Here is a 54,990-nt window from a genome sequence, read left to right on the forward strand (position 1 = left end):
TGCCGCCCTGACCGTCGTGGATCTGTCCCGCGTACGGGTCGAAGCCCTGGCTGCCGAAATCGCGGATGCGCTGGCCGTTGGGGTCCTCGGGGCCGGAGGTGCCGTTGAAATCGCCTGCGATGATGGTGTTTCCGTGGGTCGGGTCGCCGGCGAGCCCGAGCAGCTTCTGGAGTTCGGCGGCTTGGGCGGCGTTCTTTCCCGGATCGCCGTTCAGGCTCAGGTGGGCGCTGAACAGATCGAATCCGTTGCGCGTGGCCTGGAGGAGTTTCTCGGCGTTGTCGTCATCCATGTTGCGGTACAACAGGATCGCGAGTTTCAGGCGTTCGGCGTCGGAGTCGACGGTGTCCGAGAACGCCCCCATCGCGGCCGTGACGCCCGAATACGCCTCGGAGTGGGCGTGTTCGCAGGACTGGCCGACCATGGTGTTGCCGAAACTCGACGACGACTCCCAGGTGAAGTGGCCCATCGACAGTTCGAGATGGCCGTGCGACGAGCTGACCGGCGTGCCGCCGAGGATCTTCGACCCGTGCGCGAGCGCCGATTGGGCGCGCCCCATTTCCGTCTGGAGGTGCTGTAGTTCGGCGAAATCGACTTTGACCTTCATGGGGCGCGATTTTACTACAGCATAATTCTGGATGCTATGGAATGTCGCTCGCGCACAACGGTTTTCGATACGCAAGCCGGTGATTACCGGGGCATCGGAACGACGAAGGCCCCCCGCGCCATGCGCGCGAGGGGCCTCGGTCGAGCGGAGATCAGGCCTGGCCGACCTCGAACCGCGCGAAGCGGGTCACGGTCACACCGGCCTCGTCCAGCAGCTGCTTGACGGTCTTCTTGTTGTCGGTGACCGACGGCTGCTCGAGCAGGACGACGTCCTTGTAGAAGCCGTTGACGCGGCCCTCGACGATCTTGGGCAGGGCGCCTTCCGGCTTGCCCTCCTCGCGGGCGGTCGCCTCGGCGATGCTGCGCTCCTTCTCCACGACGTCGGCGGGCACCTCGTCGCGGGTCACGTAGCGGGCCTTGAGCGCGGCGATCTGCATGGCGGCGGCGCGGGCGGCCTCGGCCGCCTTGTCGCCCTCGCCCTGGTACTCGACCAGCACGCCGACGGCGGGCGGCAGGTCCGAGGACCGCTTGTGCAGGTAGGTCGCGACCGGGCCGTCGAAGGAGACGACGCGGCGCAGCTCCAGCTTCTCGCCGATGCGCGCGGCCAGCTCCTGCACGGCCTGGTCGGCGGTCTTGCCGTTGACGTCGAGCGCCTTCAGCTCGTCCAGATCCTTCGGGTGCGCCTTCGCGGCGACCTCGGCGATGTCCCCGGCGAGGTTCTGGAACTCGTCGTTCTTGGCGACGAAGTCGGTCTCGGAGTTGATCTCGAACATGACCCCGCCCGACGCGGAGACCAGGCCCTCGGCGGTGGCGCGCTCGGCGCGCTTGCCGACGTCCTTGGCGCCCTTGATACGCAGCACCTCGACGGCCTTGTCGAAATCGCCGTCGGTCTCCTCGAGCGCCTTCTTGCAGTCCATCATCCCGGAGCCGGTGAGCTCGCGGAGCCGCTTCACGTCGGCGGCAGTGTAGTTCGCCATCCTGGCGAGCCTCCTCGAATATTGGTCTTCAGGTCTTTAGCACCACCATGCCGACCGCTTCCGAACAGGAAGGGCCGGCACGGTGAACAAAGAAAGAGCTGGGTGGTGGCTCAGCTCTCGGCCGCGGCCGGCGCCTCGGCGGTCTCGGGGGCCGCCTCCGCGTTGGGGGTGGCCTGGGCCAGCAGCTCCTGCTCCCACTCGGCGAGCGGCTCGCCGGCGCCCGCCTCGGGCTTGGCGTCACCGGTCGCGCGCGCGGCACGGGCCTGCACGCCCTCGGCGACCGCGGAGGCGACGACCTTGGTGAGCAGCGCGGCCGACCGGATGGCGTCGTCGTTGCCCGGGATCGGGTAGTCGACCAGGTCCGGATCGCAGTTGGTGTCGAGGATCGCGACGACCGGGATGTTCAGCTTGCGGGCCTCGCCGACGGCGATGTGCTCCTTGTTGGTGTCGACGACCCAGATGGCCGAGGGCACCTTCTGCATGTCGCGGATACCGCCGAGGGTGCGCTCCAGCTTGTTCTTCTCACGCGTGAGCATGAGGATTTCCTTCTTGGTGCGACCCTCGAAACCGCCGGTCTGCTCCATCGACTCCAGCTCCTTCAGGCGCTGCAGCCGCTTGTGGACGGTCGAGAAGTTGGTGAGCATGCCGCCCAGCCAGCGCTGGTTCACGTACGGCATGCCGACGCGGGTCGCCTCGGAGGCGATGGCCTCCTGCGCCTGCTTCTTGGTGCCGACGAACAGCACGGTGCCACCGTGGGCCACGGTCTCCTTGACGAACTCGTAGGCCTTGTCGATGTAGGTCAGCGTCTGCTGCAGATCGATGATGTAGATGCCGTTGCGGTCGGTGAAGATGAACCGCTTCATCTTCGGGTTCCACCGGCGGGTCTGGTGCCCGAAATGCGCGCCGCTGTCGAGCAGCTGCTTCATGGTTACGACAGCCATGGCTCCGTAACAACCTTTCGTTGCTGGTTGACGCAGGGATCGGCGATCTCTGCCCTGGCGCCCGCGGCCGCCGGACCCGATTCGGCACGAAGCACGAATTGGCGGGACCAGCCGACGACCCGTTGGTGCGGGCGCGCGAAGTCGATCCGGTGATGAGCGGACCGCGGAACCAGTTTACGGCGATGTGTCGTAGGAACCTAAACGGGGTGGCGGCTGGTCAGGCCGGTGCGCTCATCACGCCCACGACCAGCCGACGACCAGCGCGCACACCGCCACGGCCGCGATCGTCCAGGCGACCAGCGCGACGGCGCGACGGCCGTCGGTCCAGCGACCGCGACGGTTGTGCAGAATTCGATTGCGGCGCAAGGCGATCGCGGTGACGATGCCGAGCGCGGCGGCCCCGGCGAGGGCGAGCACGGCCGCGGGCGGGCGGTCCGCGACGAGCGCGGTGCGCACCAGCAGCAGCGCGTTGGCCATCGCGGCGACGGCGGTGCGCAGCCACGACAGCGCGGTGCGTTCGGCCTGGAGGCCGCGGTCGGCGATCACGACAGCAGCAGACCGACGCCCGCGATCAGGGCGATCGCGGCGATGCCGACGGCGAGGACGGGCGCGAGCACCGTGCGCGGGAGCGGGCCGCCGCAGCGCATGACCTGCTCGACCCGCCGCCAGCGCGCGTACGCGCCGAGCGCGACGATCGCGGCCAGCACGATGCAGGCCAGCGCCAGCGCCGTGCGCGTGTCGTGGCGGCGGAAGGGCCGGACCAGTTCGTGCACCGCGACCCCGGCGGCCAGCAGACCGAGGGCCGTGCGGATCCACGCCAGAAAGGTGCGTTCGTTGGCGAGGGTGAAGCGATAGTCGAGTTCGTCGGCCTCCGGCTCGCTCATCGGGACATCGACGTCCTTTCCGCTCACACCCCCGCAGTTGTCCACACTCGCCGAAGACGATCTTTCCACGTCGGAGTGTCGTGAGGACGCTGGCCGTATGCGATGGACCAGACTCCTCCCCCTGACCGGACCGCTCCTGGCGATCGCCCTGGTCGCTCCCCCTGCCGACGCCGCGCCCGCGGGCCGGTTCGATTGGCCGCTGCACCCGCGACCGCCGGTGCTGCGCCGGTTCGACAAACCGCCGCGGGACTGGCTGCCCGGCCATCGCGGTGTCGATCTCGGCGGCGCGGCGGGTCAATCGGTGCTCGCGGCCGGGGACGGCGTCACGATCTTCGCCGACGAGGTGGGCGGCAAACCGGTGGTGTCGATCGATCATCCGAGCGGGTTGCGCACCACGTACGAGCCGGTGCGCGCGGCCGTGCCCGAGGGCCGCCGGGTCCGGCGCGGCGAGGTCGTCGGTTCCCTCGAACCCGGCCATCCGGGGTGTCCCGGCGTCTGTCTGCACTGGGGTTTGCGCCGCGGCCACGACTATCTCGACCCACTCGGCGCGTTGCGGACCGCGCCGCTGCGTTTGAAACCCCTGACTCCCGCTCCCCCGGAGGCGAAGCAATGAGGATGCCCGATGCAATTCGCTGGTCCGCTCGATCGGCGAGCGCAGATCCTGACGAAATGACTTCTGGGAACGACCGGTTGGCGACGGACGAGATGATCCGATATCTCGCGGCGGTCGGCCGCCATCTCGCCGTGCCGACGGCGGTTCGATGTGACGGAGGAATGCGATGACTACGACCGGGCCGATGCGGACCCTTGCCGATGTATTGCCCTCCGTGGCAGCGACTTTCGGGCTCGACTACGGGAATCCGCTGGCGCTGACGCCCAATCGGGATGTCGTGCTGCTGGTGATCGACGGGCTCGGCGCCGAACCGCTCAGGCGGCACCGGGATATCGCGCCGACGCTGGCGAACCAGGTGACGACCACGCTGATGGCCGGATTCCCGGCGACCACCGCGGCCAGTCTCACCAGCCTCGCCGTGGGCGCGCCCTGCGCCGCCCACGGGATCATCGGATACAGCTTCGCGGTCCCCGATCCGGGCGGGCTCCGCGTGCTGAACGCGCTGCGCTGGCGGCTCGACGCGGCGACCGGCCCGGACGCGTCCGACAGTCATCCGCCGGAAACGATGCAGCACAGGCGAAGTCGCTTGCAGGATCTCGCGGCGCACGGCGTCGAGGTGCACTACGTGATACCCGGATATCAGGGCGATTCGGGATTGACGCGGGCGGCGTTCCGGGCGACGGGAACGATGCATCCGGCGAGCACGCTCGCGGAGGTGCGGGCCGGAATCCTGGCTGTCGCAACGCATTCGGACGCATCCTCGCGGTTCGCGTACGCCTACTTCGGCGACCTCGACGCCGCCGGGCATCTGCACGGACCGGAATCGGAGGCGTGGCGGACGGTGCTGCGCGAGGTCGACGCGTGCGTGGCCGATCTGCTGACCGATCTGCCGTCGGCGTGCACCCTGCTCGTCACGGGCGATCACGGCATGATCGAGGCGGACGCGGTGCTCGATCTCGATTCCCGCGGCGCGCTCCACCGCGGGGTCCGGCTGATCGCGGGCGAGTCCCGGGTGCGGCACATCCACCTCGAACATCCCGACGCGCTCGCCGACGTCATGGCCTGCTGGACCGGGGAATTGGGGCAGCACGCGCGAATCGTGAGCCGGGAGCAGGCGCTGGACGAGCACTGGTTCGGCCGGATGCCCCCGGACCCGGTCGTCCGCGGCCGCATCGGGGATCTCATCGCGGTCGCGGAGGGCCGCAGCGTGCTCATCCGGTCCGAGCGAGAACCGTTGGAGTCGACCATGATCGGCCATCACGGCGCCTGGACCGCGGACGAGCAGCTGGTCCCCCTCATCACCGCCGGAGGTGATCGTGGCACGCCCTGGTGACCACCTCGACCCAGATCTCCGGATCGGTCGACCAGAGGTTGTGGGCGACCCCCGGAATCTCCTCGAACCGGCCGCGCGGGAGCAGGGCCGCCAACTGCCGCAGCGGCCACGACGGCCGGATGTCGTGCTGCGCGGCGAGGAAGGTCATCGCCACCTCGCTGTCGGCCAGTTCGCGGAACAGCCGGGGTTCGTGGATCCAGGACACGAACGACGCGCTCAACGCGTCGTGAACGTCCGGCGCCCAGTCGATTTCGATGCCGTCCTCCAGGTGCCGCGCGGCCTCGTATGCCTTCGACCAGGTGCGGTCCTTGTGCAGTCCGTGCCCCGCGACCCCCACCACACCCGCGACCCGGTCGGGATGCTCGAGCGCGTACCGCACCGCCAGATCCGATCCCCAGGAATGACCGAGCACGACCCACCGCTCGATGTGGTTCGCCCGGCGCACGGCTTCGAGATCGGTTATCGCACAGGCGAGATCGTGCGGGCCGCCCTCCGAGCGCCCGACTCCCCTGGGCTCGGGAAACCAGGCCCGCGTGCCGCGCGGAGCGAGCCGGTCGTCCTCGAGGTAGTGCACACAACCCGGTCCGCCGGAGAGGACGACGACATCCGGACCCTCGCCGGAGACGCCGACGTGCAAGGAGATTCCGACTTCGGTGCGCACACGTATCGATCGCATCCCAGCATCATCGGGCCGAGACCCCAATCCGGGCTTGCCTCTAAAATAGAGGCATGGATGAGGGCATCACACTCGACGCCTGGCGTTCGGGTGACACCGCAGGCGTGGTGGCCCGGTTGGCGGAGGACGCGGTCTTCTCCAGCCCGGTCGCCGACTACCACGGGCGCGCGAATGTCGCGCACATGCTGGGGCTGATCGCCACCGTGCTCGACGAGGTCGCCGAGACGGGTCGGTGGCACGGCGCGGGCGATGAGCTGTTCGCCTTCGCGGCGCGGGCGGCGGGCGGCGAGTTGCAAGGTCTGGTCCGGGAGGAATTCACTGAGGACGGGAGGCTCGCGCATGTGACGCTGTTCCTGCGACCGTTGCGCGCCCTGCGGGCGGCGATCGCGACAATGGCCGCGCGACTGGAGGATTCGCCGCTGCCCCAGCCGGGGGCGTAGCGGTGGCCGACGCGCCGCGGCCGGGACGGCAGGTTCGGGGGTCGGCGACCGGGCGCCCGGTCATGGCCCTGCTCGATCTGGCCGGACGCCGGTGGATGCTGCGGGTGATCTGGGAGCTCGATCGGTCCGAGGAGCCGCTGACCTTCCGGGCGTTGCGCGCCGCGTGCGGCGACGTGTCCTCCAGCGTGCTGACGAGGCGGCTGCGCGAACTCGGCGAGGTCGGGCTGGTGCGGCACGACGGCGGTTACGCGCTGACGCCGATCGGGCGGCGGCTGGTGGCGGCGATGCGGCCGCTCACCGCGTGGGCGGAGGATTGGGACCGCGAACTGCGCTGAGTACGAGGCCGCGGACCGCCGCGGCGATCTGCTCGGGGCGCTCGGCGGGGATGATGTGCTCGGAATCGGCGTCCTCGAACCGGCCGCCGACCTGGTCGGCGTAGCGGCGCTGATGCTCGCGGAGGGTCGCCAGGTTGCGCGACTGGAAACGGTTGGCGCGTCGCGCGGAGATGACCACGACGCCGCAGTCGGGCACTCGCGGTGGGCGAGCGCGGAATTCGCCGAGCGCGGCCGCCACGGCCCGCACCTCCTGCCGGGTTCGGGCGATGCCCGCCGGGGTGAAGTCCTCGGCCAGCATGGTCGCGTAGGTGTCGGCCGGGAACATGCGGCCGTAGGAGCGGGTCAGCAGGCGCATGAGCGGGCGGGAGTGGGCCAGCAGTTGCTGGACGGCCAGGATGCGGTCGGTCTTGCGGGCCGTGGGTGTCCAGTCGTCGTAGCAGGGCGCGGTCTCGGGAGTCGGGTCGACCAGGACGAGTCCGGCCGTGCGGATCGAAAGTCGTTCGGCGGCACGGCGAATGATCAGTCCGCCCATGCTGTGTCCGACCAGGACGACGCGGCTCGGCGCGAGGTCGTCGATCAACGCGGTGAGGGTCGCGGCCAGGTCGTCGATGCTCTGCGGCGCGACCGGGCCGCTGCGGCCCCGACCGGCGCGGTCGTAGGCGACGGTGCGGGCGACGTCGGACAGCAGCGGCACCACGGCGTCCCAGAGGGTGCGGCCCGCGCCCGAACCGGATTCGAACACGACGAGCGTTTCCCCGGAACCGGCCTCCTCGAGGTAGATCTCGTTGCCGCCCACGGATATTCGCCGCCCCGGCACATCGCGCATGACACACCTTCTCGAATAGTCCCAACTTTGGGAACGGTACCAGAAATGGGATAGTTCGCCTATGGCTCCGACGGACCTCCTGCTCCACCCCGTGCGACTGCGCATCGTGCACGCGCTGTCCGGCGGGCGGGTGCGCAATGCGAACGATTTGAGTGACCGCCTTCCCGATGTGTCGCGCACGAGCATCTACCGCCACCTCACCCTGCTCGTCGACGGCGGGATATTGGAGGTCGCCGACGAGCGCCGGGTACGCGGGGGCGTCGAACGGTTGTATCGGCTGCGGCCCGACCGGCCCAGGATCGCTCCGGAGGCGGGCGGAACCATGAGCACCGACGAGCACCGGCGCGGATTCGCCGCGGCCATGGCCGTTCTGATCGCCGAGTTCAACGCCTATCTCGACCGGCCCGGCGCCGATCCCTACGCCGATTCGGTCAGCTATCGGCAAGCGACGCTGTGGCTGTCGGCCGACGAGCTCGCGGATATGCTCGCCCGCCTGAACGAGGTGGTCGCCCCCTTCGCGGCCAATGCGCCGGGTCCGGGTCGCAGACCGTATCTCGTCAGCCCGATCTTGTTCCCGGAGGACGAGCCGTGAATCGAATTGATCGGGTGCCCTTGGGATGTCAGCAGGATCGGGAGTCCGTCCACGGCGGGATCGGGGACGGGGTGTCGAGCAGGAAGGCGCGGATCGCGTCGAAATACATGTCGGGTCGGTCGAGGCGCACGACGTGTCCGGCGTCGGAAAGGCAGACCAGGGTCGCGTTGGGGAGGGTGGTGCGGTATTGGCGGGTGATGTCAAAGGGGACGTAGTTGCAGCCGCCGGTGATGATCAGGGCGGGCGTGGTGTTGGTCGTGAGGGCGGAACGGGTTGCGGGCGGGCGGCTTTCGACGTCGCGCACGGTGAAGACGTTGTCGTACAAGCCGAATCCGCTCACCGCCTCGCGCGGTAGGCGGGCCGGGTCGCAGACCGTTCCCGGGGCGAGGTGCTGAAAATAGGCGTCGAAGAACGCGTCGGCCTCACGATCGGGGACGAGGTGGTGGGCCGCGTCGGGGTTGACGCGACCGAGGAAGTACCACAACAGGAATCGCGGTGTCCCCGGCAGCAGCGCGTCGGCTCGTTCGCGTTGCTCGGGCGTCAGGCGCGCGGCGGGGGTGAGGTCCGCGCCGGACCATTCCGCGAAATCGAGGGGCGCGGGTGAGGTGAAGACAGCGCGGTCTACGCGATCGGGGTGGCCCGCCATATAGGTGGCGACCAGGCTGCCACCCCAAGACGCGCCGGACAAAATCATGCGCTCGGTTCCGATGCGTTCGCGGAGCGCCTCGAGATCGGCGACGTGCCGGGCGACGCGGTACTCCTCGGGCCGGTCGAGTCGTTCGGAAAGTCCGCTACCGATCTGGTCATAGAGGTAGACGTCGTAGCCGAGCGCGGTGAATCGCCGGAAGAAGTCGACCAGGGAGGGGTCGGCGACGTCCTCCTCCCCCGGTCCGCCGCCGACCACGACGATCGGCGTCGGCCGCGGCGGCCCGACGGCGGGGATGTGAAGCACCGCGAGACGCGAGCCCGTCGAAAGTGCCCAGTACGCCAGTCCTTCCGGTGGCCGCGGTCGGCTCGGCGTACCGGGTAACGGCCGGAGGACCGTCAGCGTCGCGACGAGTACCAGGCACAGGACGCCGATGGTGGCGGCGACCGTGGCGAGCAGCCGAGGCAGCCGGACGAGACGCGTCACCAAAAGCCCTGCCAGCCAGGACATTACGAACGCCACGACGACGGAGGTCGCCATCAGAATCGGCACCGTGGCGGTCACGAGCGCCGCCCCGAAGAACGCCGCCACGGCCGCGACCTCGCCGAGGACCACCGCCGCGACCATCAGCAGGGAGCCCGATACGACTCGGAACCACTGCCGACGCGGCGACGAGCGAACCGGCATCGCACCCCTTCCCACCGCTCTCATCGTGCCCGACCCACGTCTGAACGAAGGGGTTTTGCGCCCGGCGTCGGTCAGGGTCGAGCGAAGTAGTGGCCTTCGTCGAGGTCCGCGATGAGGTCGGGATGGGTCGGCCGCCACTCCAGGAGTTCGCGGGCCGCGGCGGGCGGCATGGTCATGTTCATGGTGACGAAGGCGCCGAAATAGCCGAAGTGCGCGGCGGATTCGGCGGGCTCGAGGCTGCGGGTGGGAATGTCGAGGTGGCGGGCGATGGTGTCGGCGATATCGCGGACCCGAACACCCTCCTCGGCCGCGGCCGGGAGTTGGGCGCCGGTCGGCGCGTGCTCCAACGCCAAGCGGTAGAGGTGGGCCAGATCCAGGGTGTGGACGGCGGGCCAGCGGTTGGCGCCGTCGCCGACATAGGCGGAAACGCCTGTGCGGCGGGCGGTTTCGATCAGGATGGGGATGAAGCCGTGGCGGTCGCGGTTGCTGTGGACGACCGGGGGGATGCCGATCAGCAGCGGGCGGATGCCGCGAGTGGCGAACTCGGCGATGGTCCGGGCGACCTCCGAGCGCGGGTTGGCGCGAATGGCGGCGTCGTTCTCCTCGGTGTCGCCCTGGGCGAGGCCGACGCCCATGAAGGTCTTGCCGGTTCCGGCCAGGGCGTCGCCGAAGGTTCGCACGACGGCCAGATCGGCGGCGACGGCACCGGCGAAGTCCCCGGCGCGCATGTCGTCGTGTTTGAAACCGAGGTGGACGACGGCGTCGGCAGCGGTCGCCGCGGCACGCAGGCCGTCGAGATCACTCAGGTCACCGCGTCGGACCTCCGCGCCCAGCGCGCGCACGGCCTCGGCCGAGGACTCGGATCGAGCCAGGCCGACCACCTCGTGGCCCGCCTTCACTAGTTCGGGGATGACGGCGGAGCCGATATGGCCCGACGGTCCGGTGACGAAGACTCGCATGGGAACTCCTCGGTGATGTGACTCGGTACCGTCACCGTAACACCGCGACGGTACCGAGTCACGTCACTGACGGAACTCGGTCACTTCACCTAGGCTGTGCGCATGGCGAGATGGGAACCGAACGCGCGCGAACGACTCGTCCTCGCGGCCCTGGACCTGTTCGGCGAGCAGGGCTACGAGAGCACCACCGTCATCCAGATCGCGCAACGCGCGGGCCTCACCAAAACCACCTTCTTCCGCCACTTCCCCGACAAGCGCGAGGTCCTGTTCGCCGGGCAGGAGATCCACGGCCGCCTCCTCGCGGAAGGCATTGCCGCCGTACCCGATTCGGCCACCCCCCTCGAAGCCGTCGCCGCGGGCCTCGACACCGTCACCGCCTCCTTCACCCCCACCCAACGCGAATTCGGCCCCCGACTGCGCGAAGTCATCGCCGCCAACCCCGAATTACGAGAACGCGCCGCCTTCAAACACGCGAGCCTGGCCGCCGCCATCACCAAAGCCCTCCACTCCCGCGGCGTCCCCGAACCCACGGCCAGCCTCGCGGCCGAACTCGGCGTCCGCGCGTTCGAGAATGCCTACGAACGGTGGACCGAGCCAGCCAACGACCAGCCCCTCCCCGCTCTTGCCCGCCGGGAACTCGAGGCCCTGAAAACAGCGGCTGCCGCTCTCGAGTGAATGGGCGGGGTTCGCAAGTCAGGCAGACTGATTCGCGGGCGGTGCCAGAGTGTGCAAGCTGAGACCGAGAGATTGACGGGCCGAGGGGCTGCGAGCGAGAGGCTAACTAGCTTGTGCCATCTCCCCGCGCCGTCCGGCCGCCACGCTGGGGCCTGCCAGTGAGAGGCTGACGGCCCACAGCCCGAAGACCGACGGACCATCAGGCCATGAGCCAAAGACGTTCTCCCAGCCGACCTCGTGCCGGATTTGGCGGGCCGAGGAACGGCTGAGATTCGGGCCGACGGGCCGACGGGCCATCAAACCAACAGGCCGACGGACCATCGACCAACAGACCAACGGCCAAGGGGCTAACAAGCCGAGGGGCCAACAAGCCGAGGGGCCAACAAGCCGAGGGGCCAACAAGCCGAGGGGGCAACAAGCCGAGGGGGCAACAAGCCGAGGGGGCAACGGGGGCCGACAGAGCGACACCTGACGGGCGAGGAGCCGACAACGCGGGCTTCTGCTGCGGAGGATCAGTACGTCAGGCGGGCGACCGCGCTGTAGGGCCAGTCGCCGGGGGCGCGGGGGTCGGGTTGGGGTCCGGTCAGGGCTTCTCGGGCGTTGGGGAAGGGGAGGCGGTCGAAGGTGATGGCGGCGGTGAAGATCGAATCGAGGTATTCGGTTTGCCAGCCGTGGGTTTCGAAGTAGGCGATTCCGTTGGGGGGCAGGAAGATCCAGGGGGCGCGTTGGAGTAGGTCCTCGTTTCGGTTCGTCATGAGGTTGGCCACTCCGGCGGTGCTGAAGTCCAGGCACCATTGGATGTTGGGGCGGTGCAGGGTGGTGGTCAGGGCCGCGACGGCGGGTTCGGGCAGGTACATGAGCAGGCCCTCGGTGAGTATCAATGCGCGGCGGTCGGCGATCGTGGCGAGAAGCGTTGCGACAGCGTCGATGTCGGTGACGTCGAGGGCGGTTCGGGTGAGGCGGCAGCGCGGAGTCTCGTCGGTCAGGAGGGTTTCCTTCTCGGCGATGAGGTCGGGGAGGTCGGTTTCGATCCACGTGAGGTCGGCGGGAAGGGGCAGGCGGTAGGGGCGGGTGTCGAGGCCCGCGCCCAGGTTCACGATCACCTCGCAGCCCTGCTGGATGGCGGCGGTCACCTGGTCGTCGATGAGTTTGGTTCGGGTGACGAGGAACCAGTTGTCGGACATCGAGGATTCGGCGGTGGCGGCGATGGCGCGGCCGCGCGCTCCGGCCAGGCGGTCGGCGAGCGGGTCCTCGAACAAGGCGTCCGGGCGCTCCGACTCCACCGCGCGATGCGCCGCGACCCACCGCGCGGTGTCGGAGACATGGGTTACTGCGGCGTTTGGGACATGGGTTACCGCGCTGTCGGAGACACGAGTGCCCGCTGTGTTGGACACATGGGGTGCCGCGGTGTCGGAGGCATGGGTTGCCGCCATGTCGGAGACATGGGTTATCAAGGGCTGCTGCGGCATAGCGTTCGTCTCCTTTGCACGCCCGGGGCGGTCGCCGAGGGTTCGGTACAGGTATAGGGCGTGCTGGAGACGAACGGTGGGGGTTGTGGCCGAGGCCACCGAGTGGTTCAGCGCACGGTGGCGTCGGCTTGTTCGCGGTCGGCGAGGGCGCGCTTCCAGTCGCGGAAGCCCTCCTCGGTGCGGCCGCGGCGCCAGTAGCCGGAGATGGAGGCCAGGTCGGCGGGGACGTCGCGCTCCCGGCGGATGTAGCGGCGCAGATCGTGCATGACGGCCTGGGCCTCGCCGTGGATGAAGACGTGGACGCGGCCCTCGCGCCACGGTTCGGCGCGGACCGCGGCGGCCAGGGCCTCGCCCGGATCGCGGTCGCCGCGGTGGACCCAGGTGAGTTCCACACCGGCGGGGTGTTCGACCGCGATTTCGTCTGCGGCAGAAGCGACTTCGACGAAGACACGGCCCGTCGCGTCGGCGGGCAGGGCCGCGCAGGCGGCGGCGATGGCGGGCAGTGCCGCCTCGTCACCGGCGAGCAGATGCCAGTCGGCGTCGGGGCGCGGGGCGTAGGCGCCGCCGGGGCCCATCAGCTCGATCGGGTCGCCGGGGCGGGCGGCGGCGGCCCAGGGTCCGGCCACGCCCTCGTCGCCGTGGTAGACGAAGTCGATGGCGATCTCCTCGGTCCGGGGATCGACGGAGCGGACGGTGTAGGTGCGCACGACCTCGCCGTCGGGGCGGGGAAAGACGAGCTTGACGTACGCGTCGGTGAAGTTGTTGGGCTGGAAGGTCGCGAAGCCGGGGCCGCCGAGCCGGACGCGGATCAGATGATCGGTCAGGCGTTCGGTGCCGCGGACCACGAAGTTGTGGCGGGGACGAGCCAAGGGAGACACCTCCGTATTAGGGTTACCTAAGGATGGTAGCAAGTCGTATCGCTGATAGCTCGCGATATATCTGGCAAGTTTGTCGCGGGGCCAGCAGGATGGGGGTCATGTCGGAGCAACGGCCGTTCACCTATGCAGAAGTCGGCGCCACCGCGCGCGAATTCCCACCCGGTTACGACCATTTCCGGGTGCGTCGGCGGATCGGCTCGGGTCGGGAGCGGTTCGAGGCGGCCGCGGCGCAGGTGCTGAGCTATCGAATGCAGCGGGGCACCGGCATCTTTCGCGAGGCGGATACGCCGACGGCGCGGCCGGGCACGGAGCTGACGGTCCGGCTCGGGCTGGGGCCGTTCGGGATGAACGCGCCCTGCCGGGTGATCTACGTGGTCGACGAACCGGATCGCCGCGGCTTCGCCTACGGCACCCTGCCGGGGCATCCGGCGATCGGTGAGGAGTTGTTCGAGGTCGACTACGACCCGGCCGACGATGCGGTCCACGCGACCGTCGCGGCCTTCTCGCGGCCGGGCACCTGGTATCTGCGGCTCGGGGGGCCGATCATGCGCGCGTTTCAGCGGCGGTTCGCGGGGAAGTACATCGACGCGCTCGATAGTTGAAAGCCGCAGGGCGGCAGGCGGTTTCGCGGTCTGCCATAGCGGCGGACCGGCATGGACGGCGGCCCACGGGCAGGTGCCGGGTCGGAGTCGGTGGTGATCACGTCGTTGCCGAGGGTGCTGCGAGCCGGGGGGCGGGCACCTGGTCAGGCGCGGGGGTGGGCCTGGTCGTGGGCCTGGCGGAGGCGGTCTATGGAGATGTGGGTGTAGAGCTGGGTGGTGGCCATGCTGGCGTGGCCGAGGATTTCCTGGACTACGCGGAGGTCGGCGCCGCCTTCGAGGAGGTGGGTGGCGGCGGTGTGGCGGAGGCCGTGTGGGCCGAGGTCGGGGGCGCCGGGGATGGCGGAGACCACTTCGTGGACAACGGTTCTGGCTTGGCGGGGGTCCAGGCGGCGGCCGCGTCTGCCGAGGAGGAGGGCGCGGCCGGAATCGGTGGCGGCCAGTAGGGGGCGGCCGTAGCGGAGCCAGGATTCCAGGGCCTGATCGGCGGGGACGCCGAAGGGGACCGAGCGTTCCTTGTTGCCCTTGCCGAGGACGCGGACCTGGCGGCGTTCGCGGTCCACGTCGTCGACGTCGAGGCCGCAGAGTTCGCTCACGCGGATTCCGGTGGCGTACAACAGTTCCACGATGAGCCGGTCGCGCAGTGCGATCGGATCGTGCTGGGCGGCACCGGATTCCGCCGCGGTCAGGGCCTCGCGCGCCTGGTCGCGGCCCAGGACCGCGGGAAGGACCTTGTGCGGCCGGGGTGAGGCGAGCCGAGGGCCCGGATCGACGGGCAGGCGTCCCGTACGGGTCAGCCAGGCCGTGAAGGTGCGGGCGGACGAGGCCCGCCGGGACATGGTCGTGCGCGCCGCTCCCCCGGCGCCCTGTTCGGCCAGCCAGGAGCGGAGCAAGGACAGGTCGATCTCCCCCACCCCCGAATCCGCCGCCCGCGCGCACAGATGCAACAGCAGCGAGCGCGCGTCACCGACGTAGGCGCGCACGGTGTGCGCGGATCGGTTGCGGCCCAGACGCAGATGCCGCGCGTACTCCTCCAACAGCTCGGTGAGGTCCTCGGGCAACTCGTCCACGCCTCCACGGTGGCCGACGAGCGTGCGGCAGGCAAGGTCCCGCGCCGGGACCGACCACGCTCGGAGCCGCCTTCGATCTCACTCCGGTGGCGGTCCGGCCAGGATGGCGGTGACTACCTCGACCAGTTCGGGGAGGACCTCGTCGGGGGCGAGGCGGACGCCGGAGATGGCCAGGAGGGTTTGGGTTTGGTGGACGTCGCCCAGGACCTGGAAGGTGAGGGTCATGGCTTGGGCGAGGCGGAAGCGGACGGTGGGGCGGGGGAGGTCGGGGTAGCGGGATTCGAGGAGGGCGGTGAAGCGGACGGCCTGGTCGGTGAAGCCGTCGGCGACCGTGCGGAGGGCGGGGTGGCCGCTGCCGAGGATGCCCGCGATGAATTTGACCCAGGCGCTGCCCTCGCCGACGGCCATCTCCCAGACCGGGAGCACGAAAGCCTCGGCGAGGCCGCGGGCGGTGATCTCGCCGGCGGCCTCCATTTCGTCGAGCAGGGCGGTGCGGCGGGTGGCGACGGCGTCGCTGCGCTGGCGGATGAGCGCCTCGATCAACGCGTCCTTGGAGCCGAAGTGGTAGTGCACGGACGCGACATTGGTTCCGGCGGCGGCCATGACCGCGCGCAGCGAGACCGCGTCGACGCCGCGCTCGGCGAACAGCCGTTCCGCGGCCAGCACCAGGCGCTGATCGGTGGGCATCGCCAATTCCTCCGCGCTCACCCGCAACTCGGCCTCGCCGCCCTGTCCATTGGTCACCCGCCGCATTGTAATCACCGGCGGGCCAGCGCCTTCACCGAACTCTATCAAGTGATCTAATCAACTGATAGAGTCCCTCGGCATGAGCACGCTGACCGCTCCCGTGCACGACCTCTCGGGCCTGACCGCACTCGTCACCGGCGACCCGAACGACACGATTCCGGTGGTGGAGGTCTTCACCGGGGAGACGGTGGCGCGGCTGCCGCAGTCCTCGGCGGCCGATGTGGACACCGCCTTCGCCGAAGCCCGTGCGGCACAGGCGGATTGGGCACGCTGGCCGATGCGGCGGCGCCTGGCGGTGTTCGAACGCTTCCATCGGCTCGTGCTCGAGCACCATCGCACGATCACCGACCTCATCCAGCTCGAGACGGGCAAGGCGCGGCGGATGGCCTTCGAGGAGCTGTGCGATATCCCGATGGCCACCAGCCACTATCTGAAACACGCCGAGCGGATCCTGCGGCCGGTGCGGCATCCGGGCGCGATCCCGTTCGTCAGCACCTCCACCGAGATCCGCAAGCCGCGCGGGGTGGTCGGGGTGATCGCGCCCTGGAACTTCCCGTTCGCCATCGGCTACTGCGATGCGGTGCCCGCGCTGCTGGCGGGCAACGGCGTCGTGCTCAAACCGGACAATCGCACGCCGCTGAGTCCCGCCTACGGCCTGAAGTTGTTGCGGGAGGCCGGGATTCCCGAGGGGCTCGTCCAGATCGTCTGCGGCGACGGCCCGGTGGTGGGTCCGGCGGTGGTGGATCGGGCCGATTTCGTCATGTTCACCGGTTCGGAGGCGACCGGCCGCCGGGTCGCCGCGCAGGCCGCCGGGCGACTCGTGGAGGCGTGTCTGGAACTGGGCGGCAAGAATCCGATGATCGTCCTGCCCGATGCGAACCTCGACGAGGCCGTCGCGAGTGCCGTCGCGGGCGTGTTCAATAACACCGGGCAGCTGTGCCTGCATATCGAGCGGGTCTACGCGCACGAGTCGGTGTACGCGGCGTTCCGGGAGAAGCTCGTCGCCCGGGTGGGGTCATTGCGCGTCGGCCCCGGCTACGACTTCGACATCGAGATGGGCGGGCTGATCTCCGCGGAGCATCGCGATCGGGTGGCCGCGCAGGTCGAGCAGGCGCGGGAGCGCGGCGCGCGGGTGCTCACCGGCGGACGGGCCCGGCCCGATCTGGGACCGACCTTCTACGAACCGACCGTGCTCGAAAACGTCACGGCCGGAACGGATCTGTTCGCCGAGGAGACCTTCGGCCCGGTGGTGTCGCTGTATCCGTTCGCGACCGTGGACGAGGCCGTCGCGCGGGCGAACGACACCCGGTACGGGTTGAGCGCCAGCGTGTGGGGCCGGGACCTGGCCGCGGCGCGGGCGGTGGGCGCGCGGCTCGCGGCGGGACACGTGAACGTCAACGACAGCGCGGCGCTGGCGTACGCGGGCAAGAGCGCGCCCTCGGGCGGGCTCGAGGCGTCGGGCATGGGCGTGCGCAACGGCGATCGGGGTCTGCTGAAGTTCACCGAGTCCACCAATGTGGCCACGCTGAAACGTCAGGTGCTGACCCCGCCGCCCGACCGGCCCTACGACCGGTACGTCGATCGCACGGTGCGCACGCTGCGGATGATGCGGCGGTTGCGGCTGCGCTAGCGGCTCAGCGGCCGAGCAGTTCGACCGCGGTGGCCCGCACCGCCTTCTTGTCGAGTTTGCCCAGACCGGTCAGCGGGAGCCGGTCGACGACGAGGACGTGCTTGGGCACCTGCACGGAACCCTTGCGGCGCTTGACCTCCCGCTGGATCTCCTCGGTGATGGTCGCGACCGCCTCGGCTCGTTCGGCGAGGCCGGGTTCGAGCACGATCACGGCCGTGACCGCCTCGCCCCAGCGGTCGTCCGGCACGCCGACGACGGCGACGCCCTGGACCTTGGGATGTTCGGCGACCACGTCTTCCACCTCGCGCGGGAACACGTTGAAGCCGCCGGTGACGACCATGTCCTTGCTGCGCCCGACGATGTGCCAGAAGCCGTCCTCGTCCTCGCGCGCGAGATCGCCGGTGTGCAGCCAGCCGTCGCGGAAGGTTTCGGCAGTGACCTCGGGCAGGTTCAGGTATCCGGCGGCGAGCAGCGCACCGGACACGCAGATCTCGCCGACCTCACCGGGCGCGACGACCGTGCCGTCGGCGCCGAGCAGCGCGGTGCGCAGGGCCGCCGAGGGGCGTCCGCAGGAGGTGAGCCGCGCCGGATCGTGTTCGTCCTTGGCGAGATAGCTGATCGCCATCGGCGCCTCGGATTGGCCGTAGTACTGCGCGAAGATCGGCCCGAAGCGTTCCATGGCCTGGGTGAGGCGGCTCGGATCGATGGCGGAGGCGCCGTAGTAGACGGTCTCGAGCGAGGACAGGTCGCGGGTGTGGATATCGGGATGGTCGAGCAGCGCGTACAGCATCGACGGCACCAGCATGGTGGCGGTGATGCGATGTTCCTCGATGGCGCGCAACACCTCTCCGGCGTCGAAGCGCGGCAGCACCACCGCCTCCCCGCCGAGCAGCACGACCGGCACGAAGAACGCCGCGCCCGCATGCGAGAGCGGGGTGCAGATGAGGAACTTCGGGCGGCGCGGCCACTCCCATTCCGACAGCTGGATCTGGGTCATGGCCGCCATACCGCCCGCGGTACCGATGACGCCCTTGGGTTTCCCGGTGGTGCCGCCGGTGTAGCTGACCGAGACGACGAAATCCGGGGGGAGATCGACGGCCTCGATGGGGGCGGGCTCGAATTCGGCGGCGGCAGCGAGCAGGTCGACGCCGACGTCGGCGAGCTCGTCGGGCACCGGGCCGAGGACGAGCACCTTGGTCAGGCCCGGCACCCGGTCGACGAGTTCGCGTGCGCGGCGGACGAATTGGGGCAGCGGATCGATGACGAGCGAGGTGATCCCGGCGTCGGTGAGCACGTGGGCGTGGTCGTCGAGCCCGCCCATCGGATGCAGCGCGGTGCGCCGATGCCCGCGGATCTGACCGGCGGCGATGATGAACAGCACCTCGGGCCGGTTCAGCGCGAGCAGCGCGCTCGGCGTGCCGGTGTCGATGCCGTGCGCGGCGAACGCGGCGGCATAGCGGCTGAGCGCGTCGATGACGTCGCCGCCGGTGAGCACCGTCTCCCCCAGTGTCATGACCGGGTCGCGGCGGTGGCGGCGCAGCCCCGCGAGCAGGGCGTGCCCGTTGTGCGTGGGCAGCCGCAGGCGGGTCGCGGGATCGCTTGCGATGACAGATGTTTCGAGCACTTCTCTCCGATCCTCAGGCATGGCCGCCGCCGGGCGCGGCGTAGATCGTCACGACGCAGGCCCCGCCGAGGCCCAGATTGTGCGCCAGCGCCGTCCGGGCGCCGGGGACCTGGCGGTCACCGGCCAGTCCCCGCAGGTGCCAGGACAATTCGGCGGCCTGCGCCAGACCGGTGGCGCCGAGCGGATGGCCCTTGGAGATCAGTCCGCCCGACGGATTGACCACCAGGTCGCCGCCGTAGGTGGTGGCGCCGGATTCGACGAACGGGCCCGATTCGCCCTCGCCGCACAGTCCGAGCGCCTCGTAGGTGATCAGTTCGTTGATCGAGAAGCAGTCGTGCAGTTCGATCACGTCGATATCGCCGATGCCGAGGCCCGCGGTGTCGAGGGCGCGGCTCGCGGCGGCACGGGTCATGGGCGCGCCGACGACGTCGATCATCGAGCCGGTGCCGAAGGCGGCGTCGCCGTCGGTGACCAGCTCCTGGGCGAGGATCTCCACCGCCTGCGCCTCGAGACCGTGGGCGCGCACGAAGTCCTCGCTGGCGAGCACGGCCGCGCCCGCGCCGTCGGACATGGGCGAGCACTGCGAGCGGGTGAGCGGGCCGTGCACGGGACGGTCGCCGAGCACCTGCTCGAGGGTGTACGAAACCTGGAACTGCGCCAACGGGTTTCGCGTGGAGTGGTCATGGTTCTTGACCGCCACCCGGGCCAGCTGTTCGGGGGTGGTGCCGTAGCGTTTCATGTGCTCGATCGCCGCATTGCCGAAGAACTGCGTCGTCAGGGGCGCGGCGGCGAAGTCGTACTGTTCGGCCATCGCGCGCAGGTGCGGATCGACCGTCGTGACCGCCGGTTTGGTGGCCGGGCCCGCCATGGCCTCCTTGGTCATCTGCTCGAATCCGACGGCGAGGGTCACCTCCGCGAGCCCGCCGCCGACCCATTCGCGGGCGAGCATGAGGGCGGTCGAGCCGGTGGCGCAGTTGTTGTTGACGTTGACGATCGGGATGCCCGAGCGCCCGATGTCGTAGAGGGCGCGCTGTCCGGCCGTGGAGGGCTGGAACACGTAGCCGACCGCGGCGCGCTGGACCTGCTCGTAGCCGATGCCCGCGTCGCCGAGCGCGCCGCGCACGGCCTCGCCCACCATCCGCGGATAGGTCCACTCGCGCGAACCGATCTTGACGAACGGCGTCATGGCGACGCCGACGACGAATACCCGTCGCATACTGCTGTCCTTCCTCACCGTCCGGTGAATCTCGGTTCTCGCTTGTCCACGAACGCCTTCCGGCCCTCGCGCGCGTCGTCGGAGGCGATCACCTCACGGGCGAAGCGGTATTCGATCGCGCGGGCGTCCTCCTCGGGCAGCCAGCCGCTGGCCAGCAGCGCGGCCTTCGCGTTGCGCACCGCGAGGGGCGAGTTGCGCGCGACACGATCGGCGATCTCGTGCGCCTTCGCGAGCGCGCCCCCGCTGGGAACGAGGTGGCCGACGAGACCGACGGCGAGGGCCTCGGACGCGGTGAGCGGGTCGCCGGTGAGGATCATCTCCATCGCCCGGGTGTAGGGGATCTGCCGTTTCAGCCGGACCGTGGATCCGGCGGCGGGGATGAGGCCGCGCTGCACCTCGGGCAGGCCGAAGGTGGCGTGCTCCTCGGCGACGCGAATGTCGGTCTGCTGCAACATCTCCAGGCCGCCGCCGAGGCAGGCGCCGTTGACGGCGGCGATCAGCGGTTTGGCCAGCGAGCGGGTGAGCAGCAGGCCGCGGCCGATGACGGTGGGGTCGTAGTCGGCGCGGGCACGGCCGTCGGTCATCCAGCCGTCGGACAGATCGCCGCCGACGCAATAGCTTTCACCCGCGCCGGTCAGGATGGCGACGCGGATGTCGGGGTCGGCGTCGATCTCGTCCCAGGCGTGCGCGAGCAGGCCGATCAGCTCCAGGTCGAGGGCGTTGCGGCGGTGCGGGCGGTTCATGGTGAGCACCGCGACCGCGCCGACGCGCTCCACGAGCAGCGGGGATTCCGTTGCGGCGCTCATGAATTCGGCCGTTCGGCGCCGACGACCCACAGGGCGTGGAACTGGGACGCGCCGCCCATGGCGTGTCCGACCGCGCGCCGGGCACCGTCGACCTGATGCTCCCCCGCCAGGCCGCGAACCTGTTGTGCCGCCTCGAGGAAACGGACCAGGCCGGTGGCTCCGGTGGGGTTGCCGGACAGGACGCCGCCCGAGGGGTTGATGGGCAGCGCGCCGTCGAAGCGGGTGGTGCCGTCGTCGACGAGTTTCCAGCCCTCGTGCAGCGGGGCGAGGCCGATGTTCTCCAGCCACATCGGCTCGTACCAGCTGTAGGGGATGTACAGCTCGGCGACGTCGATCTCGGCGGCCGGGTCGGCGATGCCCGCCTGCCGGTAGGCGTCGGCCGCGCATTCGGCGCCCGCGCGGGGGTTGACCTCGTCGCGTCCGGCGAAGTGGCCGGTCTCGGTGCGCCAGGACATGCCGTGGATCCACGCGGGCGGGCGGGTCGCGGTGTCGGCCTCGGCGGCTCCGGCCAGGACGATGGCGGCGGCGCCGTCGGAGGACGGGCAGGATTCGAGGTAGCGGATCGGGTCCCACAGCATCTTGGACTCGCGGACCTTTTCGACGGTGATGTCCGGCATGTGCACGTGCGCATACGGATTGCGCAGCGCGTTGAGCCGGTGGTTCACCGCGACCTGCCAGCCGATGTGCTCGGGCGCCCGGGAGCGGCGGATGTATTCGCGGATCACCGGGGCGAAGTGGCCGCCCGCACCCGCGCCCAGCCGCGCGCTGAAGGGCAGGCCGCGCGACAGCGCCCAGGTGAAATTGCCCTCGGACTCCTTGGAGTACGCCGCGACGAGCACGCGCCGGGCGAGGCCGGCCTCGATCAGATGCGCGCCGTAGATGGCGGCGTGTCCGCCGACGCTGCCGCCGGTGAACACGCGGGTCACCGGCAGGCCGCACGCGCCGAGCGCGTCGGCGAGGTAGAGCTCCGGATTCATGACGCCGTCGAACAGGTCCGGGGTCTTGGACAATACGACCGCGTCGACCTCGCCGAGTTCGAGTTCGGCGTCGGCGAGCGCCGCGGCGACCGCCTCGCGGACCAGCGCGCCGATGGTCACCTCCCGGCGTTTGGCCTGTTTGCCCTGGCCGATGCCGACGACGGCGATGGGTTCAGCCACGGGCGTCTCCTTCCAGGAGGCAGACCAGATTCTGTTGCAGCGCTTGGCCGTTGGTGGCGTGGGCGAGGGCGCGGTCGGCGCGGCCGGTGCGCACCGCGCGGGCCGCCTCGGCCAGGCGCAGCAGGCCGGTGGCGGTGGTGGGCCGGCCGGCCAGCGGGCCGCCGGAGGGGTTGATCGCCGTCGTCGGGCCGAGGCCGAATTCCCTTGCCAGCAGCGGTTCCTGCGCGGAGTACTCGATGTGCACTTCGGCGACGTCGGTGTCGGCGGCGGTGAAGCCCGCGGACTTCGCGGCCTCGGCCGCCGCCCGCTGGGCGGAGGGGGATCGGGTCAGGTCGCGGGAGCCCGGATAGTGGGTGTCCATGCGGTGATCGATGCCGCGCACCCAGGCCGGGCGGTCGGCGAGCGAGCGCGCGACGTCGCCCGCGGCGAGGACGACGACCGCCGACGCGTCGCCGACGGGCGCGATGTCGTGGGCGCGCAGCGGCGAGGCGACATACGGTCTCGTCAGCAGGTCGTCGATGTCGTGCTCGCCGCTGATCTGGGCGTGCGGATTCGACCTGGCGTCGGCCAGGCTGCGTGCCACGATCTCCGCCATCCGCCGCTCCGAGACGATCCCGGCCTGTCGCAGCGCGCAGGCTTGCAGGCCGCCGATCGCATCCTGGTGTGGACGCAGCGGGGTGAGCAAGTACGGATCCAACTGAGTGGGAACGACCTGGTCCAGATCGCTCGGCAGGGAGCCCCGGCCGATGCCGTAGACCAGGGCGATATCGCCGTGGCCCAGTTGCAGCCACGCCCACGCCTCGTAGAACGCCCACGCGGCGTCCATCTCCACATGCGATTCCGAGATCGGCGGCCACGCGCCGACCGCGTCGAGGGAGTCGATGTAGGCGAAGGTGCGGCCCTCGTGGAAGTCGTGGCTGCCGGAGACCACGAAATCGACCCGGTCCCTGGGCAATTCGATGCTCGCCAGGGCCTCGCGGATGACGGGCAGCAGGATGCCCGCCATATCGTCGCGGCGGTTGGCGGCCAGGCACGGGGATTGGGCGCTGGCGACGACGGCGACCTCACGCATGCGGCACCTCCGCGACGGGCCGGTAGTGGCGGATGCTCATCCAGGACGGTTCGAGGGTGTCGCCCTCGGCCCAGACCGGTTCGACCGCCATGCCGATGTGGACGTCGGCGATGTCGACCTCGCGGATCAGATGCATCAGGCGGGTGTCCGCGCCGTGCGGCTGGATGTAGGCGACGACATAGGGCGGATCGATGGTCTGGCCCGGGAACGGGAAGCTGACCACGCAGAAGGTCGAGATGGTGCCGCGCCCGTCGAGCTCGGCGGGCTGGTCGAGTTCGACGAGGCAGCGCGCGCAGAACTCGGGGGCGGGCAGGTAGACGTGTTCGCAGGACGGGCAGGTGCGGGCCAGCAGGCGGCGCTGCGCCAGGCCGCGCAGGAAGGTGGAGCGGCCGGTGCCCGCGACGAAGGTGTACTCCATGCGCAGCGGGGTCGGCATCAGCCGAATCGGTTCGGGCAGTGGGCGATTCACGGGGCGACCTCCGGTTCGAAGCAGATCAGGTCGCGCATCTCCCCGCGGCGTTCGGCGGCCCAGCGTGCCCGCACCCGCAGCCCCGGCCGGGCCACGGACGGATCGCCGCCGGTGTCGAGGGCGTGGAAGAACGTGCCCTCCGCCCCGTCGACGCGGATCAGCGCCCAGGCGAAATCGCGGTCGACCGGATCGCCGGGCCGATGCGGCACCCAGGTCCAGGATTCGACGACGCCGACAGGTTCCAGATCGACCAGTTCGGTCAGCTCCTGCCCGGTCACGGGATCGAATTCGGCGGGCGGGCACACCACGGTGCCGCGCGGGGTCCGCGCACCCAGCAGCCGTGCGTCGCGCAGGCCGCCGAGGAACGTTCCGAGGACCGGCCCGACCGTCCGCTCGAACGGAAACTCGATCTCGTAAGGGGCGCACAGGCTCTCGTCGCCGGGTGCGGTCATCGGACAACTCCTCTCGTCGTGTGGAGTGTGCCTCAATCAGGTGATTCAATCAAGTGATTGAGGAATCGGGGTTCGCGGCATACGCTGCTCGCGTCGTCGACTGAAGGGCATGGGCATGACACGGACACCGAGGCGCGCCGGATCGGCTGGGCGCGTCGTGGCCATCACGGGTGGGGCACGGGGCATCGGAACGGCCACGGCGCGAGCGTTTCTCGCGGCCGGGGCGAAGGTGGCCATCGGGGACATCGACGCGGATCTGGTCGCCGAGACCGCGGTCGCGCTGGGCGGCGGCGTGGTGGGCCTGCCCCTCGACGTGACCGACAGCGGTTCGTTCGCCGCCTTTCTCGATGCCGCCGAGCGGGAGCTGGGTCCGCTCGACGTGCTGGTGAACAATGCGGGGATCATGCCGTCGGGACTGTTCGCCGAGGAGCCCGCGGCGACGACGGATCGGATCCTCGACATCAATGTGCGCGGGGTGATGACGGGGACGCGACTGGCCTTGCAGCGCTTCGTGCCGCGCGGGAGCGGACATCTGATCAATATCGCCTCGCTCGCCGGGACCGCGGGTATGCCCGGCCTCGCCACCTACTGCGCGAGCAAGCACGCCGTCATCGGGTTCACCGAGGCGGTCCATCTGGAACTGGCCGACTCCGGTATCCAGGTGACCGCTGTACTCCCGGGCAATGTCCGAACCGAGTTGTCGGCGGGGGCGAATATGCCGGAGTGGATGCTGCGCGTGACCACGCTGGACCCGGAGGACGTCGCCGACGCGATTGTCGGCTGCATCGGCCGCAACCGCCCCTTGGTCACGGTGCCGCGATCGTTGGGTCCGGTGATCCGGCTGAGTTCGCTGCTGCCGTACCGGATTCGGCGGGTGACGTCGGAGTTGAGCGGGATGACGACGGCGTTCACGAAGCCGGATGCGGCGGCTCGGGCGGCTTATCATCGGCGGATTCGGTTGGGCTAGTGCGGGTCTGGGCCTTCCATCGAAGAGTCGGAAATTCCGTCTCCGACCCTGAGCTCTATCTCCCGCAGGAGATTGCGACGGACTTGATGCGAGTCCTTCAATACGATCCCCTGGCGCCAGGCCAGTTCGAAGTACGAACGGAAGAGCTGAGCTATCGCCGCACCCTCTATCCGGAAATACCGGTTCTCGAAGGAGGTCGTGGCCATGACCGCCACGAGCACCTCGACTCCATCGAATACGAAGAACTGCAAGAGCGGTGGGGTGCCCTGATGCGAATAATCGAAGAATCTCAGATGATAGTTCGGCAGGTTTCGATCGAACAACTTCTTCACTTTTCCGATGCGCGCCCCGTCCGGAAAGGACATTATCTCTCGGTAAACCAGAGTGGACCGGTTGCCCCGGCCGCCACATGCTTGGACGACAGCATTCGTATACGCCTCGTAAGCACGTGTCGTCGCGATCGATGTCTGCGCAGGCGACACGACACCCCAGGTCAGGTCGTCGATCGAGGTTCGAGCATTGAGGATGAGATCGACGATGCACCGATAGTACGAGGCGGTGTCGGCGATCTCGCGAAACTTCACGCCATTGACGGCCTCCCGCATTTCACCCGCGATGAGTTGGGTCAGCTTCTCCATTTCTTTGCCGCTGTTCCACGAGACCACCGCTATATGGGTGATGATCACACCCACGGCCAGTAGCGTGAGTACGGGCACGCGACCTTTCAACCAGGAGGCCCCGTCCAGCGCACCGGAAAGATCCAAGGCCGAGATGGCGAGCGCCAAGCCCGCAAGCACTGCCAACGTACCCGACTCGAGCTTCTTCGACATTCCCCACCGAACACCTATGAGATATGTGGGCTCAACGGTACAGGACAACCGCTTTCGGAGGAGGCGAACGCTGATTCGTCCCATGAAGGGTCGATTAGCTGTGCCTCGAGGTCGTCTCGACGCAGCGGGGCCGCGAATGGCGCGATTCCGAAAATTATTCGGAATCACCGAGTTCGACGGTCGAAGCCGCCCGGGGCTCGGCGGACAGCGGACACAGATACCCATCGACTGATCCATCGGTCGCGACGGGCGCGGCGAATGCGGTTTCATCGTGGGTCTCCTTCTACGCGGTGCCAGCCCGAGGAGTCGCAGGCGATCAGGCCCGCTAGTTCTAGGGCGGGGAGGGTGGCTCGGATGGTGGGGAGGGGGAGGCCGGTTCGGGTGGCCAGGTCGGTGGGTTGGTGGGAGCCGGATTTGGGGAGGGCTTCGTAGATGGTGGATTCTTCGGGGGTCAGGGGGGTGGGGGTTGGGAGGCGGAGGGGGCCTGCTTCGGCTAGGACCTCTTCGGCGTTGGTGACGAGGAGGGCCTCGCCCTCGCGGATCATGCGGTGACAGCCGACCGAGGAGGCGGCGGTGACCGGGCCGGGGACGGCGAGGGCCGGGCGGCCCAGGCGGCGGGCCCATTTGACGGTGTTGCGGGCGCCGCTGCGCAGGCCCGCCTCGACGACCAGGACACCGTCGGCGAGGGCGGCGTTCTCTAGGGGATCTGGGCCTGTGCCGTGATGTCGTACCGGTGACACACCGGAGGGGTTTTGCGACAGTTCTCTGGGGTGTGTAGCTCTGTGGCTCCGTGTGATTGAACCAACGGAGAACGGAGTCGTAGTGCGGGCGTTTCCTGTGCAGATGCCGGTTGGTGGACGGTATTGGACGGTGATCGATGAGAACTACGCGGTGGAGCCTGTCGCCGATCGGTGGCTGAGAGAGCTACGGTTCGGCCTGGATCGGGCCGAGTCGACGACGAAGGCATACGCGGAAGGCGTGTCGCTCTACCTGCGCTGGTGCGTGAGCACCGAGCGTGAATGGCGCACTGCGGCAAGAGATCTCGGGCTGTTCATGGTGTGGCTGAAGTTCACACCAGCCCGCGGCGGCCGAGTGGTTATGGGGCCAGGCGCCGAACCGGTTCGCAAGGAGAAGCGGATCAACCGGGTCCTGGTGGCTACCCGTGGATTCCTGACGTTCGCGGTGATGGCCGAGGAAGCTCCCGAGTGGGTGATCGAGCAGCTCTACGAACTCGGCGACAGCCGAGATCTTCCGGACGCCGCCCAGGGGGAATCGAGTCGACTGCGATATCGAATGAGGGCACGACACGGACTGCACGAGCCCGAAACCGCCGTAGATCGGGCCAGCGACGCCGAGATCGTCGCCCTGTTCCGCGTCTGCCACTCGGCGCGGGACCGGTTGATCGTGTTGCTGCTGGCACGGGCCGGGCTGCGCCGCGGCGAAGTCACAGGCTTGCGGCGTTGTGACCTGCATCTGCTGCCGGACAACGGCGTCCACGATTGCCCGATCGCCGGCGCGCATTTGCACGTGGTTCGCCGGGAAAACCCCAACGGCGCCTGGGCCAAGTCGCGTCGGCAACGCGCGGTCCCGCTGGATTTCCTCACTGTCCGGGCGATCGATCTCTACCTGCTCGAGCGTGAGGAACAGCCTGCGGCCGCTGGCTGCGATTTTCTGCTGGTCAACCTGTTCCGGGAGCCCTTGGGCGCTCCCATGACCCCGGACGCGGTGAACGAGTTGTTCGAATCCCTTTGCCGCCGTTCGGATTTGCCACGATTGATCACGCCGCATCAGGGCCGACACGGGTTCGCCAGCAACCTCGCCGACTCCGGCGCGATGGTTGATGAGATCCAAGCGCTGCTGGGCCACGCCGACCCATCTTCGTCGGAACCGTATCTGCATCCATCCCAGGATCGGATGCGGGCGGCCGTTGATCGGGTTGAGTCTCCTCGAGCACTGGTGGAGGGACTTCGATGACGCTGCTCCAGGTTGTTGACCAGCTCCACGACGCCGACGAGGCCGCGGCACGGTTGAGGGAGGGCTTGACCTCCGATTTTCTGGCGTCGGTCGGATGGTCGGACGAGGCGCGAGTTCTGCACTTCCCTCAAGACCATTCGTTGCTCGGATGGATCGGCTGCCCGGTCTCGAACTGCGATCAGCCCGGTTCGGGTCGCACTGGGCTCTGTTCGGGCTGCCAAGCTCGTTGGAAGGGCTCCGGCGAGCCGGATCTCGGGGAATTCGCTGCCGTTCCGCGGGTTCGGCTGCGTTTTCGCAAAGTGGGGTCGTGTTCGGTTCCGGATTGCCCGCGGCCTTGGAGGACACAGCACATCGCTGTCTGCTCCTCCCACCAATGGCAGCAGCGCGAAATACTCAAGCTGCCCCTCGCCGAGTTCCTGGTTCATCCAGATGTCGTTCCGCTGACTGGGTTCGGTCCTTGCCAGGTCGCGGCCTGCACCCGGGACCGCGACGGCAAAGGGCCGTATTGCCACTGCCACAGGTCGCGCCGAGCCGAGCTGATTCGGCGGCTGAAGGCGGGGAAGATCCAGGAATGGGATGAGGAGGAGTGGCGGCGGACCGACAACGGGGCACCCGTTCGCGACGAGGTCAGCTTGCGAGGGCTGCCGGATCGGGTCGTCGCGGAGATACTGTTCGGCCTCCAGCAGCGGATCGCGAGAGGCATCAAAACGGCGCCATACGCCATCCGCCGCATCGCGGACTGCACAAGGCGGGCGCGATGCACATCGCTCGCCGAGCTCGATCGCAGGACTATCGGCAAGGACACAGGGATCGTCCACAAGATGCTCCAGGAGGCCGTTGCTCGAGGTCTTCGACATCCTGACACCGAACGGTTGAAGGACGAATGGGACGCCACAGTGTTCGGCGGCAAAGGCACCCTCACCTTCACGAAGATCGCCCAACCATGGCTGCGCGAGGCAGCCAAGATCTTCGCCGCCGACGAGCTCCCTCGCCACCGCGGCAAGGAAATCACAAACGTGGTCCGCGGCTATCTACGAAGCCTCGAGATGTTGTCGGACAGCCTGCGTTTGCAGCGCGCCGATCGAGGACTCGATCCGTCCGCGCTCGGCCGAAGCGACATCACCGCGTTCCTGAACAGGCTGGCCCACCTGCACACCACGGAGGTGATCAGCAGCTACCAGTGGATCCACTGGGTTCGCTTTCTGCGGGTCGCCCTGCAACGGATGCGCACACTGGCCCTGGGCCGAGCCGGGCAACCGTTGCACGGTCTTGCCGAGGACTTCGCGATCGATTCAGGCGATATCCCAGACGAGCCCGACGACGCCCCGGCCGGGAAGGACTTGCCCACGGAGGTGCTGCGTTTCCTTTGCCAACACCTGGGCGGGCTCGAGGAAGTCGGAGCCCGAGAGATCCGCGTTGCCACCGAGTTGATTATCGACACCGGCCGACGGCCCGACGAGATCTGCCAGTTGATGCTGGACTGCCTCGAACGCGACGAGCAGGGAAGACCGGTCCTGGTCTATGACAATCTCAAGGCCAACCGCATGGGTCGGCGGCTGCCTATCACCGAACCGACGGCCGCGGTGATCGAAAACCAACAGCGACACACCCGGAACCGATATCCCGATGAACCACTGGGCAAGCTGAAGCTCCTGGCGGCCATTCACCGAAACCCGCACGGCCGCCGAGGAATCACTTGCAGCTGGCTCAGCACACGGCACCGGGAATGGGTCGATCGGCTCCCCGACATCGAAATTCCGTTGACCGTCGAGGTTGACGGAACGCTGGTTCGGCGGATGCTGCCGTTCGATAAGAGCCGGATCGTGCTCTATGCCTACCGGCACACCTGGGCCCAACGTCACGCCGACGCAGGTGTCCCCGTCGACGTTCTCTGCGAACTCATGGACCACCTGCACATGTCCACCACGCAGGGGTATTACCGAGTCGGGGAGACACGTCGCAGAGAAGCCGTCGATCGCGTCACCGCCATGCAGTTCGACCGGCACGGAAACCGAGTTTGGCGCGAAGCGAAGGCGCTGCTGGACTCGGAACATCTGCGCCGGGCCGTCGGGGAGATCGCCGTTCCCTACGGCACTTGCAGCGAACCCAGCAACGTCGCCGCAGGCGGCGACGACTGCCCGGTCCGTTTCAGATGTGTTGGCTGCGCACACTTTTCGACCGACGTGTCATATCTGCCAGACCTGGAGGCATACCTGTCGGATCTGTTGCGCAGCCGAGAACGCCTACGGAGCGCGTTCACCGCAGCCGATGACTGGGCCAAGACAGAGGCGATGCCCTCGGACGAAGAGATCACGCGCATCCGTCGGCTGATCGCCCGCATCAAGGCCGACGTCGACGAGCTGACCGATGAAGATCGCTCCCAGATCGAGGAAGCGATCGGCGTCGTCCGCCGCGCACGCAACAGCGTCGTCGGTCTCGGCCTGCCGAGAGTCCGACAACCCATTCCCGAAATCCGGCCGGACAGGAGCGCATAGCCGTGACCAACAGCATGATCCATGGACGCCAAGCCGACTCCGCCCGCCGCCGCCAACGAGTGATCAAGGCGCTCAACACCGCCCGCACGAACGGCAGCGAGATCAGTGTCTCCGCGATCGCCCGCGCGGCAAGCGTCGACCGCAGCCTGCTCTATCGCCACCCCGATCTGCTTGCTCAAATCCACACTGCCCAAGCCAGTCCATCACCCGGCGACGGCACCACAGCGCCGGTGACAATGGCTTCACTGCGAGCCGATCTCGCTAATGCCCAGGCCCGCATTCGTCGGCTCGCTGACCACAACAAGCAGTTGCAGAAGAAGCTGTCCGAGCATCTCGGCGAGGACGCCTGGCGAGAGTCCGGGCTCGGCGCACCAGCCGATATCGACCAGTTGCAGCGGCAGATCACCACCCTGGAACAGCAGATCGTCGAGTTGAGAGCTCAGCTGGAAGATCGGGACCAGGACCTCGATGCGGCTCGCGCCGCGAACCGGGAACTGTTCGCCAGCATGAACAAACGCAGCTGACGATCGCGCTCTGCGGCGCTGCTAGTCGGCGTCGCAGGGCCACCGCAACCACCTGTTTCACCACACCTGTCGTGATCTGCTACCGTCTCCGCGAAAGCCACTGAGCTGCATAGTCTTCCTCAGACGCGGGTCATTTCCGCCTGGAACCCCCAGAGAACCTACGACGAGGCGGTTGCGGGCCAGGAAGTGATGTTTGCGGGCGGGGGTGGTGGGTGGGTATTCGCTGATCACGAGGCCGGTGTCGGCGATTTCGGACAGGAGTCTGTCGTGTTGGGCGGGGTACGGGCGGTCCACGCCGCAGGCGAGGACGGCGACGGTCGTTCCGCCGCAGGCCAATGCGGTGCGGTGGGCGGTGCCGTCGATGCCGAAGGCGGCGCCCGAGACGATGGTCCAGTGGCGGTCGACGAGGTCGCCGACGATCTCGCCGGTCACTCGTTCGCCGTAGCCGCTGCTGCACCGCGCCCCCACGACCGCGATGGCCTGTTCGGTGGCCTCGAGCAGGGACAGCGGGCCGCGCGCCCAGAGCACCAGCGGCGGTGCGGCGTCGGCGTCGCGGCCGGGGTCCAGGCGGCTCAGGGCGAGGAGGCGCCAGGCGGGCCATTCCGGGTCGTCGGGGGTGATCACGCGGCCGCCCAGGCGGGTGACGAGATCGAGATCGGCCTGCGCGCAATCGGTTTCGCGGCGCTTCTCGGTGGGGCGGCGCAGCGATTCCGGCAGTGCGCACTCCCGCACCGCGCGCGCCGCCTCCACCACGCCGACCTGCTCGATCAGCGCGGACAGGGCCGGGCACGGGCCCTGCACCACCCGGGACAGATACACCCACGCCAGCCGCCGCCGGTCGGCGTCGAGCGGGACCACATTCTCGTCGCGCCCGAACGTGCCGACCCCGAGGTCGCCGAATCCGCTCATCGCTCCCCCTCGCGCCATCGTCGTCACAGCGCACCGCGCTGCCGAAAGTTCAACGCCTGCATGACATCCTGGGCGCTGGGCACCTCACCGCCGCGCAGATCGCAGATCGTCCACGCCACCCGGATCGCGCGATCCGCGCCGCGGGCGGACATGCGGCCCTGCCGCAGGGCGCTCTCCACGGGCGCGAGCGACTCGCGCGGCAACCGGAAGCGTTGGCGCAGAACGTGTCCCGGGACCTCGCCGTTGGTCGACCAGCCGAAGTCGCGCCAGCGCCGGGCCGCCGTCGCGCGCGCCGCGGTGACCCGGGCGCGGACGACCTCGCTGCTCTCGGCCTCGGAGGCGGCGAACGCGCCCGCGGCCTGGCCGTGCATCTGCACCCAGATATCGATCCGATCCATCAGCGGCCCCGACAGTTTGCCCAGATAGCGGCGGCGGGCCAGCGGCGCGCAGATGCAGTCGACGTCGCGGGCCGGGGCGCACGGGCACGGATTGGCCGCCAGGATCAACTGGAAGCGGGCCGGGTAACGCGCGACGCCGTCGCGGCGGGCGATGCGAACCTCGCCCTCCTCCAACGGGGTTCGCAGCGCCTCCAGGACCTTGGTTCCGATCTCGGCGCATTCGTCGAGGAAGAGAACTCCGCGATGGGCCCGGCTCACCGCGCCCGGCCGCGCCGAACCCGAGCCGCCGCCGACGATCGCACTCACCGAGGTGGAGTGGTGCGGGGCGACGAAGGGCGGGGAGGTGATCAGGGGATGGTCCGGGGGCAGGGTGCCCGCGACCGAGTGGATCGCCGTCACCTCGAGGGCCTCGCGGTCGGTGAGCGGCGGCAACAGGCCCGGAAGACGTTGGGCCAGCATGGTTTTGCCGATGCCGGGTGGGCCGGTGAGCAGGAGATGGTGGCCGCCCGCCGCGGCGACCTCCAGCGCCCAGCGCGCCTCGTCCTGACCCACCACCTCGTTGAGGTCGCCGTAGGAGCCGGGTGCCGCGCTCAGCGGGCCGTCGGGACCGCGCAGCTCGCCCTCGGCGCGCAGCCAGTCGATCAGCTCGCGCAGGGTCTCCGCGCCCAGAACCGTGATGCCGTCGACCAATCCGGCCTCGGTCAGACCCGAACCGGGGACCACCACGGTCGTGCGGCCCGCGCCGCGCGCGGCCAGGACCGCGGGCAGGATGCCGCGCACGCGCCGCACCCGGCCGTCGAGCGCGAGCTCACCCAGCAGGGCCGTGCCGACCAGCCGCTCCCCCGGGATCGCCGAATTCGCGTCCAGCACAGCCACTGCCAGGGCTAGGTCGTAGACGCTGCCGACCTTGGGCAGCGTCGCCGGGGACAGCGCGAGGATGACCCGGCCGTCGGGCCACTTCTCCCCCGAATTGGTGACCGCCGCCCGCACGCGGTCGCGCGACTCCTGCAGGGTGGTGTCGGGCAGGCCGACCAGATGCACCGACGGCAGGCCCTGACCGATATCGGCCTCGATCTCGACGAGCTGGCCCTCCACACCGGTGACCGCCACCGAAAACGCCCGTCCCAGAGCCATCTCAGAACACCGCCTCGAGATGTTCGATCACGGGTTCGCGGTCGGGCAGCAGCAGCACCGACACCACGTCGAAGCGGACGCGCCGCCAGACACCGGGATGCTCCTTGAGCCAGAGCACGGCCAGACGTCTGATGCGTTGCTGTTTGGCCCAGGTGACGGCCTCCGCGGGACGGCCGAAGGTCAGGCCGGTGCGGGTCTTCACCTCCACGAACGCGGTCACCGCCGCGTCCCGGGCGATCAGATCCAGTTCGCCGTGTCTACAGCGCCAGTTCCGATCGACGATTCGCATTCCGGCGTCGCGTAGGTAGCGGGCCGCCAGTTCCTCACCGTGTGCGCCGAGCGCCAGTTTGTCTGCCACCCGCTCAGCATGGCTCGTCCGGCGGGCTCGGTCGGGGGCGCGACCTGGGGAAACAGATAGTCTGTGGACAACGGATTCGCTGTGGACAACTCCCCGTCACTCGGGCAGGCGGAGGTCCGGTTTCTCCAGCTCCTCGATGTTCACGTCCTTGAAGGTGATGACGCGGACGTGTTTGACGAAGCGGGCGGGACGGTACATGTCCCACACCCACGCGTCGGACATGCGCACCTCGAAATACACCTCGCCGTCGGCGTTCTGGGGTCGCAGCTCGACCGAATTGGCGAGGTAGAAGCGCCGCTCCGTCTCCACCACGTACGAGAACTGACCGACGATGTCCTTGTACTCGCGATACAGCGAGAGTTCCATCTCGGTTTCGTACTTCTCGAGGTCCTCGGCACTCATCGGGTGGGACGTCCTCCTTCTGGCCACTTATGCGGTGCTGACATCATCTCGCATGCGCGGCATCGACAGCCACTCGCGTCGCATCCGGCATGTCCGGGTCGATCTCGATCGGATCGATGGAATCGGTCAGCCGGACATTGCGCCACGAGCGGCGATGTTCACTGCTGGGGCCGAGCTCCTTCAGCGCGGCCATGTGCTCGGGGGTGTTGTAACCCTTGTGGGCGGCGAATCCGTACCCGGGCAGGCGCCGGTCCATCTCGACCATGATGCGGTCGCGGGTGACCTTGGCCAGGATGCTCGCCGCGGCGATGCAGGCCGCCGCCGCGTCGCCGCCGATCACCGGCAGCGACGGCACCGGGATGCCGGGCACGCGGAAGCCGTCGGTCAGCACGTAGCCGGGTTCGGTGTCCAGGCCCATCACGGCTCGGCGCATGCCCTCGATATTGGCGACGTGGATGCCGATGCTGTCGATCTCCCAGGCCGGGATGATCACGACCTTCCAGGCCAGGGCGCGACGCTGGATCACCGGGAACAGGCGTTCGCGGGTGGCCTCAGTCAGCTTCTTGGAGTCGTCGAGGTCGGCCAGCGAGTCGTACGCCTTGGGCGCGAGCAGGCAAGACGCCACCACGAGCGGGCCCGCGCAGCACCCGCGTCCAGCCTCGTCCACCCCCGCGACCGGACCCAGCCCGCTGCGGATCAGCGCCGCCTCGAGGGTGCGTAACCCGCCCGCCCTGCGCATCACCACTCGCGGCGGCCAATCACCGCCCCGAACAGCAATGGTCCGAATCCCTTTGCCGCTCTTGCCGTTCCGAGCGACGCGCTGCTGCTTGCGCCCCACTGCACCCACCGTTCGATTATGCCGTGGCCGTCCGTGTTCGCTGCGCCCGACCCCGCGGCTACTGCGGGTTCTGCGCGTGCACCGGACCGATCCGGCTCGGCGGCCAGATCTTGAACACGGCCTTGCCGCGCACGTCGCTCACCGGCACGGTGCCCTGGTACTGGTCCTCGACGTGGGCGCGCGAGTCGGCCGAGCGGTTGCGGTTGTCGCCCATCACCCACAGATGCCCGTCGGGCACCTTGATCGGACCGAATTCGCGACCCACGGCATTGGAGGACGCGTAGGGGAGGCCGGGCGTGTAGGGGACGAGGTAGCGGGCGTACGGCTCGTCGAGGGGTTTGCCGTCGACGAGGACGCGGCCCTGCGAATCGCAGCACTGCACGGTCTGGCCGCCGACCGCGATGACGCGCTTGACGAGGTCGTTCTCGTCGGGCGGGACCAGGCCGAAGAAGGAGAAGAAGTTCTGGATGCCGCGCAGCACGACGTTGCTGTTGCGGTTGGAGTGGTAGGTCCGGTTCCAGGAATCGGTGGGGCCGACGAAGACGACCACGTCACCGGGCTTGGGATCGCCGAAGTCGTAGCTCAGTTTCTCGACGTAGATGCGGTCGCCGGTGCAACCGGTGCAGCCGTGCAGGGTCGTCTCCATCGACTCCGACGGGATCACGTAGGGGCGGCCGATGAAGTTGACCACCAGCGCCGCGATGACCGCCGCGATGACGATCAGAATCGGCAACTCCTGCCAGAACGGGCGACTCTTCTTCTTGTCGCCGCGTCGGCGCCGTTTCGGCGAGTGTTCGCCCGAGCGCCCGTCGCCTGGTTCCGGCACCGTCACCGACTCACTCTCCTCTGCCACGCCGATCAGACTAGCCGAGCACGCCCCGGGTGGGCGCGCCGCCGCCTGAGCGTATGCCATGAAATGTCCACCGCCGCAAACAGAAGACCCCCGGCCGGGGGCCGGGGGTCTCGAGATGAGCCGTCGCTCAGCGCTTTTCCTTGATCTTGGCGGCCTTGCCGCGCAGATCGCGCAGGTAGTACAGCTTGGCGCGGCGAACGTCACCGCGGGTCACGACATCGATGTGGTCGATGTTGGGGCTGTGCACCGGGAAGGTGCGCTCCACGCCGACACCGAAGGAGACCTTGCGGACCGTGAAGGTCTCGCGGATGCCGCCACCCTGGCGCCGGATGACGACGCCCTTGAAGACCTGGATGCGCTCCTTGTTGCCTTCGATGACCTTCACGTGCACATTGACGGTGTCGCCCGGCCGGAAGTCGGGGACATCGGTGCGCAGCGACTTTTCGTCGACGAAGTCGAGGGTGTTCATTTCCGTCCTTTGGGAAGTTCGCGTGAACAGAGGAACCTGGCGGCTCGAGCTCGACCGGTTCGTGCTCCGGATATGGGCGGTGCGCCGGGCCGGGGGCCCAGGGCAACCCGGCTATTGTGCCAGACCGCGCGGGGACACCGTTAATCGGGCCCTGCCAGGGGCGATGGGTCCGCCGGTGGCCGGCCGCTAGTGCATCTCGGCGACCTGCCGGGTCACCCGGGATTGGGCGGGCGGGGCGGGGGCGGGCACGACCTTGCGGGCCAGTTCCTCCTCGGCGGCGCGGCGGACGTGGGCGACGTCCGGCTTTCCGGCGATGAGGTCCTGGACGAAGATCTTGGCGCGGATGACCGGGCGGCGGTACCGGCGTTCGCGGCGAATCGCGCGCTGCATGAGACGGGACCGGCCCGCGTAGCGCCAGCGGGCCCAGGGCGCGCCGGGGCGGCTCAGGCGCAGCGCGCCGACGAGCAGCAGCGGCAGGAAGAACATGCCGAACAGGCCGGTCCAGATCTTGCCCTTGGCGATCACGATCGCGGCCAGACCGAGGTTCACCAGCGAGAACACCGTGATGAGGGCGCGGCCGGGCAGGCTGTCGTCGTGGCGGATGTCGTTGATGTCCAGCAGCCACAGCGGATGGAAGCCGAGCAGCAGCAGACCGGTCACCGCGAGCGCCACGAAGACCGCGTCCACCGAGGTGCGGCCCTGCTCCTCCCAGTAGACGTCGCGCAGGTAGTAGATGAGCGCGAACTCGTCGAGCACCAGTGCCGCGCCCACGCCGAACGACGCGGCCAGCGCGCTGACCGTGCCCACCCCGCTGCGATACGCCGTCACCATGCCGATGCCCGACAGCAGCACCAGCACCACGCCGAACACCATGTGGTGGATGTGCACGTCACCGGCGCGCAGATTGCCCGGCCACCACCGCACCCGCTTGCGGATCAGCCGCACGCTGAGCCGGATCAGCAGGAAGCCCACGATGAAGCCGAGCAGGAAGCACATCAACGGCAATCGCCCCGCGTCCAGCACGGAGTCGTCGAACCACCGTCGCACATCCGTCATACCCACTCGCCCCCGCGTGTCCGATACCTTCGCCCAGCCACATTGTGCAGCACGCACGCGACATCGGGCCGAACCGCGGCCGTCGAGCGGATGTCAGCGGCCGAAGCCCGCCCGCCGCAACGCGTCGGCCATCGAGCCGGTGGGTTCGGGGGCGTTGCGGCGCTGGCCGCCGCGGTTCTGATTGCCTTTCGCCTGGTTGCCCCGGTTCTGGTTCTGGCCCTGGGCGCGCTGGCGCGGATTGCCGCCGCGCTGGCTCTGACCCTTGTCGGGCTTGCCGCCCGCGCCGGGTTCGTCGTCCAGGCGCAGCGAGAGGCCGATGCGCTGGCGCGCGACGTCGACCTCGAGCACCTTCACCTTGACCACGTCGCCGGACTTGACGACCTCGCGGGGATCGCGAACGAAGTTGTGCGACATGGCCGAAACGTGCACCAGACCGTCCTGATGCACGCCCACGTCCACGAACGCGCCGAACGCCGCGACATTGGTGACCACGCCCTCGAGCACCATGCCGGGCTTCAGGTCGGCGACCTTCTCGATGCCCGCGGCGAACTCGGCGGTCTTGAACTCCGGGCGCGGGTCGCGGCCCGGCTTCTCCAGTTCGGCGATGATGTCGGTGACGGTGGGCAGACCGAACGTGTCGTCGGTGAACGCGTCGGGGCGCAGCGAGCGCAGCACCGAGGTGTTGCCGATGAGTTCCTGGATGCCCCGGCCGGTGTCGTCGAGGATGCGCCGCACCACCGGATACGCCTCGGGGTGCACCGCGGAGGTGTCGAGCGGATCGTCGCCGCCGCGGATGCGCAGGAAGCCCGCGCACTGTTCGAACGCCTTGGGGCCCAGCCGCGGAACGCTCAGCAGCGCGGTGCGGCTGCGGAAGGGGCCGTTCTGATCACGGTGCGTCACAATGGATTCCGCGACCGCGGACGAGATGCCCGACACGCGCGACAGCAGCGGCACCGAGGCGGTGTTCACGTCGACGCCGACGGCGTTGACCGCGTCCTCGACGACCGCGCCCAGCGAACGGGCCAGCAGGGATTCGGACACGTCGTGCTGATACTGGCCGACGCCGATCGACTTGGGTTCGATCTTCACCAGTTCGGCCAGCGGGTCCTGGAGCCGTCGCGCGATCGACACCGCGCCGCGCAGCGAGACGTCGAGTTCGGGCAGCTCCTGGGAGGCGTAGGCCGAGGCCGAGTACACCGAGGCGCCCGCCTCGGATACGACGATCTTGGTCGGCTTGTGCTCCGGGATGCGCGAGATCAGTTCGGCCGCAAGGGCATCGGTCTCGCGGGAGGCGGTGCCGTTGCCGATGGCGATGAGCTCGACGCCGAACCGGGCCACCAGCGCGGCCAGCACGGCCAGCGACTTCTCGGTCTGGCCCTGCGGCTTGTGCGGGTAGATGGTCTCGGTGGCCAGCACCTTGCCGGTGCCGTCGACGACGGCGACCTTGACGCCGGTGCGGTAGCCCGGATCCAGGCCCATGGTGGTGCGGTTGCCCGCGGGCGCGGCGAGCAGCAGGTCGCGCAGGTTGGCGGCGAAGACGTCGACGGCGTCCTTCTCCGCGGACTGCCGCAGCCGCATGCGGATATCGATGCCGAGGCTGACCTGGAGCTTGGTGCGCCAGGCCCAGCGCACGGTGTCCAGCAGCCAGGAGTCGGCCGGGCGGCCCTGCTCGGCGATGTCGAACTTCAGCGCGATGCGGCCCTCGAAGATGCTGCGCTCGCCCTCCTCCGGCTCCTCGCTGTCGGGCTCGAGGTGCAGGGTGAGGATCTCCTCCTTCTCCCCGCGCAGCAACGCGAGGATGCGGTGCGAGGGGAGTTTGGTGAACGGCTCGCTGAAGTCGAAGTAGTCGGAGAACTTCGCGCCCGCCTCCTCCTTGCCCGCGCGCACCCGCGAGGAGATGCGGCCGCGGTTCCACATGAGTTCGCGCAGTTCGCCGACCAGGTCGGCATCCTCGGCGAAGCGTTCGACCAGGATCGCGCGGGCGCCGTCGAGCTGTTCGGCGGTGTACTGGGCGGGGTCGGTGGACGGATCCTTCAGCAGGGCGTCGGCGACGGGTTCGTGCCCGGCCTCGCGCGCGATCTGGGCCTTGGTGCGGCGCTTGGGCTTGTAGGGCAGGTAGATGTCCTCGAGGCGGGCCTTGGTCTCGGCGAGCATGATCTGCTGCTCCAGCGCGGCGTCCAATTTGCCCTGGCCCCGGATGGATTCGAGGATCGACACCCGGCGCTCGTCCAGTTCGCGCAGGTAGTGCAGGCGCTCCTCGAGATGACGCAGTTGCGCGTCGTCGAGGCCGCCGGTGACCTCCTTGCGGTAGCGCGCCACGAACGGCACGGTCGAGCCGCCGTCGAGCAGTTCGACGGCCGCTCTGACCTGTTCGTCGCGCACACTCAGCTCGTCGGCGATGCGACGGCTGACACTGGCCAGGCGGACGGTGCTGACGGGTTCGGAGGCTGTCGTCACGTCCGCAGACACTACAGAGTTCCTCCGACGGGCATCCACATACGCACCCATTTCGGTGCGGCGGACCGCGGAGATTCGGGCGAATTCACTCCGGCGGCAACAGGTCCGGGCGACGTTCCCGGGTGCGCGCGAGAGCTTGTTCGTGGCGCCAGGATTCGATCCTGGCGTGGTTGCCGGAGAGGAGGATCTCGGGGACGTCGAGGCCGCGCCAGGAGACCGGGCGGGTGTAGCTGGGGCCCTCGAGCAGGCCGTCGGAGAACGAATCCTGTTGATGGGATCGCTGATTGCCGAGGACGCCGGGGACGAGGCGGACGACGGCCTCGGTGATGACGAGGACCGCGGCCTCGCCGCCGATGAGGACGTAGTCGCCGATGCTGACCTCCTCGACGCGCACGCGGCGGGCGGCGTCGTCGACGACGCGTTGGTCGATGCCCTCGTAGCGGCCGCAGGCGAAGACGAGATGCCGCTCGCGCGACCAGCGTTGGGCGGTGGCCTGGGTGAACGGGACGCCCGCGGGGGTGGGGACGATCAGGACGGCGTCGTCGGGACAGACCTCGTCGAGAGCGTCGCCCCAGACGGTCGGTTTCATGACCATGCCCGGGCCGCCGCCGTAGGGCGAATCATCGACGGCCTGATGCACGTCATGGGTCCAGCGGCGCAGATTGTGCACGCCCAGTTCGACGATGCCCTTCTCGATCGCCTTGCCCAGCAACGCCGTTCGCAGCGGTTCGAGGTATTCGGGGAAGATCGTGATCACATCGATCCGCATCTCACTCCCCGTCGAGCAGGCCCTCGGGCGGATCGATGACGATCAGGCCCTCGGCGATCGAGACGGTCGGCACGATCGCGGTGACGAACGGGACCAGGATCTCGCGGCCGTCGTCGGCGGCGCGGATCGACAGCAGTTCGCCCGCGGCCGAATGCAGCACCTCGGTGACCTCGCCGACGACGGTGTCGTCGGGCAGCCGGACGGTGAGGCCCTCGAGTTCGTGGTCGTAGAACTCGTCGGGATCCTCCGACGGCGGGAGGTCGGCGGTGTCGACCAGGAACAGGGTGCCGCGCAACGCGTCCGCCGCGGTGCGGTCGTCGACGCCGGTCAACCGGACGAGGAGACGGCCCGAATGGTCACGGGCCGACTCCACGGTGAAGGACCGGACGTCGGTCGAGCGGGGGGCGCGGCCGCGCAGGACCGCGCCCGGGGCGAACCTCAGTTCGGGTTCGTCGGTGCGCACCTCGACGACGAGTTCGCCGCGCACCCCATGGGATTTGGCGACCCGCCCGACGACGAGTTCCATCTACTGATCGGTGTCGACCACGTCGACCCGGATGCCCCGGCCGCCGATCCCGGCGACGAGGGTACGCAGCGCGGTCGCGGTGCGTCCGCCGCGGCCGATCACCTTGCCCAGATCGTCCGGGTGGACGTGCACCTCGACCGTGCGGCCGCGGCGGCTGGTGATCAGTTCGACGCGGACGTCGTCGGGATTGGCGACGATGCCGCGAACCAGGTGTTCGACGGCATCGGCGACGACGGTGCTCATTACTCCGCGGCCTCGGTCTCGGCGGCGTCGTCGGCCTTCTTGGCGGCCTTCTTCTTCGGGGTGACGGCCTCGGCGACGGGCTCGCTGTCGGCGGCGGCCAGCGCGGCGTTGAACAGGTCCAACTTGGAGGGCTTGGCGGCCTTGACCTTCAGGGTGCCCTCGGCGCCGGGCAGGCCCTTGAACTTCTGCCAGTCGCCGGTGATCTCCAGGATGCGCTTGACCGGCTCGGTCGGCTGCGCGCCGACGCCCAGCCAGTACTGCACGCGCTCGGAGTCGACCTCGATCAGCGAGGGCTCCTCCTTGGGGTGGTACTTGCCGATCGACTCGATGGCCCGGCCGTCGCGACGGGTCCGCGCGTCCGCGACGACGATGCGGTACTGCGGGGTGCGGATCTTGCCGAGCCGGGTGAGCTTGATCTTGACAGCCATGTGCTGCTGATGCCTTTCGATGTTTCGGTCACGGTCGCAATTCAGCGACCCGCACGGAGTACGGGCCCGGTTTTGCGTCAGGTGCGGTGACCGCCGCGCGGTACGGAACCGGAGACGGGCTGACACCGTCCTCGACGAGGACGATCGACCATTCTGCCAGACGGGGTGGCGGTGGTCGAAATCGGTCCGTTCTCAGTGCAGATCCGTTGTGCGGACTTCGACCGGAACAGGTGCGGGAGGGCTGATGATCTCGCCGGACTCGACGAAGACCTCTTGTCGATAGCCGTTCTCCCCGAGCCGGTATCCCCAGAACTTGGCGGGTTCCCGATTCGGCAGTTCCACGATCCACAAGTACGGAATCCGCGCCCCCGCGTACGCGGCGACCTTGGTGTCCCGCTCGGCGCGACTGTTGCCGGGCGACCAGACCTCCACCGCGAGGACCACGTTCTCGGGGGCGAAACTGGTGTGGTGGAAATCGACGTCCACCACGGCGACATCCGGTATGACGCCGGTCCGGAACGCCGTACTCAAACGCACGCCGACCCCGGGGAGCACATGGAGGTCACCCCGCCCCGCGGCTTTCAAGGCTTCGTCCAACCACATGGCGAGCCGAAAGCTGGCGTGCTGATGCGAACCCGTAGGCGGCGGCGTCATGTACAGATACCCCAGAATGAGCTCGAGTCGAGATCCATCAACCGGCTGTTCCTCGGCCAGCCAGTCTTCCACAGTCGTGGGACCCAGAGGGTGAATCGTCGATACCTCGGCGCTCATGGTCATGATCCGTCCGATCGCGTCGGTAGGGCTTGGTGGACCAACAGCACCCATTCTGACATGAAGATGTCCCCCGGCCGGGGCATCCCCTCAACCGCCTGCCCCGGGCCGGTGGACGGTTGTCCAGATCTTATCGGATGGAAGGAATGTTCGCCGGGTTGCGGTCAGCGGTGGGTCGTGACGGGGTCGCGGCCGGGGTAGGGGTGGCCGCGGAGGACGACGTGGGTGGGGGTGGCCAGGGTGGCTAGGTCGGTGCGTGGGTCCGCTTGGTAGACAACGAGATCGGCGGGGGCGTCGGGTTCGAGGCCGGGGTGGCCGAGCCAGGTGCGGGCGTTCCAGGAGGACGCGCCGAGGGCCTCGGGGGGGGTGAGGCCCGCGTTCGCGAGGGCCTGGATCTCGTCGGCGATGCGGCCGTGGCGGATGGAGCCGCCCGCGTCGGTGCCGGTGTAGATGGGGACGCCCGCGTCGTGGGCGTCGGCGACGGTGTCGCGGACGCGGCGGTGGAGGTCGCGCATGTGGGCGGCGTAGGTGGGGTATTTCGTCGCGCCGGAGGCGATGTCGGGGAAGGTGTCGATATTGACCAGGGTGGGGACCAGGGCGGTGCCGTGGGCGACCATCAGGGCGATGGTGTCGTCGGTGAGGCCGGTGCCGTGTTCGAGGCAGTCGATGCCGGATTCGATGAGGCCGGGCAGGGCGTCCTCGCCGAAGACGTGCGCGGTGACGCGGGCGCCCTCGCGGTGGGCCGCGTCGATGGCCTCCTTCAGGATCGCGTCGCTCCACAACGGGCGCAGGTCCCCGACCGAACGATCGATCCAGTCGCCGACGATCTTGACCCAGCCGTCGCCGCGGCGGGCCTGGTCGGCGACGATCCGCGGCAGGTCGCGTTCGTCGTCGAGTTCGATGCCGAGTTCGCGGATGTAGCGCTTGGGCCGCGCGATGTGGCGGCCCGCGCGGATGATCCGCGGCAGGTCGTCGCGGTCGTCGATGAAGCGGGTGTCGATGGGTGAGCCCGCGTCGCGCAGCAGCAGCGCGCCCGCGTCGCGTTCGGTCTCGGCCTGGGCGATCGCCCCGTCGCGGTCCTCGTGGCCCCCGCCGTAGCGGATGCCGACGTGACAGTGGGCGTCGACCAGGCCGGGCACGATCCAGCCTGTGTCGCACAGGGTTTCGGCGTCGCGGACGGGTTCGAAGGAGATCCGCCCGTCGCGCACCCACAGGTCCCGGACCTCGTCGCCGGGCAGGACCACTCCGCGCAGATGCAGCCGCACGGTCAGTTCTTCGGGAACTTCAGCTTCGAGATGTCGATGCCGTCCAGGCCGGGCGGCAACTGGTCCAGGCCCGCGGGCATGTTCGACAGGTCGGGGAATCCGGCGGGCATGCCCCCGGGCAGCGCGGGCATCCCGGGGAACCCACCGCGCACCTTCGGCGGTGTCGGGCCGCGACCGCCCTTCTTGCCCTTCTTCCCCTTCTTGCCGCCGCGCCGGTTGCCGCCGGGCATACCCATCTGACGACCCATGGCGGCCATCATCTTCTTGGCCTCGAAGAAGCGGTCGACGAGCTGGTTGACCTCCGAGACCGTCACGCCCGAGCCGTTGGCGATGCGCAGCCGACGGGAGGCGTTGATGATCTTGGGATTGTCGCGTTCGGCGGGGGTCATGCCGCGGATGATGGCCTGCACCCGGTCGAGCTGCTTGTCGTCGACGGCGGCCAGCGCGTCCTTCATCTGGTTGGCGCCGGGCAGCATGCCGAGCAGGTTGGCGATCGGGCCCATCTTGCGGATGGCGAGCATCTGCTCGAGGAAGTCCTCGAGGGTCATCTCCCCCGAGCCGATCTTGCGCGCGGCCTCCTCGGCCTGCTGCTGGTCGTAGACCTGTTCGGCCTGCTCGATCAGCGTGAGCAGATCGCCCATGCCGAGAATGCGGCTGGACATGCGGTCGGGGTGGAAGACGTCGAAGTCCTCGAGCTTCTCACCGGTGGAGGCGAACAGGATCGGCACGCCCGTCACCTCGCGCACGCTCAGCGCCGCACCGCCGCGGGCGTCGCCGTCGAGCTTGGTGAGCACCACGCCGGTGAAGCCGACGCCGTCGCGGAACGCCTCGGCCGTGGTGACCGCGTCCTGACCGATCATGGCGTCGAGCACGAACAGCGTCTCGTCGGGCTGGACCGCGTCGCGGATGCCCGCGGCCTGGCGCATCAGCTCCTCGTCGATGCCGAGGCGGCCCGCGGTGTCGACGATGACCACGTCGTACTGCTTCTGCCGGGCCTCCTCGACGCCCGCCTTCGCGACCTCGACGGGATCGGCCGCGGTGATGCCCAACTGGTTCTCGCCGCCGATCGAGGTGCCCGGATGCGGCGCGAACACCGGCACCCCGGCCCGCTCGCCGACCACCTGGAGCTGGGTCACCGCGCCCGGGCGTTGCAGATCGCAGGCCACCAGCAGCGGCGTATGTCCTTGGCCGCGCAGCCATTTCGCGAGTTTGCCCGCGAGGGTCGTCTTACCGGCGCCCTGCAGACCCGCGAGCATGACGACCGTGGGCGGGTTCTTGGCGTACCGCAGCCGCCGGGTCTCGCCGCCGAGGATGCCGATGAGCTCCTCGTTGACGATCTTGACGACCTGCTGCGCGGGGTTGAGCGCCGCCGAGACCTCCGCGCCCTTGGCGCGATCCTTGATCCGCGCGATGAACTGCCGCACCACCGGCAGCGCGACGTCGGCCTCGAGCAGGGCGAGCCGGATCTCCCGCGCGGTCGCGTCGATATCGGCCGGTGACAGTCGCCCTTTCCCGCGCAGATCCTGCAGGGCACCGGTCAACCGGTCGGACAGGGATTCGAACACCGATCGCGCTCCTGGTTTCTCGAGAGGGGACGTCACTCGTCATACCAGGGTACGGGCACGGATCAATCCAGTGAGCGCCGCCTGGGCCGAGGGGTCTGGCGGATGTCGCGATCCTCGGCGGCCACCATGCCCGCCGCCTCGCGCGCGGTCAGGCCGAGTTGGCGGGCCATGGGGTCCAGGCTCGACCAGTCCACGTCGCCGAACCCGGTCTGCTCGTCGACCGTCGCGGCGATGGTCATCGCGGTGACGGCCTGCGTGCCGGTGAGGGTGCGGCCGGGCAGCCACGACACCACCCACCGGTCGTCGCCGACGCAGCGGGCGATGTGCCGGGTGCGGTCGCTGGTCATGATCGATGCGGACACGACTTCGATGGCCACCGATCCCGCTCCCCTCACGCTCGACCAGCATTGTGAAGCTCGGACGAGGCTGATATTAGGGTGGGCGCACGGGCTCGGCGGCCGAGTCGGAGCGACGGCTTGCAACGATCTGGTTAACCAGCAGGTGTCCAGTCCGGATACGCGCCGCAGACCCGGTTCAGCTGTCCGTTTCCGGCGGTTTCTTCGGTTCGGGATGCGGAACCACCGCCAGCAACGCCGCCTCGATCTCCGCGCGGCGGGCGGGGGTGTCGCCGGCCCCGAGATCCAGGCAGAACGCGTCGACCACGGCCGCGCCCATCGTCACCACCTTCGCCCAGCGGACGTCCGCGCCCGTGCGGGCCAGCGCGGCGGCCAGCCGGGTGAGCAGCCCGATGCGGTCCTCGGCGCGCAGTTCCAGCAGCACCGGGCCGCCGATCGTGCTGTCGCTCCACATGATTCGCGGTTCGGCCTGGGCGTACGGGCTGGACCGCAGGCCCGAATCGCGTTCCTTCTTCGCCAGCGCCGATTCCACGTTCAGGTCGCCGTTGATCGCCCGGATCAGCTCCTGACGCAACAGCCCCGCGTCCGGCGGATCACCGAATTTCGGGGTGACGACGAAGGTGTCGATGGCCGACTCCCCCGCCCCGCCCAGCGACGCCGACAGCACCCGCAGCGAATGCAGGGCCAGCACCCCCGCGGCCTCGGAGAGCAGGCCGGGCGTGTCGGGGGCGATGACGGTGACCTGATGGGTGTAGCGACCGTCGCCGGGCCGCAGCTCGACGTGCACGCCGCCGGACTTGGCCTTCTCCACCAGTTCCGGATCGATCGGATCCGGTTGCGGCAGTGGCTCACCCGCCATGGCCAGCCGCGAGCGCCGCACCAGATCGCCGATGAGCGACGCCTTCCAGTCGCCCCACACGCCGGGCCCGGTGGCCAGCGAATCGGCCTCGGCCAGGGTGTGCAGCAACTCCAGCAGCTGCGGATCGCCGTCGAGCGCGTCCACGACCCCCTGCGTGGTCTGCGGATCGGCGAGATCGCGCCGGGTCGCGGTGTCGGGCAGCAACAGGTGATAGCGCACGATCGCGCTGAGCGTGCGCACATCCGACGGCCACAGCCCCAACCGGCGGCCGATCTGGGTGGCCAGTTCGGCGCCGACGATGCTGTGATCCTCGGTGCGGCCCTTGCCGATATCGTGCAGCAGCGCCCCGAGCAGCAGCAGGTCCGGGCGGGCGACGCGGGTGCTCAGGGCACCCGCGTAGGCGACGGTCTCCACCAGGTGCCGGTCCACGGTCCAGGTGTGCATGGGATCGCGCGGCGGCAGGTCGCGCACCGCGCCCCATTCCGGAAACAGCCTGCCCCACAGGCCGCTTCGATCCAGCGCCTCGATCGCGTCGACCAGGGCGCGGCCGGTGCCGAGCAGGACGAGCAGATCGTTGAGGGCCTCGCGCGGCCAGGGCTCGCGTAGTTCGGGCGCGTCCTCGGAGAGCCGGTTCAGCGTGGTCGCCGACATGGGCAGCCCGGACTGCGCCGACGCCGCGGCGACGCGCAGGATCAGGCCCGGATCCCGTTGCGGCCGAGCGTCTCTCGCGAGCACCACCTCACCGGCGTGTTCGACCACGCCCTCGTCCAGCGGGCGGCGCACCGGCATCCGGCGCAGCCGCGCCAAACCCTTGCGCGGCAAGGCGTTTCCGGCGGTGCGCAGGCCCATGTCGACCGAGAAGCCGACCGTGCGGGCGGCGTCGCTGAGGGTGCGGGCCAGATCGAAGCGGTCGCCGATGCGCAGCGCCGCGCCGATCTCGTCGGCGTCCTGGGCGCGCAGCTGATCGCGGGCGCGCCCGGCCACGCGGTGCAGTTCGGTGCGCACGTCGAGTAGTCGTCGGCGGGCCTGCTTCAGGCCGCCGCCGGGCACGTCCGGGCCCAGTCCGGGCATGGCGTCGGTCAGCTGCGCGATGGCCAGGGCGTCGAGCAGCTGGATGTCGCGCAGGCCGCCGCGGCCGTTCTTGAGGTCGGGCTCGGCGCGATGGGCGATCTCGCCGCTGCGCTTCCAGCGGGTCTGCGCCTGTTCCACCAATTCGCCGAAGCGCGAACGGATTCCGGTCCGCCATTCGCGGCGCACGCCGCCGATGAGCAGATTGCTGAGTTCCTCGTCGCCCACGATGTGCCGGGCGTCGAGCAGGCCCAGCGCCGCGGTCAGATCGCTCGCGGCCACCCGCAGCGCCTGCGGGACCGTGCGGACGCTGTGGTCGAGTTTGATGTGCGCATCCCACAACGGGTACCAGAGCCGGTCGGCCACCTCCGCGACCCGCGCGGGGTCCACGTCGTCGTGCAACAGCACCAGATCCAGGTCCGAGTACGGCAGCATCTCCTTGCGGCCGAGCCCGCCGACCGCGATCACCGCCAGCCCGCTGTCGCGGGTGATGCCCAGTTCGGCGCCCTTGCCGGTCAGCCACAGATCGTGCAGATCGACCAGCGCCTGGCGCAGGGATTCGGCGTCGAGCCGGGGACGCCGGGTGTCGCCGCCCTCGAGGAGCTGATCGCGCGCGCGCACCAGATCCTTCGCGCCGTCCATGGATTCGTCTTTCGCCTGCTTGCCCACAACCCACCGCCCTGAAATGCGAGCGGCCCCGCCCGTCCGGAATCCCGGTGCAGGGCGAGGCCGCCGTTGGAATTGTTTTCCGCGTTTCCGCTCAGAGAGCGTCGCCGCCGCGTTCGCCGGTGCGGACCCGGATGACCGACTCCACCGGGGTGACCCAGACCTTGCCGTCACCGATCTTGCCGGTGCGGGCGGCCTCGACGATCACCTCCACGACCTTCTCCACGGAGGCGTCGTCGACCACGACCTCGACCCGGACCTTCGGGACGAAATCGACCGAGTACTCCGCGCCGCGGTAGACCTCGGTGTGGCCCTTCTGCCGCCCGTAGCCCTGAACCTCGCTGACCGTCATGCCCAGCACGCCCGCCTGCTCGAGCCCGGCCTTGACGTCCTCGAGAGTGAACGGTTTGACGATTGCGGTGATGAGTTTCATTTGGTCATGCCTCCTTGACGGCGGTACGTGCCGTGCCACCCACAGCAGCGAAATCGTATGCCGTTTCCGCGTGCGCCGAGTCGTCCATGCCCTCGAACTCCTCCTCGTCGGAGGCCCGCAGGCCGATGGTGAACTTGATCGCGAACGCGATGATCAACGACACGATGAACGAGAAGGCCAGCACGCTGAACGCGCCGACCGCCTGCTTGCCGAGCTGGTCGAAACCACCACCGTAGAACAGACCGGACACGGCCGCGGGCGCCTCGGGCGCGGCGACCAGACCGACCATCAGGGTGCCGACCAGACCGCCGACCAGATGCACGCCGACCACGTCGAGCGAGTCGTCGAAACCGAGCTTGAACTTCAGCCCGACCGCGAGCGCGCACAGCACGCCGGCGACCACGCCGATGATCAACGCGCCCAACACGTTCACCGAGGAACAGGACGGCGTGATGGCGACCAGACCGGCCACGATGCCCGAGGCCGCGCCCAGGCTGGTCGGCTTGCCGTCGCGCACCTTCTCCACGACCAGCCAGCCGAGCATGGCCGCGCAGGTGGCGAACGTCGTGGTGAGGAACGTCGACCCGGCCATACCGTTGGAGCTGACCGACGACCCGGCGTTGAAACCGAACCAGCCGAACCACAGCAGACCGGCGCCCAGCATGACGAAGGGCAGGTTGTGCGGGCGCATCGGCGTCTGCGGCCAGCCCTTGCGGCGGCCGAGCACCAGACACAGCGCCAGGCCCGCGGCGCCGGCGTTGATGTGCACCGCGGTACCACCGGCGAAGTCGATCGCGTGCAGCTTGTTGGCGATCCAGCCGCCGGAGTGGACCACGTTGCCCGCGGCGTCCTTGGCGTCGAAGTCGAACACCCAGTGCGCCACCGGGAAGTAGACGACCGTCGCCCAGATCGCGGCGAAGACCAGCCAGGCACGGAACTTCAAGCGGTCCGCGACCGCACCCGAGATGAGGGCCACCGTGATGATGGCGAACATCAACTGGAAGGCCACGAAGACCGTCATCGGGATCGTGCCCGCCAGCGGGATGTCTGTGCCGGAGACCGCGGCGGCCCCCGTCGCCGGATCGGCGGGCGCGGCCTTGACGCCGTTACCTCCGATCAGGCCCTTCAGCCCGAAGAACTGCCCCGGATTGCCGACGACGCCGAACTTGTTGTCGCCGAACGCTTCCGAGAAGCCGTAGATCGCCCATAGCACGCCCACGATGCCCATCGCGGAGATGGACATCATGATCATGTTGAGCACGTTCTTCGAACGGACCATGCCTCCGTAGAAGAACGCGAGCCCTGGTGTCATCAGCAGGACGAGCGCCGAGCTCGCCAGCATCCAAGCGGTGTCACCGGTGTCCGGGACACCGACCAAGGGATACGCCACCTTGTTCCTCCTCATCTCGGGCCCGGCCAGAACTACGGCTACGAGCCTGCACAGAAGGTTCGCGATTCGGTGTTTCATCCGTGCCGCTGCGATGTTTCACCTGCGTGAACGGATCGGCCGCCGGTGTTGCGTCTGTGTTTCGGCGCTCTCTCAGCGGTTTGTAATTCCGGGTGAGACTACTGCCGCGATGCGGAAGTCGGAGGCGTTTTCGCTGGTCAGCCGAGTAGTGCGTCGACGAAGGCGCCCGGTTCGAAGGGGGCGAGGTCATCGGCCCCCTCGCCCAAACCAACCAGTTTGACCGGAACGCCGAGCTCATGCTGGACCTGGAAGACGATGCCGCCCTTGGCGGTGCCGTCGAGTTTGGTGAGCACCACGCCGGTGATGTCGACCACCTCGGCGAAGACGCGGGCCTGGGTGAGGCCGTTCTGGCCGACGGTCGCGTCGAGGACCAGCAGCACCTCGTCGACGGCCGCCTTCTTCTCCACCACGCGCTTGACCTTGCCCAGCTCGTCCATCAGGCCGGTCTTGGTGTGCAGGCGGCCCGCGGTGTCCACGAGCACCACGTCCACGCCGTTGTCGATGCCGGTGCTGACCGCGTCGAAGGCGACCGAGGCGGGGTCGGCGCCCTCGCGGCCGCGCACGGTCTCCGCGCCGACGCGCTCACCCCAGGTCTGCAACTGGTCGGCGGCGGCGGCGCGGAAGGTGTCGGCCGCGCCGAGCAGCACCCGGCGGCCGTCGGCGACCAGCACGCGCGCCAATTTGCCGGTGGTGGTGGTCTTTCCGGTGCCGTTGACGCCGACGACCAGCAGGATCGAGGGGTGGTCGTCGTGCGGCAGCGCGCGGATGGACCGGTCCATCTCCGGGCGCAGCGCCTCGACCAGCACGTCGCGCAGCACCTGGCGGGCCTGTTCGGGGGTGCGGACCGTGCGGGCGGCCAGTTCCTCGCGCAGCCGGTCGACGACGGTGGCCGTGCTGGCCGTGCCCAGGTCGGCCATGACGAGGGTGTCCTCGATCTCCTCCCAGGAGTCCTCGTCCAGATCGCCGCCGCCGAGCAGGCCGAGCAGGCTCTTGCCGACCGCGTTCTGCGAGCGGGCCAGGCGGCCGCGCAGGCGGGTGAGACGGCCGCTGGTGGGCTCGATCTCCTCGATCGGTGCTTGCGCCTCGGGTTCGGCGAGCGCGGTCGCGCCATCGGTCTCGGGTTCGGGTTCGGCGGGTACGGGCGGCTCGACCGGCTCGGGCTCGCTCGGTTCCTCGATCTCCGGCTCGGGCAGGCGGACGTCGGTGATGGACCGGCGGGCCGAATCGCGCGGGATCGCGGCGTCGTCGCCGATGTGCGGCTGGCCCTCGTCGTCGGTGCGCTCGACGGGGACCGGCTCGGGCTCCCTCGGGGGCGTCAGCGTCCCGGTCCCGGCCCCGCCCTGACTGAAGCTGAACCCGCCGGACGCCGTATACCCGCCGGACCGATCGGTCAGCTCCTTGTCGGGAGCGGCCGGGGTCAGCGTGACCCGGCGGCGTTTGTACAGGACGAACCCGGCCACGAGCGCCACCACCAGCACGGCGGCGATCGCGGCGATCAGAATCCAAGCTTGCGCAGTCACGGGCCCATCCTGTCAGAACTGCCCGATGTGGTCTGCGGCACGCCACGCGCGCCGACCTCAGCCGAGGCGGCCGAAGTTGCCCGCCTCCGACTCCTCGGGCGCGGTGGTGAGGAAGGCGTCGAGCATCTCCTCGGCGACCGTCGGGGAGGTCAGGCGCAGGCCGAGGGCGAGGACGTTGGCGTCGTTCCATTTTCGGGCGCCCTCGGCGGTGGCGCGGTCGGTGCACAGGGCCGCGCGCACGCCCGCGACCTTGTTGGCCGCGATCGAGACACCCGTACCGGTCCAGCAGCACACCACACCGCGTTCGGCGCGGCCGTCGGCGACCGCCTCTGCGACGTCGCGGCCCACGTCGGGCCAGGCCAGATCGGCCGCGACGAGGACGAGTTCGTGCCCGTGCTCGGTGAGCCACCCCTGTACGTGGCGGGTCAGGTCGGTCGTTTCGTCGGTGCCGAACGCAATCCGCATAACCACGAGGGTAGTTTTCTCGCCGTGCGTACACCACGGGCCGGAAGGCGCGGCGAATCCAACACAGAGACAATAGGATCGGCGGAGTGACCGATCGAAATGTGCTCGGGGGACCGCTGGAGGAGTGTGGCACCGATCCTCTCACCGGCTTCTACAGGGACGGATGTTGCAGCACCGGCCCCGAAGACCTGGGCAGCCACACGGTGTGCACAGTGGTGACCCAGGAGTTCCTGGAGCATCAGAAGTCGATCGGCAACGATCTGCTCACCCCGCGACCGGAGAACAACTTCCCCGGCCTGCAACCGGGTGACCGGTGGTGCGTGGTGGCGGTGCGCTGGCTGCACGCGCACGAGGACGGCGTGGCCGCACCGGTCGTGCTCGCGGCGACGCACGAGAACGCGCTCGAGGTGGTCCCGATGGAGACCCTGCGCAAGTACGCCGTCGACGTCCCCGACGATGTCAGCGATCTGCTCTGAGTTCTCCGGGACGGCCTAGCTCGCCGCGGCGCGCTCCCGGTGCGCCTTCTGCCGACACGCCGCCGAGCAGTAGCGCGCCGGTCGGCCGGTCCGCGAATGCCGAAGGGCCGCACCGCAAACCGCGCAGTCGGTACTCGATGTGACGTAACCCGAACGAGTTTCGTTACGCGACATCCCCGAATCCGCGGGTTTCGTCACGCCCCCGTCGACGCGCATCGCCGCCAGCAGCATCGCGGCGGGCCGGGTCAGCGTCCGGCCGCTCCGCGAAGCCCGTTGCATGGCAACACAACCCGCGATGAGCACCTCCACATCGGTCACGGTCAGATCGGCGCGCACGTCCCCGCGCCGCTGCGCCTCCGCGAGCAGTTCGCCCAGCGCGCGCCGGAACCGCTCCCCCGCACGGGGCAGCAGGGCGCGCGGCCAGCCGTCGTCGGCGCCGAGCAGATCGCATACCGCCTTGTGCTCCCGCGCCCGCGTCACCACCAGGACGCACAGCTCGATCAGGGCCGCGCCGGGATCCGCCGTGCCCCGTCGCCGCAACGCCAGCGCGGCCAGGCCGTCGATCCGTTGCTGCACAACGGCTTCCAGCAGGTCGGCCTTGGCGGGGAAATGCCGGTGCACGGTGCCCGCGCCGACGCCCGCGCGCCGGGCGATCTCGGCCAGCGACACCTCGGTCCCGCGCTCGGCGAACGCCTGTTGGGCGGCGCGCAGGATCAGGGCGCGATTGCGGCGGGCGTCGGCGCGCGGGCGCGGATCCGGCGCGGTGGTGAGGCTCATTTCGTTACGGAAATCCTTGTGCGGCTGGCGGTCCCGGGCGCGGCGCTCGTACGGTCGCGATACGGGTCGAGTAACCCGGATTCTACCCAAAGGAGTCGACACACCATGTCCGAACAGCATCCCGTCCTCGTCATCGGCGCCACCGGCCGACAGGGTGGCGCCACGGCACGCCACCTGCTCGCCGCGGGCCGCCCCGTCCGCGCGCTCGTGCGCGATCCCGCCGCCCCCGCCACCCGCGAACTGGCCGCGGCCGGAGCCGAACTGGTGACCGGCGACCTCGACCGGCCCGAGACCCTGGGCCCCGCGGCGGCCGGGGTCCGGGCGGTCTTCGCGGTCACCCCCAATCCCGTGGGCCCCGCGACCGATCGCGAGTCCGAGGAGTCGCGCGGTCTGGCCGTGCTCGAGGCCGCGCGGCGGGCCGGGGCCGACCAGATCGTGTTCACGAGCATCGCCTCGTTCGCCGAGACCACCGACGAACCCGTCGCCGTGGGCAAGCGGGTCATCGAGGAGGCGGTGATCGCCAGCGGCCTGCGGTACACGCTGCTGCGACCCGTGCGCTTCATGGAGAACTACCTCGCCCGGGACACGCCCATCGACGGCATCGTCGACGGCGTGCACCGGCACGTCTTCGACCCCGAGGGCCCGATGCAGGTGATCGCGGTCGACGACATCGGCGCCATCGCCGCCGCGGCCCTCACCGATCCCGACCGCTTCCACGGGCGGGTCCTGGAACTGGCCGGAGACGAACTCACCCCGGTCGCCGCCGCGGCGGCCATCGCCGCGGCCACCGGTCACCCGGTCCGCTACCACCAGCTCACCGACGACGAACTGGGCCCGCTCGGCCCGCTCATCGCCTCCGTGCTCGCCCTGGTGCGCGGCGGCGCCCGCTGGCACGCCGACATCCCGGCGCTGCGCGCGATCCACCCGGGCCTGCGGACCTTCGACGCCTGGCTCGCGGAAACCGGTGCGGCGCAATTGAAGTCGCTGCTTGCGCGACGCTGACCCACGCTGCCGGTATGGTGGGTCTGCCGCATCGACGGCCCGTGTACGACAACGACCGCGAAGTGGGGACCGATGCCCGAGAACTCCGATTCGTCCCCGCTGTTACCGGACTGGGCCAGCGACGACATCGACCCCACCGTACCGAGCATCGCGCGCATCTACGATTACGCGCTGGGCGGCTCGCACAATTTCAGCGTCGACCGTGAGGTGGCCGAGAGCAGCCGCAAGAAGTGGCCGCACAGCCTGCGCGCGGCCTGGACCAATCGGGCGTTTTTGCGCCGGGCGGTCACCTT

Annotated in this window: 59 protein-coding genes and 1 pseudogene (1 of these 60 only partly in view); 15 read left to right on the top strand and 45 right to left on the bottom strand. The window is 69.4% G+C overall.

Translation table 11 applies throughout. From position 1 onward, the window contains the following. From ACWDSJ_RS33605 to ACWDSJ_RS33625, 5 genes are all read right to left on the bottom strand, one after another. A partial coding sequence (locus tag ACWDSJ_RS33605; RefSeq protein ID WP_450036755.1) for an endonuclease/exonuclease/phosphatase family protein occupies positions 1–604 on the bottom strand: 604 nt, incomplete at its 3' end. Positions 605–755: 151 nt separating this feature from the next. Beyond that, positions 756–1,580, bottom strand: coding sequence for a translation elongation factor Ts (gene tsf / locus ACWDSJ_RS33610; RefSeq protein ID WP_387356012.1), 825 nt, complete (start codon positions 1,578–1,580; stop codon positions 756–758). 110 nt (positions 1,581–1,690) lie between these two features. Further along, positions 1,691–2,521: a 30S ribosomal protein S2 gene (gene rpsB, locus ACWDSJ_RS33615; protein ID WP_387356010.1), complete on the bottom strand. Its 831-nt coding sequence runs from the start codon at positions 2,519–2,521 to the stop codon at positions 1,691–1,693. Between the two features lie 234 nt (positions 2,522–2,755). Next, the gene (locus ACWDSJ_RS33620) at positions 2,756–3,067 is read right to left on the bottom strand and encodes a DUF202 domain-containing protein (RefSeq protein WP_450036757.1); all 312 of its coding nucleotides are present in this window, start codon (positions 3,065–3,067) and stop codon (positions 2,756–2,758) included. Continuing rightward, positions 3,064–3,405, bottom strand: coding sequence for a YidH family protein (locus tag ACWDSJ_RS33625; protein ID WP_450036758.1), 342 nt, complete (start codon positions 3,403–3,405; stop codon positions 3,064–3,066). Before ACWDSJ_RS33625 ends, ACWDSJ_RS33620 begins: the two co-directional genes overlap by 4 nt. Positions 3,406–3,502: 97 nt before the next feature. Between ACWDSJ_RS33625 and ACWDSJ_RS33630 the strand changes: the two genes are divergently transcribed. Together ACWDSJ_RS33630 and ACWDSJ_RS33635 are read left to right on the top strand one after the other, a co-directional pair. Beyond that, entirely contained in the window at positions 3,503–4,018 is a 516-nt protein-coding gene (locus ACWDSJ_RS33630) for a M23 family metallopeptidase (RefSeq protein WP_450036759.1), read from the top strand. 214 nt (positions 4,019–4,232) lie between these two features. Further along, positions 4,233–5,351 (top strand): alkaline phosphatase family protein, encoded by a 1,119-nt coding sequence (locus ACWDSJ_RS33635; RefSeq protein WP_450036761.1) that lies wholly within the window; start codon positions 4,233–4,235, stop codon positions 5,349–5,351. Here the strand turns inward: ACWDSJ_RS33635 and ACWDSJ_RS33640 are convergent. Next, complete coding sequence (locus ACWDSJ_RS33640; RefSeq protein ID WP_450036762.1) at positions 5,317–6,027, bottom strand: alpha/beta fold hydrolase; 711 nt, start codon at positions 6,025–6,027, stop codon at positions 5,317–5,319. The two genes, ACWDSJ_RS33635 and ACWDSJ_RS33640, sit on opposite strands and share 35 nt — an antisense overlap. A 53-nt stretch (positions 6,028–6,080) precedes the next feature. Between ACWDSJ_RS33640 and ACWDSJ_RS33645 the strand changes: the two genes are divergently transcribed. Both ACWDSJ_RS33645 and ACWDSJ_RS33650 read left to right on the top strand, forming a co-directional pair. After that, a complete protein-coding gene (locus ACWDSJ_RS33645) occupies positions 6,081–6,467 on the top strand; it encodes a nuclear transport factor 2 family protein (protein ID WP_450036764.1) in 387 nt (128 codons plus the stop codon). Between the two features lie 2 nt (positions 6,468–6,469). Next, a complete protein-coding gene (locus ACWDSJ_RS33650; RefSeq protein WP_450036765.1) occupies positions 6,470–6,802 on the top strand; it encodes a winged helix-turn-helix transcriptional regulator in 333 nt (110 codons plus the stop codon). On the opposite strand, the gene ACWDSJ_RS33655 is transcribed toward ACWDSJ_RS33650, so the two are convergent. Further along, positions 6,762–7,628 (bottom strand): alpha/beta fold hydrolase, encoded by an 867-nt coding sequence (locus ACWDSJ_RS33655; RefSeq protein WP_450036767.1) that lies wholly within the window; start codon positions 7,626–7,628, stop codon positions 6,762–6,764. The genes ACWDSJ_RS33650 and ACWDSJ_RS33655 overlap by 41 nt on opposite strands. 61 nt (positions 7,629–7,689) lie before the next feature. Between ACWDSJ_RS33655 and ACWDSJ_RS33660 the strand changes: the two genes are divergently transcribed. Continuing rightward, positions 7,690–8,220: a helix-turn-helix domain-containing protein gene (locus ACWDSJ_RS33660; protein ID WP_450036768.1), complete on the top strand. Its 531-nt coding sequence runs from the start codon at positions 7,690–7,692 to the stop codon at positions 8,218–8,220. Between the two features lie 28 nt (positions 8,221–8,248). On the opposite strand, the gene ACWDSJ_RS33665 is transcribed toward ACWDSJ_RS33660, so the two are convergent. Both ACWDSJ_RS33665 and ACWDSJ_RS33670 read right to left on the bottom strand, forming a co-directional pair. Further along, positions 8,249–9,553: an alpha/beta fold hydrolase gene (locus ACWDSJ_RS33665; protein WP_450036770.1), complete on the bottom strand. Its 1,305-nt coding sequence runs from the start codon at positions 9,551–9,553 to the stop codon at positions 8,249–8,251. 71 nt (positions 9,554–9,624) lie between these two features. After that, positions 9,625–10,512, bottom strand: coding sequence for an SDR family oxidoreductase (locus tag ACWDSJ_RS33670; RefSeq protein ID WP_450036772.1), 888 nt, complete (start codon positions 10,510–10,512; stop codon positions 9,625–9,627). Between the two features lie 102 nt (positions 10,513–10,614). Here ACWDSJ_RS33670 and ACWDSJ_RS33675 point away from each other — a divergent pair, with 102 nt between their 5' ends. After that, positions 10,615–11,187 (top strand): TetR/AcrR family transcriptional regulator, encoded by a 573-nt coding sequence (locus ACWDSJ_RS33675; RefSeq protein WP_450036773.1) that lies wholly within the window; start codon positions 10,615–10,617, stop codon positions 11,185–11,187. 512 nt (positions 11,188–11,699) lie between these two features. Here ACWDSJ_RS33675 and ACWDSJ_RS33680 read toward each other — a convergent pair. After that, positions 11,700–12,656, bottom strand: a complete 957-nt coding sequence (locus ACWDSJ_RS33680; protein ID WP_450036775.1) for a class I SAM-dependent methyltransferase — start codon at positions 12,654–12,656, stop codon at positions 11,700–11,702. 107 nt (positions 12,657–12,763) lie between these two features. Then, positions 12,764–13,525: a siderophore-interacting protein gene (locus ACWDSJ_RS33685; RefSeq protein WP_450036776.1), complete on the bottom strand. Its 762-nt coding sequence runs from the start codon at positions 13,523–13,525 to the stop codon at positions 12,764–12,766. Between the two features lie 107 nt (positions 13,526–13,632). Between ACWDSJ_RS33685 and ACWDSJ_RS33690 the strand changes: the two genes are divergently transcribed. Continuing rightward, the gene (locus tag ACWDSJ_RS33690; RefSeq protein WP_450036778.1) at positions 13,633–14,136 is read left to right on the top strand and encodes a DUF1990 family protein; all 504 of its coding nucleotides are present in this window, start codon (positions 13,633–13,635) and stop codon (positions 14,134–14,136) included. Positions 14,137–14,279: 143 nt separating this feature from the next. Here ACWDSJ_RS33690 and ACWDSJ_RS33695 read toward each other — a convergent pair whose 3' ends face one another. Next, positions 14,280–15,203: a tyrosine recombinase XerC gene (locus ACWDSJ_RS33695; protein ID WP_450036780.1), complete on the bottom strand. Its 924-nt coding sequence runs from the start codon at positions 15,201–15,203 to the stop codon at positions 14,280–14,282. Positions 15,204–15,281: 78 nt separating this feature from the next. Further along, positions 15,282–15,956: a TetR/AcrR family transcriptional regulator gene (locus ACWDSJ_RS33700; RefSeq protein ID WP_450036781.1), complete on the bottom strand. Its 675-nt coding sequence runs from the start codon at positions 15,954–15,956 to the stop codon at positions 15,282–15,284. Between the two features lie 73 nt (positions 15,957–16,029). On the opposite strand from ACWDSJ_RS33700, the gene ACWDSJ_RS33705 reads away from it, so the two are divergent. Then, positions 16,030–17,580: a succinic semialdehyde dehydrogenase gene (locus ACWDSJ_RS33705; protein ID WP_450036783.1), complete on the top strand. Its 1,551-nt coding sequence runs from the start codon at positions 16,030–16,032 to the stop codon at positions 17,578–17,580. A gap of 4 nt (positions 17,581–17,584) precedes the next feature. On the opposite strand, the gene fadD8 is transcribed toward ACWDSJ_RS33705, so the two are convergent. The 7 genes from fadD8 to ACWDSJ_RS33740 are packed head-to-tail and all read right to left on the bottom strand — an operon-like array spanning position 17,585 to position 24,376. Next, on the bottom strand, positions 17,585–19,204 hold the full coding sequence (gene fadD8, locus ACWDSJ_RS33710) for a fatty-acid--CoA ligase FadD8 (RefSeq protein ID WP_450036784.1): 1,620 nt from the start codon (positions 19,202–19,204) through the stop codon (positions 17,585–17,587). A gap of 13 nt (positions 19,205–19,217) precedes the next feature. After that, complete coding sequence (locus ACWDSJ_RS33715; protein WP_450036785.1) at positions 19,218–20,420, bottom strand: thiolase C-terminal domain-containing protein; 1,203 nt, start codon at positions 20,418–20,420, stop codon at positions 19,218–19,220. A 14-nt stretch (positions 20,421–20,434) separates the two neighbouring features. Further along, complete coding sequence (locus ACWDSJ_RS33720; RefSeq protein ID WP_450036787.1) at positions 20,435–21,226, bottom strand: enoyl-CoA hydratase-related protein; 792 nt, start codon at positions 21,224–21,226, stop codon at positions 20,435–20,437. Next, positions 21,223–22,383, bottom strand: coding sequence for a thiolase domain-containing protein (locus tag ACWDSJ_RS33725; RefSeq protein ID WP_450036789.1), 1,161 nt, complete (start codon positions 22,381–22,383; stop codon positions 21,223–21,225). The genes ACWDSJ_RS33720 and ACWDSJ_RS33725 overlap by 4 nt, the downstream gene beginning before the upstream one ends. Then, the gene (locus tag ACWDSJ_RS33730) at positions 22,376–23,455 is read right to left on the bottom strand and encodes a lipid-transfer protein (RefSeq protein WP_450036791.1); all 1,080 of its coding nucleotides are present in this window, start codon (positions 23,453–23,455) and stop codon (positions 22,376–22,378) included. The genes ACWDSJ_RS33725 and ACWDSJ_RS33730 overlap by 8 nt, the downstream gene beginning before the upstream one ends. After that, a complete protein-coding gene (locus ACWDSJ_RS33735) occupies positions 23,448–23,891 on the bottom strand; it encodes a Zn-ribbon domain-containing OB-fold protein (RefSeq protein WP_450036850.1) in 444 nt (147 codons plus the stop codon). Before ACWDSJ_RS33735 ends, ACWDSJ_RS33730 begins: the two co-directional genes overlap by 8 nt. 29 nt (positions 23,892–23,920) lie before the next feature. Continuing rightward, positions 23,921–24,376: a Zn-ribbon domain-containing OB-fold protein gene (locus tag ACWDSJ_RS33740; RefSeq protein WP_450036793.1), complete on the bottom strand. Its 456-nt coding sequence runs from the start codon at positions 24,374–24,376 to the stop codon at positions 23,921–23,923. 115 nt (positions 24,377–24,491) lie between these two features. Here ACWDSJ_RS33740 and ACWDSJ_RS33745 point away from each other — a divergent pair, with 115 nt between their 5' ends. Beyond that, positions 24,492–25,343 (top strand): SDR family oxidoreductase, encoded by an 852-nt coding sequence (locus ACWDSJ_RS33745; RefSeq protein ID WP_450036795.1) that lies wholly within the window; start codon positions 24,492–24,494, stop codon positions 25,341–25,343. Here the strand turns inward: ACWDSJ_RS33745 and ACWDSJ_RS33750 are convergent. Both ACWDSJ_RS33750 and ACWDSJ_RS33755 read right to left on the bottom strand, forming a co-directional pair. Continuing rightward, positions 25,340–26,173 carry a hypothetical protein gene (locus ACWDSJ_RS33750; protein ID WP_450036796.1) on the bottom strand — a complete coding sequence of 278 codons (834 nt, stop codon included), beginning with the start codon at positions 26,171–26,173 and terminating at the stop codon, positions 25,340–25,342. The two genes, ACWDSJ_RS33745 and ACWDSJ_RS33750, sit on opposite strands and share 4 nt — an antisense overlap. A 266-nt stretch (positions 26,174–26,439) precedes the next feature. Next, positions 26,440–26,913, bottom strand: a complete 474-nt coding sequence (locus ACWDSJ_RS33755) for a DNA-processing protein DprA (protein WP_450036798.1) — start codon at positions 26,911–26,913, stop codon at positions 26,440–26,442. A 130-nt stretch (positions 26,914–27,043) separates the two neighbouring features. On the opposite strand from ACWDSJ_RS33755, the gene ACWDSJ_RS33760 reads away from it, so the two are divergent. The 3 genes from ACWDSJ_RS33760 to ACWDSJ_RS33770 are packed head-to-tail and all read left to right on the top strand — an operon-like array spanning position 27,044 to position 31,166. After that, positions 27,044–28,147 carry a tyrosine-type recombinase/integrase gene (locus ACWDSJ_RS33760; protein WP_450036800.1) on the top strand — a complete coding sequence of 368 codons (1,104 nt, stop codon included), beginning with the start codon at positions 27,044–27,046 and terminating at the stop codon, positions 28,145–28,147. Further along, positions 28,144–30,642 (top strand): site-specific integrase, encoded by a 2,499-nt coding sequence (locus tag ACWDSJ_RS33765; protein WP_450036802.1) that lies wholly within the window; start codon positions 28,144–28,146, stop codon positions 30,640–30,642. The genes ACWDSJ_RS33760 and ACWDSJ_RS33765 overlap by 4 nt, the downstream gene beginning before the upstream one ends. Before the next feature lie 2 nt (positions 30,643–30,644). Further along, positions 30,645–31,166 (top strand): DUF6262 family protein, encoded by a 522-nt coding sequence (locus ACWDSJ_RS33770; protein WP_450036804.1) that lies wholly within the window; start codon positions 30,645–30,647, stop codon positions 31,164–31,166. Positions 31,167–31,328: 162 nt separating this feature from the next. On the opposite strand, the pseudogene ACWDSJ_RS33775 reads toward ACWDSJ_RS33770, so the two are convergent. From ACWDSJ_RS33775 to ACWDSJ_RS33880, 22 genes and pseudogenes are all read right to left on the bottom strand, one after another. Then, positions 31,329–31,994: pseudogene (locus ACWDSJ_RS33775) on the bottom strand (DNA-processing protein DprA); the annotation flags it as partial. A 104-nt stretch (positions 31,995–32,098) separates the two neighbouring features. Next, positions 32,099–33,607, bottom strand: coding sequence for a YifB family Mg chelatase-like AAA ATPase (locus tag ACWDSJ_RS33780; RefSeq protein WP_450036806.1), 1,509 nt, complete (start codon positions 33,605–33,607; stop codon positions 32,099–32,101). 1 nt (position 33,608) lies between these two features. Next, positions 33,609–33,965: a YraN family protein gene (locus tag ACWDSJ_RS33785; RefSeq protein ID WP_387355957.1), complete on the bottom strand. Its 357-nt coding sequence runs from the start codon at positions 33,963–33,965 to the stop codon at positions 33,609–33,611. Between the two features lie 96 nt (positions 33,966–34,061). Next, complete coding sequence (locus ACWDSJ_RS33790; RefSeq protein WP_011210678.1) at positions 34,062–34,367, bottom strand: DUF2469 domain-containing protein; 306 nt, start codon at positions 34,365–34,367, stop codon at positions 34,062–34,064. A 43-nt stretch (positions 34,368–34,410) separates the two neighbouring features. Then, positions 34,411–35,106, bottom strand: a complete 696-nt coding sequence (locus tag ACWDSJ_RS33795; protein ID WP_450036851.1) for a ribonuclease HII — start codon at positions 35,104–35,106, stop codon at positions 34,411–34,413. A 157-nt stretch (positions 35,107–35,263) separates the two neighbouring features. Next, positions 35,264–36,058: a signal peptidase I gene (gene lepB, locus ACWDSJ_RS33800; protein WP_387355955.1), complete on the bottom strand. Its 795-nt coding sequence runs from the start codon at positions 36,056–36,058 to the stop codon at positions 35,264–35,266. A gap of 127 nt (positions 36,059–36,185) precedes the next feature. Next, positions 36,186–36,527: a 50S ribosomal protein L19 gene (rplS, locus tag ACWDSJ_RS33805; protein ID WP_387355953.1), complete on the bottom strand. Its 342-nt coding sequence runs from the start codon at positions 36,525–36,527 to the stop codon at positions 36,186–36,188. Positions 36,528–36,713: 186 nt separating this feature from the next. Then, positions 36,714–37,583 (bottom strand): hypothetical protein, encoded by an 870-nt coding sequence (locus ACWDSJ_RS33810; RefSeq protein WP_450036809.1) that lies wholly within the window; start codon positions 37,581–37,583, stop codon positions 36,714–36,716. 93 nt (positions 37,584–37,676) lie between these two features. Next, on the bottom strand, positions 37,677–40,091 hold the full coding sequence (locus tag ACWDSJ_RS33815; RefSeq protein WP_450036811.1) for a Tex family protein: 2,415 nt from the start codon (positions 40,089–40,091) through the stop codon (positions 37,677–37,679). Between the two features lie 34 nt (positions 40,092–40,125). Continuing rightward, positions 40,126–40,809 (bottom strand): tRNA (guanosine(37)-N1)-methyltransferase TrmD, encoded by a 684-nt coding sequence (trmD, locus tag ACWDSJ_RS33820; protein WP_450036813.1) that lies wholly within the window; start codon positions 40,807–40,809, stop codon positions 40,126–40,128. Between the two features lies 1 nt (position 40,810). Further along, positions 40,811–41,335, bottom strand: coding sequence for a ribosome maturation factor RimM (gene rimM, locus ACWDSJ_RS33825; protein ID WP_450036814.1), 525 nt, complete (start codon positions 41,333–41,335; stop codon positions 40,811–40,813). Beyond that, a complete protein-coding gene (locus ACWDSJ_RS33830) occupies positions 41,336–41,578 on the bottom strand; it encodes an RNA-binding protein (RefSeq protein WP_387355944.1) in 243 nt (80 codons plus the stop codon). After that, positions 41,578–42,006, bottom strand: coding sequence for a 30S ribosomal protein S16 (rpsP, locus tag ACWDSJ_RS33835; protein WP_450036816.1), 429 nt, complete (start codon positions 42,004–42,006; stop codon positions 41,578–41,580). The genes ACWDSJ_RS33830 and rpsP overlap by 1 nt, the downstream gene beginning before the upstream one ends. 192 nt (positions 42,007–42,198) lie before the next feature. Continuing rightward, complete coding sequence (locus ACWDSJ_RS33840; RefSeq protein WP_450036818.1) at positions 42,199–42,777, bottom strand: Uma2 family endonuclease; 579 nt, start codon at positions 42,775–42,777, stop codon at positions 42,199–42,201. 164 nt (positions 42,778–42,941) lie between these two features. Beyond that, positions 42,942–44,036 (bottom strand): amidohydrolase family protein, encoded by a 1,095-nt coding sequence (locus tag ACWDSJ_RS33845; protein ID WP_450036853.1) that lies wholly within the window; start codon positions 44,034–44,036, stop codon positions 42,942–42,944. Positions 44,037–44,044: 8 nt separating this feature from the next. Beyond that, positions 44,045–45,607, bottom strand: coding sequence for a signal recognition particle protein (gene ffh, locus ACWDSJ_RS33850; RefSeq protein ID WP_387355936.1), 1,563 nt, complete (start codon positions 45,605–45,607; stop codon positions 44,045–44,047). A 62-nt stretch (positions 45,608–45,669) separates the two neighbouring features. Continuing rightward, positions 45,670–45,984, bottom strand: coding sequence for a hypothetical protein (locus ACWDSJ_RS33855; protein ID WP_387355934.1), 315 nt, complete (start codon positions 45,982–45,984; stop codon positions 45,670–45,672). 157 nt (positions 45,985–46,141) lie between these two features. Next, the gene (locus ACWDSJ_RS33860) at positions 46,142–48,532 is read right to left on the bottom strand and encodes a [protein-PII] uridylyltransferase (protein WP_450036819.1); all 2,391 of its coding nucleotides are present in this window, start codon (positions 48,530–48,532) and stop codon (positions 46,142–46,144) included. 118 nt (positions 48,533–48,650) lie between these two features. Then, positions 48,651–48,989 carry a P-II family nitrogen regulator gene (locus ACWDSJ_RS33865; protein ID WP_450036820.1) on the bottom strand — a complete coding sequence of 113 codons (339 nt, stop codon included), beginning with the start codon at positions 48,987–48,989 and terminating at the stop codon, positions 48,651–48,653. A 4-nt stretch (positions 48,990–48,993) separates the two neighbouring features. After that, positions 48,994–50,394, bottom strand: a complete 1,401-nt coding sequence (locus ACWDSJ_RS33870) for an ammonium transporter (protein ID WP_450036821.1) — start codon at positions 50,392–50,394, stop codon at positions 48,994–48,996. Positions 50,395–50,594: 200 nt separating this feature from the next. Beyond that, positions 50,595–51,977: a signal recognition particle-docking protein FtsY gene (ftsY, locus tag ACWDSJ_RS33875; RefSeq protein WP_450036823.1), complete on the bottom strand. Its 1,383-nt coding sequence runs from the start codon at positions 51,975–51,977 to the stop codon at positions 50,595–50,597. 57 nt (positions 51,978–52,034) lie between these two features. Continuing rightward, entirely contained in the window at positions 52,035–52,442 is a 408-nt protein-coding gene (locus ACWDSJ_RS33880) for an RpiB/LacA/LacB family sugar-phosphate isomerase (RefSeq protein WP_387355927.1), read from the bottom strand. 86 nt (positions 52,443–52,528) lie between these two features. Here ACWDSJ_RS33880 and ACWDSJ_RS33885 point away from each other — a divergent pair, with 86 nt between their 5' ends. Further along, on the top strand, positions 52,529–52,918 hold the full coding sequence (locus tag ACWDSJ_RS33885; RefSeq protein ID WP_030513055.1) for a DUF2237 family protein: 390 nt from the start codon (positions 52,529–52,531) through the stop codon (positions 52,916–52,918). A 15-nt stretch (positions 52,919–52,933) separates the two neighbouring features. Here the strand turns inward: ACWDSJ_RS33885 and ACWDSJ_RS33890 are convergent, their stop codons facing one another. After that, positions 52,934–53,695, bottom strand: coding sequence for a TetR family transcriptional regulator (locus ACWDSJ_RS33890; protein WP_450036824.1), 762 nt, complete (start codon positions 53,693–53,695; stop codon positions 52,934–52,936). A gap of 105 nt (positions 53,696–53,800) precedes the next feature. Here ACWDSJ_RS33890 and ACWDSJ_RS33895 point away from each other — a divergent pair, with 105 nt between their 5' ends. Beyond that, on the top strand, positions 53,801–54,697 hold the full coding sequence (locus tag ACWDSJ_RS33895; RefSeq protein ID WP_450036826.1) for an NmrA family NAD(P)-binding protein: 897 nt from the start codon (positions 53,801–53,803) through the stop codon (positions 54,695–54,697). 72 nt (positions 54,698–54,769) lie between these two features. Beyond that, positions 54,770–54,990 carry the 5' end (the start) of an SAM-dependent methyltransferase gene (locus tag ACWDSJ_RS33900; protein WP_450036828.1) on the top strand. The gene runs 610 nt beyond the window's last position, so the window shows 221 of its 831 coding nt (coding positions 1–221); its start codon is at positions 54,770–54,772; its stop codon lies beyond the right edge, outside the window.

This window comes from Nocardia sp. NPDC003482, assembly GCF_053588115.1.

Bases quoted from the DNA above. Each gene is read 5' to 3' on its own strand.
- tsf (WP_387356012.1), bottom strand. From the start codon at position 1,580: ATGGCGAACTACACTGCCGCCGACGTGAAGCGGCTCCGCGAGCTCACC.
- rpsB (WP_387356010.1), bottom strand. From the start codon at position 2,521: ATGGCTGTCGTAACCATGAAGCAGCTGCTCGACAGCGGCGCGCATTTC.
- ACWDSJ_RS33625 (WP_450036758.1), bottom strand. From the start codon at position 3,405: ATGAGCGAGCCGGAGGCCGACGAACTCGACTATCGCTTCACCCTCGCC.
- ACWDSJ_RS33630 (WP_450036759.1), top strand. From the start codon at position 3,503: ATGCGATGGACCAGACTCCTCCCCCTGACCGGACCGCTCCTGGCGATC.
- ACWDSJ_RS33640 (WP_450036762.1), bottom strand. From the start codon at position 6,027: ATGCGATCGATACGTGTGCGCACCGAAGTCGGAATCTCCTTGCACGTC.
- ACWDSJ_RS33645 (WP_450036764.1), top strand. From the start codon at position 6,081: ATGGATGAGGGCATCACACTCGACGCCTGGCGTTCGGGTGACACCGCA.
- ACWDSJ_RS33655 (WP_450036767.1), bottom strand. From the start codon at position 7,628: ATGCGCGATGTGCCGGGGCGGCGAATATCCGTGGGCGGCAACGAGATC.
- ACWDSJ_RS33660 (WP_450036768.1), top strand. From the start codon at position 7,690: ATGGCTCCGACGGACCTCCTGCTCCACCCCGTGCGACTGCGCATCGTG.
- ACWDSJ_RS33665 (WP_450036770.1), bottom strand. From the start codon at position 9,553: ATGCCGGTTCGCTCGTCGCCGCGTCGGCAGTGGTTCCGAGTCGTATCG.
- ACWDSJ_RS33670 (WP_450036772.1), bottom strand. From the start codon at position 10,512: ATGCGAGTCTTCGTCACCGGACCGTCGGGCCATATCGGCTCCGCCGTC.
- ACWDSJ_RS33675 (WP_450036773.1), top strand. From the start codon at position 10,615: ATGGCGAGATGGGAACCGAACGCGCGCGAACGACTCGTCCTCGCGGCC.
- ACWDSJ_RS33680 (WP_450036775.1), bottom strand. From the start codon at position 12,656: ATGCCGCAGCAGCCCTTGATAACCCATGTCTCCGACATGGCGGCAACC.
- ACWDSJ_RS33690 (WP_450036778.1), top strand. From the start codon at position 13,633: ATGTCGGAGCAACGGCCGTTCACCTATGCAGAAGTCGGCGCCACCGCG.
- ACWDSJ_RS33700 (WP_450036781.1), bottom strand. From the start codon at position 15,956: ATGCGGCGGGTGACCAATGGACAGGGCGGCGAGGCCGAGTTGCGGGTG.
- ACWDSJ_RS33705 (WP_450036783.1), top strand. From the start codon at position 16,030: ATGAGCACGCTGACCGCTCCCGTGCACGACCTCTCGGGCCTGACCGCA.
- ACWDSJ_RS33715 (WP_450036785.1), bottom strand. From the start codon at position 20,420: ATGCGACGGGTATTCGTCGTCGGCGTCGCCATGACGCCGTTCGTCAAG.
- ACWDSJ_RS33720 (WP_450036787.1), bottom strand. From the start codon at position 21,226: ATGAGCGCCGCAACGGAATCCCCGCTGCTCGTGGAGCGCGTCGGCGCG.
- ACWDSJ_RS33730 (WP_450036791.1), bottom strand. From the start codon at position 23,455: ATGCGTGAGGTCGCCGTCGTCGCCAGCGCCCAATCCCCGTGCCTGGCC.
- ACWDSJ_RS33735 (WP_450036850.1), bottom strand. From the start codon at position 23,891: ATGCCGACCCCGCTGCGCATGGAGTACACCTTCGTCGCGGGCACCGGC.
- ACWDSJ_RS33740 (WP_450036793.1), bottom strand. From the start codon at position 24,376: ATGACCGCACCCGGCGACGAGAGCCTGTGCGCCCCTTACGAGATCGAG.
- ACWDSJ_RS33745 (WP_450036795.1), top strand. From the start codon at position 24,492: ATGACACGGACACCGAGGCGCGCCGGATCGGCTGGGCGCGTCGTGGCC.
- ACWDSJ_RS33750 (WP_450036796.1), bottom strand. From the start codon at position 26,173: ATGTCGAAGAAGCTCGAGTCGGGTACGTTGGCAGTGCTTGCGGGCTTG.
- ACWDSJ_RS33765 (WP_450036802.1), top strand. From the start codon at position 28,144: ATGACGCTGCTCCAGGTTGTTGACCAGCTCCACGACGCCGACGAGGCC.
- ACWDSJ_RS33780 (WP_450036806.1), bottom strand. From the start codon at position 33,607: ATGGCTCTGGGACGGGCGTTTTCGGTGGCGGTCACCGGTGTGGAGGGC.
- ACWDSJ_RS33790 (WP_011210678.1), bottom strand. From the start codon at position 34,367: ATGAGTGCCGAGGACCTCGAGAAGTACGAAACCGAGATGGAACTCTCG.
- ACWDSJ_RS33795 (WP_450036851.1), bottom strand. From the start codon at position 35,106: ATGCGCAGGGCGGGCGGGTTACGCACCCTCGAGGCGGCGCTGATCCGC.
- rplS (WP_387355953.1), bottom strand. From the start codon at position 36,527: ATGAACACCCTCGACTTCGTCGACGAAAAGTCGCTGCGCACCGATGTC.
- ACWDSJ_RS33810 (WP_450036809.1), bottom strand. From the start codon at position 37,583: ATGACGGATGTGCGACGGTGGTTCGACGACTCCGTGCTGGACGCGGGG.
- ACWDSJ_RS33815 (WP_450036811.1), bottom strand. From the start codon at position 40,091: ATGGGTGCGTATGTGGATGCCCGTCGGAGGAACTCTGTAGTGTCTGCG.
- trmD (WP_450036813.1), bottom strand. From the start codon at position 40,809: ATGCGGATCGATGTGATCACGATCTTCCCCGAATACCTCGAACCGCTG.
- rimM (WP_450036814.1), bottom strand. From the start codon at position 41,335: ATGGAACTCGTCGTCGGGCGGGTCGCCAAATCCCATGGGGTGCGCGGC.
- ACWDSJ_RS33830 (WP_387355944.1), bottom strand. From the start codon at position 41,578: ATGAGCACCGTCGTCGCCGATGCCGTCGAACACCTGGTTCGCGGCATC.
- rpsP (WP_450036816.1), bottom strand. From the start codon at position 42,006: ATGGCTGTCAAGATCAAGCTCACCCGGCTCGGCAAGATCCGCACCCCG.
- ACWDSJ_RS33840 (WP_450036818.1), bottom strand. From the start codon at position 42,777: ATGAGCGCCGAGGTATCGACGATTCACCCTCTGGGTCCCACGACTGTG.
- ACWDSJ_RS33860 (WP_450036819.1), bottom strand. From the start codon at position 48,532: ATGGACGGCGCGAAGGATCTGGTGCGCGCGCGCGATCAGCTCCTCGAG.
- ACWDSJ_RS33865 (WP_450036820.1), bottom strand. From the start codon at position 48,989: ATGAAACTCATCACCGCAATCGTCAAACCGTTCACTCTCGAGGACGTC.
- ACWDSJ_RS33870 (WP_450036821.1), bottom strand. From the start codon at position 50,394: ATGAGGAGGAACAAGGTGGCGTATCCCTTGGTCGGTGTCCCGGACACC.
- ACWDSJ_RS33880 (WP_387355927.1), bottom strand. From the start codon at position 52,442: ATGCGGATTGCGTTCGGCACCGACGAAACGACCGACCTGACCCGCCAC.
- ACWDSJ_RS33890 (WP_450036824.1), bottom strand. From the start codon at position 53,695: ATGAGCCTCACCACCGCGCCGGATCCGCGCCCGCGCGCCGACGCCCGC.
- ACWDSJ_RS33895 (WP_450036826.1), top strand. From the start codon at position 53,801: ATGTCCGAACAGCATCCCGTCCTCGTCATCGGCGCCACCGGCCGACAG.